At 69.1% G+C, this 57,671-nt stretch carries 49 protein-coding genes, 1 tRNA gene and 1 pseudogene; 20 read left to right on the forward strand and 31 right to left on the reverse strand.

Annotated elements, in window-relative coordinates:
- Positions 1-133: 133 nt before the first annotated feature.
- Positions 134-361: a hypothetical protein gene (locus F9C41_RS12950; RefSeq protein ID WP_155387041.1), complete on the reverse strand. Its 228-nt coding sequence runs from the start codon at positions 359-361 to the stop codon at positions 134-136.
- Positions 362-493: 132 nt separating this feature from the next.
- Here F9C41_RS12950 and F9C41_RS12955 point away from each other — a divergent pair, with 132 nt between their 5' ends.
- Both F9C41_RS12955 and F9C41_RS12960 read left to right on the forward strand, forming a co-directional pair.
- Positions 494-1,027, forward strand: coding sequence for a GNAT family N-acetyltransferase (locus F9C41_RS12955; RefSeq protein ID WP_155387042.1), 534 nt, complete (start codon positions 494-496; stop codon positions 1,025-1,027).
- 188 nt (positions 1,028-1,215) lie between these two features.
- Complete coding sequence (locus F9C41_RS12960; RefSeq protein ID WP_155387043.1) at positions 1,216-1,413, forward strand: hypothetical protein; 198 nt, start codon at positions 1,216-1,218, stop codon at positions 1,411-1,413.
- 66 nt (positions 1,414-1,479) lie between these two features.
- Here F9C41_RS12960 and F9C41_RS12965 read toward each other — a convergent pair whose 3' ends face one another.
- The 5 genes from F9C41_RS12965 to F9C41_RS12985 all read right to left on the reverse strand — a co-directional run bounded on the left by F9C41_RS12965 (position 1,480) and on the right by F9C41_RS12985 (position 4,655).
- On the reverse strand, positions 1,480-1,749 hold the full coding sequence (locus F9C41_RS12965; protein ID WP_155387044.1) for a GlsB/YeaQ/YmgE family stress response membrane protein: 270 nt from the start codon (positions 1,747-1,749) through the stop codon (positions 1,480-1,482).
- Between the two features lie 159 nt (positions 1,750-1,908).
- On the reverse strand, positions 1,909-2,670 hold the full coding sequence (locus F9C41_RS12970; protein WP_155384553.1) for an ABC transporter permease: 762 nt from the start codon (positions 2,668-2,670) through the stop codon (positions 1,909-1,911).
- Positions 2,667-3,437 (reverse strand): ABC transporter ATP-binding protein, encoded by a 771-nt coding sequence (locus F9C41_RS12975; protein WP_155387045.1) that lies wholly within the window; start codon positions 3,435-3,437, stop codon positions 2,667-2,669. The genes F9C41_RS12970 and F9C41_RS12975 overlap by 4 nt, the downstream gene beginning before the upstream one ends.
- A gap of 15 nt (positions 3,438-3,452) precedes the next feature.
- Positions 3,453-4,313 carry a pentapeptide repeat-containing protein gene (locus F9C41_RS12980; protein ID WP_155387046.1) on the reverse strand — a complete coding sequence of 287 codons (861 nt, stop codon included), beginning with the start codon at positions 4,311-4,313 and terminating at the stop codon, positions 3,453-3,455.
- A 12-nt stretch (positions 4,314-4,325) separates the two neighbouring features.
- Positions 4,326-4,655: a PadR family transcriptional regulator gene (locus F9C41_RS12985; protein WP_155387047.1), complete on the reverse strand. Its 330-nt coding sequence runs from the start codon at positions 4,653-4,655 to the stop codon at positions 4,326-4,328.
- A 136-nt stretch (positions 4,656-4,791) separates the two neighbouring features.
- Here F9C41_RS12985 and F9C41_RS12990 point away from each other — a divergent pair, with 136 nt between their 5' ends.
- Positions 4,792-5,028, forward strand: a complete 237-nt coding sequence (locus F9C41_RS12990; RefSeq protein WP_155387048.1) for a hypothetical protein — start codon at positions 4,792-4,794, stop codon at positions 5,026-5,028.
- A gap of 66 nt (positions 5,029-5,094) precedes the next feature.
- On the opposite strand, the gene F9C41_RS12995 is transcribed toward F9C41_RS12990, so the two are convergent.
- From F9C41_RS12995 to F9C41_RS13010, 4 genes are all read right to left on the reverse strand, one after another.
- Positions 5,095-5,550, reverse strand: a complete 456-nt coding sequence (locus tag F9C41_RS12995) for an SHOCT-like domain-containing protein (RefSeq protein ID WP_155387049.1) — start codon at positions 5,548-5,550, stop codon at positions 5,095-5,097.
- A 19-nt stretch (positions 5,551-5,569) separates the two neighbouring features.
- Complete coding sequence (locus F9C41_RS13000) at positions 5,570-5,830, reverse strand: hypothetical protein (protein WP_155387050.1); 261 nt, start codon at positions 5,828-5,830, stop codon at positions 5,570-5,572.
- Positions 5,827-6,186 carry a DUF2089 domain-containing protein gene (locus F9C41_RS13005; protein ID WP_155387051.1) on the reverse strand — a complete coding sequence of 120 codons (360 nt, stop codon included), beginning with the start codon at positions 6,184-6,186 and terminating at the stop codon, positions 5,827-5,829. Before F9C41_RS13005 ends, F9C41_RS13000 begins: the two co-directional genes overlap by 4 nt.
- Before the next feature lie 313 nt (positions 6,187-6,499).
- A complete protein-coding gene (locus F9C41_RS13010; protein WP_155387052.1) occupies positions 6,500-7,303 on the reverse strand; it encodes a TIGR02569 family protein in 804 nt (267 codons plus the stop codon).
- 66 nt (positions 7,304-7,369) lie between these two features.
- Here F9C41_RS13010 and F9C41_RS13015 point away from each other — a divergent pair, with 66 nt between their 5' ends.
- Positions 7,370-8,542 carry a GDSL-type esterase/lipase family protein gene (locus F9C41_RS13015; protein WP_230689549.1) on the forward strand — a complete coding sequence of 391 codons (1,173 nt, stop codon included), beginning with the start codon at positions 7,370-7,372 and terminating at the stop codon, positions 8,540-8,542.
- A 93-nt stretch (positions 8,543-8,635) separates the two neighbouring features.
- On the forward strand, positions 8,636-9,073 hold the full coding sequence (locus F9C41_RS13020) for a hypothetical protein (RefSeq protein ID WP_155387053.1): 438 nt from the start codon (positions 8,636-8,638) through the stop codon (positions 9,071-9,073).
- On the opposite strand, the gene F9C41_RS13025 is transcribed toward F9C41_RS13020, so the two are convergent.
- Complete coding sequence (locus F9C41_RS13025) at positions 8,963-9,811, reverse strand: MBL fold metallo-hydrolase (RefSeq protein WP_155387054.1); 849 nt, start codon at positions 9,809-9,811, stop codon at positions 8,963-8,965. The genes F9C41_RS13020 and F9C41_RS13025 overlap by 111 nt on opposite strands.
- 157 nt (positions 9,812-9,968) lie before the next feature.
- On the opposite strand from F9C41_RS13025, the gene F9C41_RS13030 reads away from it, so the two are divergent.
- Both F9C41_RS13030 and F9C41_RS13035 read left to right on the forward strand, forming a co-directional pair.
- Complete coding sequence (locus tag F9C41_RS13030; protein ID WP_155387055.1) at positions 9,969-10,337, forward strand: MerR family transcriptional regulator; 369 nt, start codon at positions 9,969-9,971, stop codon at positions 10,335-10,337.
- Positions 10,338-10,452: 115 nt separating this feature from the next.
- Positions 10,453-11,208, forward strand: a complete 756-nt coding sequence (locus F9C41_RS13035; protein WP_155387056.1) for an SDR family NAD(P)-dependent oxidoreductase — start codon at positions 10,453-10,455, stop codon at positions 11,206-11,208.
- 158 nt (positions 11,209-11,366) lie between these two features.
- On the opposite strand, the gene F9C41_RS13040 is transcribed toward F9C41_RS13035, so the two are convergent.
- From F9C41_RS13040 to F9C41_RS13050, 3 genes are all read right to left on the reverse strand, one after another.
- Positions 11,367-12,110: an SDR family NAD(P)-dependent oxidoreductase gene (locus F9C41_RS13040; protein WP_155387057.1), complete on the reverse strand. Its 744-nt coding sequence runs from the start codon at positions 12,108-12,110 to the stop codon at positions 11,367-11,369.
- A 179-nt stretch (positions 12,111-12,289) separates the two neighbouring features.
- The gene (locus F9C41_RS13045) at positions 12,290-13,048 is read right to left on the reverse strand and encodes a hypothetical protein (protein WP_155387058.1); all 759 of its coding nucleotides are present in this window, start codon (positions 13,046-13,048) and stop codon (positions 12,290-12,292) included.
- Positions 13,045-13,623: a SigE family RNA polymerase sigma factor gene (locus F9C41_RS13050; RefSeq protein WP_155387482.1), complete on the reverse strand. Its 579-nt coding sequence runs from the start codon at positions 13,621-13,623 to the stop codon at positions 13,045-13,047. The genes F9C41_RS13045 and F9C41_RS13050 overlap by 4 nt, the downstream gene beginning before the upstream one ends.
- A gap of 131 nt (positions 13,624-13,754) precedes the next feature.
- Between F9C41_RS13050 and F9C41_RS41765 the strand changes: the two genes are divergently transcribed.
- The 3 genes from F9C41_RS41765 to F9C41_RS13065 all read left to right on the forward strand — a co-directional run bounded on the left by F9C41_RS41765 (position 13,755) and on the right by F9C41_RS13065 (position 16,664).
- Positions 13,755-15,218 carry a tetratricopeptide repeat protein gene (locus F9C41_RS41765; protein WP_196279742.1) on the forward strand — a complete coding sequence of 488 codons (1,464 nt, stop codon included), beginning with the start codon at positions 13,755-13,757 and terminating at the stop codon, positions 15,216-15,218.
- Between the two features lie 381 nt (positions 15,219-15,599).
- Positions 15,600-15,812, forward strand: coding sequence for a hypothetical protein (locus F9C41_RS13060; protein ID WP_155387060.1), 213 nt, complete (start codon positions 15,600-15,602; stop codon positions 15,810-15,812).
- A gap of 189 nt (positions 15,813-16,001) precedes the next feature.
- Positions 16,002-16,664 (forward strand): MOSC domain-containing protein, encoded by a 663-nt coding sequence (locus tag F9C41_RS13065; RefSeq protein WP_155387061.1) that lies wholly within the window; start codon positions 16,002-16,004, stop codon positions 16,662-16,664.
- Positions 16,665-16,821: 157 nt separating this feature from the next.
- Here F9C41_RS13065 and F9C41_RS13070 read toward each other — a convergent pair whose 3' ends face one another.
- From F9C41_RS13070 to F9C41_RS13105, 8 genes are all read right to left on the reverse strand, one after another.
- Positions 16,822-17,787: a hypothetical protein gene (locus F9C41_RS13070; protein WP_155387062.1), complete on the reverse strand. Its 966-nt coding sequence runs from the start codon at positions 17,785-17,787 to the stop codon at positions 16,822-16,824.
- A gap of 228 nt (positions 17,788-18,015) precedes the next feature.
- Complete coding sequence (locus F9C41_RS13075; protein ID WP_407924697.1) at positions 18,016-18,666, reverse strand: DNA alkylation repair protein; 651 nt, start codon at positions 18,664-18,666, stop codon at positions 18,016-18,018.
- A 299-nt stretch (positions 18,667-18,965) separates the two neighbouring features.
- On the reverse strand, positions 18,966-19,784 hold the full coding sequence (locus F9C41_RS13080; protein WP_196279743.1) for a transglutaminase-like domain-containing protein: 819 nt from the start codon (positions 19,782-19,784) through the stop codon (positions 18,966-18,968).
- Positions 19,785-19,808: 24 nt separating this feature from the next.
- Complete coding sequence (locus F9C41_RS13085; RefSeq protein ID WP_230689550.1) at positions 19,809-20,708, reverse strand: transglutaminase family protein; 900 nt, start codon at positions 20,706-20,708, stop codon at positions 19,809-19,811.
- 342 nt (positions 20,709-21,050) lie between these two features.
- On the reverse strand, positions 21,051-21,839 hold the full coding sequence (locus tag F9C41_RS13090; protein ID WP_230689551.1) for a S1 family peptidase: 789 nt from the start codon (positions 21,837-21,839) through the stop codon (positions 21,051-21,053).
- A gap of 318 nt (positions 21,840-22,157) precedes the next feature.
- Positions 22,158-28,346: a S8 family serine peptidase gene (locus tag F9C41_RS13095; protein WP_155387064.1), complete on the reverse strand. Its 6,189-nt coding sequence runs from the start codon at positions 28,344-28,346 to the stop codon at positions 22,158-22,160.
- Between the two features lie 15 nt (positions 28,347-28,361).
- Positions 28,362-28,514: a hypothetical protein gene (locus tag F9C41_RS13100; RefSeq protein ID WP_155387065.1), complete on the reverse strand. Its 153-nt coding sequence runs from the start codon at positions 28,512-28,514 to the stop codon at positions 28,362-28,364.
- 80 nt (positions 28,515-28,594) lie between these two features.
- Positions 28,595-31,546 (reverse strand): ATP-binding protein, encoded by a 2,952-nt coding sequence (locus F9C41_RS13105; protein WP_155387066.1) that lies wholly within the window; start codon positions 31,544-31,546, stop codon positions 28,595-28,597.
- A gap of 268 nt (positions 31,547-31,814) precedes the next feature.
- On the opposite strand from F9C41_RS13105, the gene F9C41_RS13110 reads away from it, so the two are divergent.
- The 6 genes from F9C41_RS13110 to F9C41_RS13135 all read left to right on the forward strand — a co-directional run bounded on the left by F9C41_RS13110 (position 31,815) and on the right by F9C41_RS13135 (position 36,481).
- Positions 31,815-32,090 carry a hypothetical protein gene (locus F9C41_RS13110; RefSeq protein WP_155387067.1) on the forward strand — a complete coding sequence of 92 codons (276 nt, stop codon included), beginning with the start codon at positions 31,815-31,817 and terminating at the stop codon, positions 32,088-32,090.
- Positions 32,091-32,663: 573 nt separating this feature from the next.
- Positions 32,664-32,810 (forward strand): hypothetical protein, encoded by a 147-nt coding sequence (locus F9C41_RS13115; protein ID WP_155387068.1) that lies wholly within the window; start codon positions 32,664-32,666, stop codon positions 32,808-32,810.
- Positions 32,811-33,110: 300 nt separating this feature from the next.
- On the forward strand, positions 33,111-33,395 hold the full coding sequence (locus tag F9C41_RS13120) for a cytochrome P450 (RefSeq protein WP_230689552.1): 285 nt from the start codon (positions 33,111-33,113) through the stop codon (positions 33,393-33,395).
- A gap of 245 nt (positions 33,396-33,640) precedes the next feature.
- Positions 33,641-33,868 carry a ferredoxin gene (locus F9C41_RS13125; RefSeq protein WP_155387069.1) on the forward strand — a complete coding sequence of 76 codons (228 nt, stop codon included), beginning with the start codon at positions 33,641-33,643 and terminating at the stop codon, positions 33,866-33,868.
- Positions 33,865-35,253 carry an NAD(P)/FAD-dependent oxidoreductase gene (locus F9C41_RS13130; protein WP_155387070.1) on the forward strand — a complete coding sequence of 463 codons (1,389 nt, stop codon included), beginning with the start codon at positions 33,865-33,867 and terminating at the stop codon, positions 35,251-35,253. Before F9C41_RS13125 ends, F9C41_RS13130 begins: the two co-directional genes overlap by 4 nt.
- Before the next feature lie 13 nt (positions 35,254-35,266).
- The gene (locus F9C41_RS13135) at positions 35,267-36,481 is read left to right on the forward strand and encodes a cytochrome P450 (RefSeq protein WP_155387071.1); all 1,215 of its coding nucleotides are present in this window, start codon (positions 35,267-35,269) and stop codon (positions 36,479-36,481) included.
- 122 nt (positions 36,482-36,603) lie between these two features.
- Here F9C41_RS13135 and F9C41_RS13140 read toward each other — a convergent pair whose 3' ends face one another.
- Positions 36,604-37,041, reverse strand: coding sequence for a diguanylate cyclase domain-containing protein (locus F9C41_RS13140; protein ID WP_155387072.1), 438 nt, complete (start codon positions 37,039-37,041; stop codon positions 36,604-36,606).
- A gap of 73 nt (positions 37,042-37,114) precedes the next feature.
- Between F9C41_RS13140 and F9C41_RS13145 the strand changes: the two genes are divergently transcribed.
- Positions 37,115-38,416, forward strand: coding sequence for an LpqB family beta-propeller domain-containing protein (locus tag F9C41_RS13145; protein ID WP_196279744.1), 1,302 nt, complete (start codon positions 37,115-37,117; stop codon positions 38,414-38,416).
- A gap of 463 nt (positions 38,417-38,879) precedes the next feature.
- Here the strand turns inward: F9C41_RS13145 and F9C41_RS13150 are convergent, their stop codons facing one another.
- The 3 genes from F9C41_RS13150 to F9C41_RS13160 all read right to left on the reverse strand — a co-directional run bounded on the left by F9C41_RS13150 (position 38,880) and on the right by F9C41_RS13160 (position 41,591).
- Positions 38,880-40,088, reverse strand: a complete 1,209-nt coding sequence (locus F9C41_RS13150; RefSeq protein ID WP_155387074.1) for an ankyrin repeat domain-containing protein — start codon at positions 40,086-40,088, stop codon at positions 38,880-38,882.
- A 28-nt stretch (positions 40,089-40,116) separates the two neighbouring features.
- Positions 40,117-40,188 (reverse strand) — tRNA-OTHER (locus tag F9C41_RS13155).
- Positions 40,189-40,685: 497 nt separating this feature from the next.
- Positions 40,686-41,591, reverse strand: coding sequence for a hypothetical protein (locus tag F9C41_RS13160; protein ID WP_155387075.1), 906 nt, complete (start codon positions 41,589-41,591; stop codon positions 40,686-40,688).
- 674 nt (positions 41,592-42,265) lie between these two features.
- Between F9C41_RS13160 and F9C41_RS13165 the strand changes: the two genes are divergently transcribed.
- Complete coding sequence (locus F9C41_RS13165; protein ID WP_155387076.1) at positions 42,266-43,939, forward strand: HEAT repeat domain-containing protein; 1,674 nt, start codon at positions 42,266-42,268, stop codon at positions 43,937-43,939.
- Positions 43,940-44,256: 317 nt separating this feature from the next.
- Here the strand turns inward: F9C41_RS13165 and F9C41_RS13170 are convergent, their stop codons facing one another.
- On the reverse strand, positions 44,257-44,688 hold the full coding sequence (locus tag F9C41_RS13170; RefSeq protein WP_155387077.1) for a DUF4240 domain-containing protein: 432 nt from the start codon (positions 44,686-44,688) through the stop codon (positions 44,257-44,259).
- Positions 44,689-45,692: 1,004 nt separating this feature from the next.
- On the opposite strand from F9C41_RS13170, the gene F9C41_RS13175 reads away from it, so the two are divergent.
- The gene (locus tag F9C41_RS13175) at positions 45,693-46,079 is read left to right on the forward strand and encodes a hypothetical protein (RefSeq protein ID WP_155387078.1); all 387 of its coding nucleotides are present in this window, start codon (positions 45,693-45,695) and stop codon (positions 46,077-46,079) included.
- Positions 46,080-46,107: 28 nt separating this feature from the next.
- Here the strand turns inward: F9C41_RS13175 and F9C41_RS13180 are convergent, their stop codons facing one another.
- From F9C41_RS13180 to F9C41_RS13195, 4 genes and pseudogenes are all read right to left on the reverse strand, one after another.
- Complete coding sequence (locus F9C41_RS13180; RefSeq protein WP_196279745.1) at positions 46,108-48,024, reverse strand: sensor domain-containing diguanylate cyclase; 1,917 nt, start codon at positions 48,022-48,024, stop codon at positions 46,108-46,110.
- A 1,087-nt stretch (positions 48,025-49,111) separates the two neighbouring features.
- A pseudogene (locus tag F9C41_RS13185) lies at positions 49,112-50,755 on the reverse strand (MFS transporter).
- Between the two features lie 84 nt (positions 50,756-50,839).
- Entirely contained in the window at positions 50,840-54,019 is a 3,180-nt protein-coding gene (locus tag F9C41_RS13190; RefSeq protein ID WP_155387080.1) for a bifunctional cytochrome P450/NADPH--P450 reductase, read from the reverse strand.
- Positions 54,020-54,767: 748 nt separating this feature from the next.
- A complete protein-coding gene (locus F9C41_RS13195; RefSeq protein ID WP_155387081.1) occupies positions 54,768-56,030 on the reverse strand; it encodes a sensor domain-containing phosphodiesterase in 1,263 nt (420 codons plus the stop codon).
- 335 nt (positions 56,031-56,365) lie between these two features.
- On the opposite strand from F9C41_RS13195, the gene F9C41_RS13200 reads away from it, so the two are divergent.
- Positions 56,366-57,577: a cytochrome P450 gene (locus tag F9C41_RS13200; RefSeq protein ID WP_155387082.1), complete on the forward strand. Its 1,212-nt coding sequence runs from the start codon at positions 56,366-56,368 to the stop codon at positions 57,575-57,577.
- The last annotated feature ends 94 nt before the right edge of the window (positions 57,578-57,671 follow it).

Genomic DNA, 57,671 nt, shown 5'->3' on the forward strand with positions numbered 1-57,671 from the left:
GCCTGCTTTCTAGATCCTCGCGGCCCCCGCCTCCGTCCCCCCCCCGCCGGTGATCGGCCTCGGCCTCAGCCGGGGCCGATCCGCGTCCGAGCATGCCGAATGGCCGGTCACCTGAGATTCAGGACGGCACGATTCAGCGTGGCCACGGCCACGTCGCCGCAGCGGCCGGAAACCGCCGCAGATACTCGGCGTCGAGTTCGGCGAGCCGGGTCTGCAACATGGCCCGGTCCCGCGGTATGACACGCAGGTTCACGACGCTGCCGACCGCGTGGGCATGGGCGAGCTCGACGCGCAGTGCCGCATCGTCGAGGTCTGCGGCAGACCGCAACGTCGGCGGCCGCAGGGCCAAGGCTGTCGTCATGCCTGCTGCTCGATTCTTCCGGGGGTGAGCACCCGATCGCACTTCCCCGTCTCGCGCCGGCTGAAACCTCCGCCGACCCCACCTGGTGACAAACGTGCCGGCATCGGCGTGCCGCCGCCGTAGTCTTCCCCGGTGTCCACCGTCATCTTCCACACCGAGCGGTTGTCGGTCCGGCCGTTCGAGCCCGCCGACGCCGTCGCGGCCTTCGCGATGTGGGCAGACCCCGAGGTCTGCCGTTTCACCGGCGACGAGCCGCCCCGCGACATCGAGGTCATCGTCGCCGACATCCCACGCTGGCAGGCGGTTGCCGAGCGCGGCCCGGGCTGCGGGTTCTGGGCCGTCACGACGCACGACGGGGTGTTCGTCGGCGACGTCTACGTGCGCCCGGCCGGCGGCCCCGCCGGGGACCACGAGGTCGGCTGGCACCTCGCCCGGCCCTGTTGGGGGCGTGGCTATGCGACCGAGCTCGCGATCGGGGCGATGGCCCATGCCCGGCGCGGCGGCATCGAGCGGCTGGTGGCGCTCATCCACCCGGACCACGCGGCCTCACGGCGGGTCGCCGAGAAGGCCGGCATGAGCTTCGAGGGGCTGTCGGACCGCTATGACCCTGACGACCCGCCTGTGGCGGTGTTCGCCGCACCGCCGGCTGCCGCCGCGGGATCCTGACGGCCTGCCGCTCTTGGGTTTCGGCGCGGACAGGGGTGCGCTCGGCAGGAGGAGCGGCCGTACCGCCGTCGGCGCCTGACCGGTCGCCGTCGGCTCTTGCCATCGAGCCAGGCTGATAAACCTGTTTGACCACAGAATCATCCGAAAGAGGGTCCACGATCGTAATATGCCGATGGCACCCTTTTCGGATGACTGGATTTCTGAGCCGCGTGCAGCGGCGCGGTCTGTGGATCGCGTTCTTGCTGATGGCAGCCTATGCGCCGTTCACAGCCTGGCTGACTGACGACGCCACGTGGTTCCTGAGCATCGTCGTCGCGGGTCTGGTCGCCACGGTCCTGATCGCCGACGACGTCGAGCGCCACTCCCGCCGCGCCAGGCGCGACTGACCCGGCCAACACGACGCCGGGGCCGGGACGTCGCCGTCCCGGCCCCGGCGTCGATCCGGATGTGCCCTACACCGCGCTGCGACCGCGGACACCGGCGAGCAGCGCCACACCCAGCGCGGCCAGGCCCACCTGGAACACCAGCTCGATCCAGTCGATGCCGTCGGTGACAGCCACGCCCACGGCCTGCGCGAGCGCGGTGCCGATGAGCGCGGCGACGATGCCCACGACGATGGTCAGCCAGATCGGCAGGCTCTGCCGACCGGGCACGACCAGCCGGCCGAGCGCACCGACGATCAGACCCACGATGAGAGCCGAGATGATTCCGGCGACAGTCATGACCCCTCCTTCGCGCGTGACTTCTGCTGCCGCCCATCTGCCCGGAAGCGCGGCACGGCAAACCAATGCGCCAACGGCCTATGACTCTCGCCCGCCGGTCGGGGGGCGGTCAGCCACGAACAGGCCGCCCGCGTGGTGGCGGGCGGCCCGTTCGGATCCTCAGGCGACCTTGCGGCGGTAGACCCGCATCGCGAACGCGTAGGCGATCACGAGGATGGCTGCGCACCAGCCGAGCGCGATCCAGATGTCGGTGCCGACCGGCTGCTGGTCGAACAGCGCCCGGATCGCGTTGACGATCGAGGTGACCGGCTGGTTCTCGGCGAAGGCCCGCACCGGACCCGGCATCGTGGCGGTGGGCACGAACGCCGAGCTGATGAAGGGCAGGAAGATCAGCGGGTACGAGAACGCGGTGGCTCCGTCCGTCGAGGACGCCGCCAGTCCCGCGATCATCGCCAGCCACGTCAGGGCGAGGGTGAACAGGGCCAGGATCGCGGCCACGGCCAGCCATTCCAGCACCCCTGCCGAGGTGCGGAAGCCCATGAGCAGACCGACGGCGATGATGACGACCACGGAGATGGCATTCGACACCAGCGAGGTCAGCACGTGGCCCCACAGGACCGCCGAGCGTGCGATCGGCATCGAGTGGAAGCGTTCGAAGATGCCGCTCTGCATGTCGTTGAACAGCCGGAAGCCGGTGTAGGAGATGCCGCTGGAGATCGCGATGAGCAGGATGCCGGGCATCAGGTAGTTGGTGTAGTTGCCGGAGCCGGTCTGGATGGCGCCGCCGAACACGAAACGGAACAGCAGCATGAACGCGATCGGCATGATCGTGACGGTGATGATGGTGTCCATGCTGCGGGTCACGTGCCGGATGGACCGCCCGAGCATCACTCCGGTGTTGCTGAGCACGTGCGCGCTCATACCCGCGCCTCCTTGTTTCCGATGATGGCGAGGAAGATCTCCTCCAGGGTGGGCTGGCGTTCGACGAGTTCGGCCTTCGCGGCGGGCAGCAGCCCGCGCAGTTCGGCCAGGGTGCCGGACACGATGATCGTGCCCTGGTGCAGGATCGCGATCCGGTCGGCCAGCTTTTCGGCCTCCTCCAGGTACTGGGTGGTCAGCAGCACGGTGACGCCGCTGTCGGCCAGGGCCTGGATCTCCTTCCACACCTCCAGGCGGGCCTCGGGGTCCAGGCCGGTGGTCGGCTCGTCGAGGAAGATGACCGGTGGGTCGCCGATGAGGCTCATGGCGATGTCGAGGCGGCGGCGCATGCCGCCGGAGTAGGTCGCCACCCGCCGGGCCGCGGCGTCGGTGAGGTCGAAGCGCGCCAGCAGGTCGTCGGCGACCTGGCCGGGGTTTTTCACCTGGCGCAGCTTGGCGACCATGATGAGGTTCTCCCGGCCGGTGAGGATCTCATCGACCGCGGCGAACTGGCCGGTCAGGCTGATCGACTCACGGACCCGCCCGGCCTGGGCCACCACGTCGAACCCGGCCACGCTGGCGGTGCCGGCGTCCGGTTTGAGCAGCGTGGACAGGATACGCACGACCGTGGTCTTACCGGCGCCGTTGGAACCCAGCAACGCGAAGATACTGCCCGGTGCGACGCTGAAGTCCACACCTTTGAGGACCTCGAGCTTGCCGTACGACTTGCGCAATCCCTTGACCTGGATCGCGGGGGGTGGGGTCTGCATGGGGGGTGCCTCTTCTTATTCGACGATGACGTTGGCGGGGGTGAAACCGAAGCCCTTGAGGGCGGCGTAGGTCAGCTTGTCCATGCGGGCACCGTCGAAGTTCACGGTGCGCAGGGCCTTGTAGTACTTCTTGGTCCAGCCGCCGCGGAACGAGCAGTCGCGCAGGATCGCCCCGCGCAGCGAGACGCCCTCCAGCGCGGCCTGGTCGAACTTCACGCCGGTGAAGGTCTCCTGCTCGAAGCTGAGGCCACGCAGGTCCGACTGGGTGAAGTCGACGCCGGTGAAGGTGCAGCGCGCGAAGACCGTGCGCCGCAGGTCGGTCTGCCGGAACGCGACGTCGGTGAGCGCGGCGTCTTCGAACCGGACTTCGTACAGGCCCGACATGCTGAAGTCGGTGCGCACCAGGCGCGCCCGGCGGAACGTGGAGCCCTTCAGCTCAGCCGTGGTCAGGACCGCGTCGGTGAGGTTGGCGCCGTCGAAGTTGATGTCCTTCATGTCGCTGCTCTTGAACTTCGAGCCGGCCAGGTCCGCGTTGGAGAAGTCCGAGCCGCGCAGCGCGCTCGCGCCGAACCGTCCTTCCCGTGCCGATACGCCCGCGAAGTCGCTGCCCTCCAGAGCGCTGGCGTCGAAGCGGGTCACGACCTGCCGCTCCAGCGTCCGCGAAAGGTTCGTCACCTCCTGCACCGTCTCCTCGATGTCGCCGATGCTGTCGACGGTCAGCTCGAACGCGGTCGCCTCGTCCTTGCCTTCGGCGCGCAGCTCGCGGTATCGCTCCTGCAGGTCCGCCAGCAGGTCGGCCTTGAGTTCGCTGACGCTTCTGGTGCCTTCGTAGGGTGCGAAGACGCCCTCGAGGTACTGGCTGAGCTTGTCGGTCATGGTCGTCTCCCCCTACAGCAGCGTGTCGAGCACACGCTTGGCGTACTCCCACGTGGTCTTGTTGTGCGCGTATGTGGCGCGGCCCTTTTCGGTGATCTTGAAGTACTTGCGGCGGCCGCCCTGGGACTCGTCGCCCCAGTACCACGTGATGTCGCCGTCGGCCTCGAGGCGCCGGACGCTGGAGTACATCGTGGCTTCCTTCAGTTCGTACTCGCCCTGCGAGCGCTCGGCGATCAGCTTGACGATCTCGTAGCCGTAGCGGTCTGCCTCCGTCAGCAGCCGCAAGATCATCGTGTCCGTGTTGCCCCTCAGCAGGTCAGACGTGACCTTGCTTGTGCTCATACCTCACCTCCTGGGTTACACCGTAGGTCCCACTACTGTGGCTGTCAAGGTAGTTGGGTAGTCGTGGTAAGTTGGCGAGCATGACAGTGAGGCGGAGGCGCCTCAGACCGTGGAGAAACGCCGAAAGGTCAGCACCATGCAGAGCCCGCTCAGCCCGGACGACATCGCACTGCAGATCGAGCAGGCCGCCGAGACAGGTGATCTTGGACTGTTGCGGCGCCTGGCGGCCGCGGGCAGCACCGACGCACTCGACCAGCTGGTCGAGTCGGCAACGGAGCAGGAGGATTTCGACGAACTGCGGCGCTTGGCGGCGGCCGGCAACCGGGACGCCGCGGACATCCTGGCTGAGCTCAGGAGCGAGACCGACGACTGAGGAAGCGATCGGCGGGGCGACTGGCCGACCAGCGGCCGGTGCGGGCGCGCGCAGCCCGCGGGGACGCTACTCGCAGAAGATCTGGACCTTGGCGTCGGCCGAGTCGATGTCGACGGTGAGCTCGTCGAGGTGCTCGATCAGCTCCTCGATGTGCTGGGGTTTGAGCTGGGTCAGGTCGATGTCCACACCGGACCGGTGCAACTCCGCGTTGGCCCTGGTGAGCGCCTGCGGCGGGACGAGGCTCGTCAGCCGCACCCCTGCCCGCAGCAGTTGCAGCGGGACCCTGATGTTGATGCGGGAGGTCCCGTCACCGCCGAAGGCCTCACCTGCCCAGTCGCCGGCGCCTTCCTCCGACACCACCACCACACGCAGGTACTTAGGTCGTGGCTTCGTCCTTGAACCGGCCTCCGGCGGAGACGGGGACCGGTCTCGGCCGAGGGCGTCGATCAGCCGCTCGGCCTCCTCGGCGGTGATCTTGCCCTCCGCGAGCATCTGCAGGACCTGGCGTCGCTGCTCGTTCATCGTTGCTCCTCCCTCTGACTCATCTGACGTTCACCAGCACGGCCGTGCGGCCCTGTTCGATCTCGAACCGGGTGCCGGGCAGCGCCCACACCAACCGCCCCGCACCGCGCAGCGCGCCCAGCGGGCTCACCCCGAAGACGACGCATGCGACCAGCCCGCCCAGCACGGCCGGCAGCAGCAGCGGCGACAGGACCAGCAGCGCCGGCAGGACCGGGACGTGCACCCGACGCCAGCGGCCGTCGCCAGGGCGCCAGCCGACCGTCACCAGCCGCGGGATCATCGGGACCGCCCCAGCTCCACCAGCGCCTCCTCGACGCCGATCTCCCCACGCCGCAGGCGGTCGAGGACGTCGGCGCTGGGCGGCGCGGGGTCGGCATCGACGAAGTCGAGCTGCTCGGCGATCCGGTTCAGCCGGGACTTGATCGTCGGGTAGCTCACCCCGAAGATCCGCTCCATCTCCTTGATGGAGCCGTGCGACCGCATGAACGCGGCGACGAAGACCTGGTCCTCGACGCTGAGCCGAGCCAGCTGCGGCGGCTCGAACTGCCCCTCGATGGCGACGCCACTGCCGAGGCGGACCCGCTCGACCACGAACGGCTGCCCACGCGTCAGGTCCGTCAACTCCTGCCAGTCCACGTTCTGCCCCCTGCCCTCATGTCTTCGCCATTAAGTTTTACCTTGATTTTCTCAATGAGTCAAAGCCCATGTCTTAACTTTTTTGAGTTCGATCTTCAATTTGGTACGGCGCAGGTCTCTTCCGCCGCTCGGCGGTCAGCGCCCGACCGGCACCATCACCTTCGAGCTGTACTCGATGCGACCGCAGGCCGGTCTTCGCCCGCTGTCGACATACGGGGCAACGGCAACGCGAGGGTCAGCACCAGCTGCGACGACCCTGACTAGCGGGTGGTCGTCAAGAACGGATGCCCGTGAAGACGCGGACACCGCGATGTCACCGACGGATCACCAGGTCGACCACGGGCCGGTAGCTGTCTGCGCGTTCTCGCACCGGCATACCCGCGCGGCGGCAGCCCTCGTTCGTCGCGATCCGATACATCAGCGCGCGGATCAGCAGCTGGTCCCATGCCGGACGGTCGGCCCAGCGCGCCACCAGGGCCGCCGGTGCGCCGTGCCAGGTCAGCGCGTCCACCACAGCCACGGCCAGCGCCCACGCCGCCGGCCGGTAGTAGACCGGCCAGTCGATCACCGCCGGGGCCAGGTCGTCGGCGAACATCACGTTGCCCAGCAGGTCCCCATGGACAGCCTGGGCCGGCAGATCGACGGCCCGCCGCGCCAGAGCCAGCGGTTCCAGCAGTTCCGCCATCACCTCGCCGCCCTGGAGCGGCAGCTCCTCCCAGGCGATCCGATCGCCGTAGGTCCACGGATCGTCGCGCGCGTCCAGAAAGGACGGTCGAGCCAAGCCTGCCAGCGCCTCGTGGAAGGCCTCGCCTGCGGCGAGCACCTCGTCCCAACGCCGAGCATCGGGACTACCGGGCGTCAGCCACCAGGCCTGCCACCCGTACGCCACCCAGGCGCCGTCGGCCGCCCGCACCGGCCTGGCGACCCGAAACCGCGCAGTGTCTCTGACCTGGGAAGACACCTCTGCCACCCAGGCTGCCTCGGCCACCAGCCCGCTGGGCTTGAGAACGATCCCGCCCGATCGCCAGGTACGCCCCTGACCGCCGGGCAGAGAAACCGCCTTCTCGCGGGCGCCGAACGCCGCCAGGACCTCCAGTGAGGGAGACTCGCGAACCATCGCGGCAATGTACTCCGGCATCCGACGGTCGCCCAGGCACCTGAGCCGACTGGCCACGGCTCGGCCGTGGCCGGTTTATCCTGGACATCCGGAGAAATCCGCGCCGCCGCAGCGGCACGGACCCTGGGAACGAAGATGATCTGGACAGCCGGTTTCCGCACCGCAGTGATCAGTCCCTACGGCCGGCTCCACTTCAACGAGCCCCGTGGCTTCGCCGACCAGACCGTTCGGCAGGTGCTGCACATGCCCGGCGGCGGTGAGGCCTTCCGCGTACGCCTGACCAACTGCTACGGCCGCACTCCATTGACCATCGGCGCCGCGACGGCGGCGGTTGATCACCGGCAGGCCGCGCTGACCTTCGACGGTGCCGAGCAGCTTGTCATCGCGGCGGGCGAAGAAGCCGTCACCGACCCGGTCGATCAGCCCATTGCCGCCGGCGATGACCTGGTCGTCAGCCTCTATCTCCCCGAGCGGACCGAGCCGGCCACCTACTCCCACAAGCCGGCGCAAGTCGCGCGGACAGTGGGCGGGAATCGCGTCACGGCCGCCGAACTGCCCGGGGCCGAGCAGGTGGAATCCAGGTTCTACCTCTCAGGTGTCGACGTGCTCGCTCCCGAGGACACCGCGGTCGCGGTGGCCTTCGGCGATTCCTGGTTCGAAGGCGTCGGCACCACGACCGGCACGAACCACCGCTCCGTCGACTTCCTCAACCAGCGCCTCAAGCGCGGGTGGGTGGTCAACCAGGGAATCGCGGGCAACCGCCTCCTGCGCGACGAGGTCGGTGAACATGCGCTGGCCCGCTTCGACCGCGACGTCCTGTCGATACCCGCCCTGACCCACGTCCTGGTGCACTTCGGCATCAACGACCTCGTCCTTCCCGGCATGCTGAACGAACCCGTCCCCGACGCCGACGCCATCGTCGAAGGCTTCACCGCGTTGGCCGACCGCGCCCACCGCGCGGGCCTGAAGATCCTCGGCGCGACCATAGGCCCCTTCGCGGCCGCCGAGATCAGCACGCCGGAGGGCCTTGCCGTCCGGCGCGAGGTGAACGAATGGATCAGTACGACCAGCGTCTTCGACGCCGTCGTCGACGTGGCCCGAGCCGTCGCCGACCCGCAGTCCCCCGACTACATCCGACCGGCCTGGGACAGCGGCGACGGCATGCACCTGAACGACCCGGGCGCCGAGGCCATGGCCGACGCCGTCAACCTGGACGACCTCGTGCTCCAACGCGCATGACCCCGCCGGTACGCCCAGAGCGGCCCCCCACCTGAGATCGAATCCGCGTATGCTCCCGGCGGTCGACGCAGGACGGTGCGGATGGGATCAGACGTGACCAGCAGGCGGGCCGTATCCATGGCGATCGGCATCATCGTGGCGGCGGCCTTGACCGCAGGCTGCACCGGCACGCCGCCGACCCCGCCCACGGCGAGCGCCTCGCCCTCGGCCGCCCCGGCGGGCGTCGACCAGCTCACCGCCGCCGTCGACGGCCTACGGAAGGGCACCGCGTCCTACACCGCGGCCATGAGCGGCGACCTGGCCATCACCGGCACCGGTCGATTCGACGGCGTCTCCGGCGACATCTCCTCCACCACCACTGTCGTCGTGGCCGGGAAGGAGAACAGCGTCGAGCTGATCCGCATCGGCAACGCCCGGCTGTCACGGCTGCTGGTGCCGGTGGGGCATCCCGTCGTGCTCGCTTCTTCGGGCGAGGCGCTGGAGCTGCCCGTCGTGCACATCGCTGACCCACTCCCAGCCGGGCTTGGCTGATGGGCCGACCCGCGGGTCGGTGGGATCGCGGCCGTCGCGCAAGGCGAGCACGTACGCCCGGTCCTGGTCGATCCGTGCGCGCAGCTGGTCGGCTCCGCCGACTGACCCATGGCCGGGGATGACGACATCGACCTGGCCGGCCACGCCGTCGAGCAGCCGGAGCGCGGTGAGGTAGTCCTCGATCGGGTCGGCGGTGCTCCAGTCGAGCATCGGGATCAAGACGTCAGAGACCATGTCCCCGGCGACGAGAACCCCGCGTTCCTCGATGAGCAGCGCCGCATGGCCCGGTGCATGCGCCTGATGTTCGATGATCCGCGCTTGCGGGCCGTCCCATGGCATCCGCTCCGTCCCGGCGGGCAGGGCGGTGATGAGGCCGTACAGGTCCAGCGGGACGTGGTCGGCGATGCCCGTCGGTTCCAGGTGGGCGGTTATCTCGGCCTTCGCTGCCGGGCCGGACAGTTGGTCCTGGACGGTGGCCGCGCAGCGGGCCGTACCGTAACGAGGGGCCGCGCCGAGCCGGGCGTGCCAGAGCAGGTGGTCCCAGTCCGGATGCGTCGAGAAGCCTGCCACCACGGCCTGGCCCAAGTGGGACAGGTCGTCGGCGAGGCAGGCCATCTCGCGGTCCTGCACCCCGGGGTCGATCAGCAGCACGCCGTCGCGACCCTGCACGACGATGGCGTTGCTCTGGACGAACTCGCTCTCGTGGACCAGCACACCGTCTGCGATCTTCCTCAGCACGAGCTTGCCTCCTTGGCATCCCCGGATGGCTCACCGGTTGCCGGCCACCGCCAGGTGCCCTTTCCGGCTAGGCAGAGCCTGCCACGAACTGGGCGAACGCAAACCTTGCCATTAATGTGAGGGTTAAGCCGGTTCACAAGGGAAAGGCAGGGCGTCGGTGAAGATCGGAGACTTGGCGGCGAGGACGGGAGTCGCACCCCGGCTGCTGCGCTACTACGAGCAGGTCGGCATCCTGCACCCGGTGCGGTCGAGCAACGGCTACCGGGCGTACGGGGAGCCGGCCGTCGAACGCGTACTGCAGATCCGCGAGCTACTCGACGTCGGCCTGACGACCGACATGATCCGCGAGGTACTGCCGTGCCTGGGGGTCGAACCGCAGCCGCGCGAGTGCCCGCCCGCCAAGGACCTGGACGGGCTACGAGGCCAACTCGTCAACATCGAGAAGCGCATCGACGTGCTCCAGCGCAACCACCAGGCGATCAAGAAGTTTCTGAACGCCTGGGAGGGAGCCGACACCACGGCGTGACAGCCTCGGCCGGAGTGACGGTCATCACCGGCAATCGGGGTGGACTATGACACTAGTGTCAATCTTTAGCTTTGGCTGGGTACGGCAAACCAGCTGAAAGCATAAGGAGACCACCATGTCCAACACCTTGACAGGTCGGACTGCGCTCGTGACCGGCGGGTCGCGGGGCATCGGCGCGGGGATTGCCCGCGAACTGGCACGCGAGGGCGCGAATGTTGTCATCACCTACCGGAAGTCGCGTGAGCAGGCCGAAGAGGTCGTCGCCGAACTGGCCGCCCTCGGCGCGAAGGCGCTCGCCGTGCAGGCGGACCAGTCCGTTCCCCAGGAGGCGTCCACCGCTGTCGAACAGGCTGCCGAGTTCCTGGGCGGCCGGATCGACGTGCTGGTGAACTCCGCCGGCGTCGCCGTCATGGGCACCGCCGACCAACAGGACCCGGACCTGCTCGACGCGGTCCAGCAGATGATGGCCACGAACGTGATGGGGACCGTCGTCACCACGCACTCCGCGGCGAAGTATCTGCCCGAAGGCGGACGCGTCATCCTGGTGGGAAGCAGCGTCGCCCTGCGCATCCCCACCGCCGGCGCCGCCGAATACGCGGCCAGCAAGGCGGCGCTCGACCAGCTCGGGCGTGGGTGGGCGCGCGACTTCGGCCCGCGCGGCATCACCGTCAACGTCGTGCAGCCCGCAGCGGTGGACACCGACATGAACCCGGCGAACGGGCCGTACGCCGCCACCCAGGCGGCCATGACGGCCCTCGGGCACTACGGCACCGCCGACGACGTCGCCAAGGCGGTCGTCTTCTTCGCCGGCGAGAACGCGGCGTTCATCACGGGCTCGCTGCTGACCGTCGACGGCGGCTGGAGCATCTGACCCCCGCGATCTGCCCACCGATAGTCGAAGAAGCTCGCTGGCGTTGATCGCCAGCGAGCTTCTGACCTGCCTTCGGCGGCAGCCGCTAATGGCCCGCCGACGGCCCGAGGGCCGCGGTTGCCGCGCGTGGCGCCGAGGGGCGCCACTGACTACCCGCGCTAGATGGCGAACCCGCCGTCGACGTCGATGGTCGAGCCGGTGACGTATCGGCTGTCCGCACGGGCGAGGAAGGCGACCGCCGCCGCGATGTCGGCCGGTGCGCCGTACTGCCCGAGAGCGGTGAAACCCCTGATCGTGTCGGCGTAGGGGCCGTCGGCTGGATTCGCATCGGTGTCAGTCGGACCGGGATTGATCAGGTTTACGGTGATACCGCGCGGCCCCAGGTCACGGCCCAGCCCCTTGGTGAGACCGGTCAAGGCCGTCTTGCTCATCGAGTACAGGCAGTGGCCCGGAAACGCCGCACGCCGACCCATGTTGCTGCCGATGTTGATGATCCGACCGCCGTCGACCATGTGCCGGACTGCGGCCTTCGCCGCGACGAACGGCGCGCGGACGTTGACAGCGACAGTGCGGTCGAACTCCGCCGGTCCGAGATCCTCGATCGGCGCAACGAGGTAGACCCCGGCGTTGTTGACAAGGATGTCGAGCCGCCCGAACTCACCGGCGACCTCGTCCACCGCCGCGGTGAGCGCGGCAGCATCGCCACTGTCGGCACGGACGGCCAACGCGCGGCGTCCGGCAGCCTTGATCTGCTCGACCACCTGTGCCGCGCGATCGGCATTCTGCTGGTAGGTCAGCGCCACATCAGCGCCGTCCTCGGCAAGGCGCAAAGCGATCGCCGCGCCGATGCCTCGGCTACCACCCGTAATCAGCGCTACTTTTCCGTCAAGAACTCTGCTCATGACGCCAAGCGTGATCCACTCGACGTCGCGAGTCTGGCGGGAATCCGATCTCGCATTTCCGGCCACCGCCCAGGTCTTCGGGGGAGACCCGCCCGCACGGTCATCCGACGGCACGCGTGGACTGCTGGCGCGCTGTCGGATGACCGTGGAGCCCGACGGCCCCGGTCAAGGTCGCCGTGTCAGTCGTCAGGCTCCACGACGAACCACCAGCCGCCGCTGACGTGGACCTGCCGCCTGACGCCGAGTCCTGTCTGCGTCCGCTCCTCGGCTGGGGCGTCGGGCGGGGTGTCGGGAACGTAGGAGTAGTACCAGTTCCACCGCCAGGAGTCTTCGCGGAGATGGAACGACGTGCCCGGTCCCCAGCGGCCGTTGTCGATCCGGTCCACGTCCACGCCCGAGGTCTCGATCGCATCGTTTACCTGGGCAAACGCCGCCTCGCTCGCGGTGTCGAACGGCAGCTCGGGGTCGTCGGGGTTCGCGCAATCGGAGTTGCGGTCCCGGAACGCTCCGTGCGACCAGGTGAACACGCGGCACGCTGGACGACCCCATGCCGCCGGCTCGTCCAGGTACGACGTGAGCCCCAAGTGCTCGGCCACCGGCAGCACCTGAAGCTCCAGGGCCGCGATGTCGTGCAGCATCCGCTCGCGCGGGTACACGGGTGGGTCGCCCTGGTCCGGGAGCGAATCGGCGCCGTATCCGAAGGGCATGGCCAAGGTGCCGATGCCGGGCAGCTCGATCGGGCCGACCGCGGTGAGTCCGACGAGGGCGGCCACCACCGTGGCCACGCCGCCGAGCGCCCGCCGGCGTCGGCTGCGGCCCAAAGCGCGCCGGGCGGCGGCGAGGGTGTGCCCGGCGTCGGGACCGGTCTTCGGGTAGCCCGGGGCGTCGGCCCGCAGGCGGGCGACCACGTCATCGTCACCGGGTAGCTGGACGCTCATTGCAGATCCCCTTCCGCGAAGATCTCGCGCAGTCGCGCGATGCCCCGCGCGTGGTGGGACTTGACGGTGCCGACCGAGATCTCCAGTTCGTGGGCGACCTCGGTCTCGGTGAGGTCGAGCAGGTGCCGCAGCACCACGACCCGCCGCTGCGCCAGCGGCAGCCGGGCCAGAGCCTGGACCACGGCGTTACGGGCGACCACGGTGCCCGTGTGGTCGGGTCCGGCCTGATCGGGCAGCGTGACCGGGTCGACGAGGACTTCGCGACGCGTGCGCCGCCACCCGTCGATGCGCAGGTTGACCAGCACGCGACGGGCGTATGCCTGCGGATCGCCGTTGCGCGCCGCACGCCAGGAGCGATACGTGCGCTCGTAGGTGGCCTGGACGAGTTCCTCGGCCCGGATCGGGTCACCACACAGCAGCACCGCAGTGCGCAACAGGTAGCGGCCGGACGCGACCACGAACTCCAGGAACTCCTGGTCACGCGTGCCCGCTTCCCCGGGCCGGGGGCGGGCGCCCGCCGACTCGTCAACCGTCGCGGGCACCACGGGGCCGACGGCAGATGGTTCGCTGTCCATGCTCACGCTAGCCACCACGTGGAAGCATCGTCGAAGGTTGTCACGGGGCGAAGATGCGGTCGGCGCGGACCTTCGCCGTCGCGGCCGATTTTGCCCCACGGTGTCGTCCCCGGCACCTAGACTCCCGCGACGTGACGTCAACCCCATCCCCGATCGAGGCGGCCTTCGCCCTGCTGCAGCAGGGCCGCGTGGTCGAAGCCGAAGAACTCATGGCGCGCGAGCTGCAGGCGGTCACCGCGCAGCATGGTCACGGCAGCCAGGCCTGGGCCTCGGCCCAGTGCGACCTCGGCAACGTGCTGCTGAACGCCGACCAGCTCGACCGTGCGATCGAGTGCTACCGCAACGCGGTCACCGCCTCAGCGGACGACCCGCAGTTCCGCAAGGACCACCTGACGTACCGGCTCAACCTGGGCCAGGCCCTGCGGATGGCCGGACGGCTCGACGAGTCCGAAGCCGAACTCCGCCGCGGCGCGCAGGACCGCATGGCCTTCTACGGCCGGGAGCATCCCGGGTACGCGTTCGGCCTCGAATCGCTGGCCGACGTGCTGCTCCAGCGCGGTGACCTGCGGCAGGCCCGGCAGGTCGTCGAGGAGACGCTCGACAACTTCTGGCGCAACGGCCATCCGCACGTCGCGCAAGCGCTGGCGCTGCGTGCCGAGGTCGTGGCGGCCGAAGCGACCGGGGAGCCGCTGTTCCCCCCGATGGACCAACTGCCGGACGCGCTCGTCGAGCAGGTGGCGCGGTCCGTACTGGACCGCCACGGCCAGGGCGACCCGGCGACTGTCCTGAACGCCCTGGTCACCGTACTGGAGGCGCGACTCGGCCCGGATCACCAGGCGACCCTCAATGCGCTGTCCATGCTCGCCAACAGCGGGCGCGACCGCGGCGACCAAGCCGGGCGCGTCGACGCGATCCAGCGGGTCCTCGCCTCCTACGACCGTCAGGGCCTGGCCGAGCAGGCGCTCATGGCGGCGCTCGGGCTGGCGATGGCGCAGAGCGAGGTGGGCGACGAGGACGGCGCGCTGCACACGTACGCGTCGGCGTACACCCGGGCCGAGCGCATCGGCACTCCGGAGCTGGCGAGCCAGGTGCTGCGCAACTGGGGTCTCGCCCTGCGCGAGGCCGGGCAGGCACACCTGGCCGAGCAGCGGCTGGGTGAGGCGGTGGCACAGGCCCGCCGGGGCGGTGACGGTGAGACGCTCGGCCGGGCGGACGTGGCCCTCGGCCTGTTCCTCCAGCACGAGGGACGCCTGGAGCAGGCACGAACGGTTCTGGAGGAGGGACTGTCCGTCCTGGACCCCGTGCACCCGGACGCGATGATCGGCCGCAGCCATCTCGGCGCGGTGCTGGACGGGCGCACCTGCGGCTGCGGCGACATGGAGTCCACGATCACGGACGCGTTCCGCGACTTCGTCGCCGGCAGACTGCCGGCCGACCTGCTCGCCCGCCTGGACGTCGCGATCGTGGACGGCGATTTCAAGATCGATGTGGCGCTACGCCGCGAGCCGACCCAGGACGAACTCGAACGCCTCAACGGCGCCGTCCAGTCCGCCCACGCAGAATTCCGCCGCCGCCTGACGAGCCGTCGAGGCTGACCCCGACCTGACAGTTTCGGGGAAACTGCCGGAATTCATACCGCCGTAACCGCAGTTTCCCCGAAACTGACCCAGCGCCGGGCGACGTACCGCGGGACGTCACCTGCCGGTCAGGTGGTCGGCCGGATGATGCGGCACCGCCGTGGACCACGTGGAGACCGATGATGGGCTGGACGAGTTTCGGTCCGGAACATCGGCGTCAAGATCGGGCGTTTGCTGCTAGCATCTCGTTCGAACATATGTTCGAACGAGATGGGCCGTCGCGGTGCTCGGACGGTCCGATTCGCGTCGAAGGGCGGTCGGGGCGTGGGACGCCTATGGGCAGGCAGCATCCGGCGCGGCGAGCTGCCGCTCCGCGTTCGCGACAATCAGGTGTTATACGTGGTGCGCCGGGACTGGCGTCATCCGGAGACCCACGAGTTCATCCTGCCGCGGCTGACCGAAGCCGAGGCGATACGAGCCGCTTTCGCCGACTTCCGGTACTGGCGGCGCGGCCCGATGCGCCCGCGGCTGAGCGTGGTGCAGATCAGCGCGAACGATCTCCGCATACACCGCCGGCGTCACGACTGCATGGCCCCTGACTGCCCACGGTGACCGCTGATCCTGACGGCTCTTCCCGCCTGAAGAAGCGCGCTCCGCGTTCAAGCCGCCGCGGCGCAGCTCTCTGACCCGGTGTGACGCACCACTGAGGTAGGGCCCGTGCCTGTATGTCAGGCGAGTAGCGGCTCCCCGCACTGCTAAATGGGAGGCGGGCGGGAGACCAGGGCAGGTACGTTTCCGGGCGTGAGCAGGATCCTGTCAGTCAACCTGGCGGTGCCGGCCCGCAACCCCGCCACGGGCGTGGGACTGACAGGCATCTGCAAGCGGCCGGTCGATCACCTGGTCACCGTGCGGGCACCGGGGCCGATGGCGACGGGGTTGCACAGTGGCCTGGTCGGAGACCAGATCTTCGACATCGACCACCACGGCGGCGACGACCGGGCCGTTTACGCGTACGCGCGCGAGGACTACGACTGGTGGCAGGCGAGGCTGAGCCGCCGGCTGGCCAACGGGATCTTCGGTGAGAACCTGACGACCGAGGGCGTCGACGTCAACGGCGCGGTCATCGGCGAGCGGTGGCGTGTCGGTCCTCGGCTGGTCCTGCAGCCGGTGTTCGGCCGTACCCCGGGCGTCACGTTCCAGCGCATGATGGGTGAGCCACGCTGGGCGAGGACGTTCGCCCGATCGGTCCGCCCGGGCGCATACCTGCGGGTGCTGGAGCAGGGCGAGGTGTGGGCCGGCGATCCGGTCACCGTCGAGGACCGTCCGGCGCACGGGGTGACGATCGCGCAGGCTTTCCGGGCGTGCGTTATCGACCCGGAACTGCTGCCCGAACTACTGGAGATAGACGGGCTGCCTGACGATCTGCGCGAGACCCTTGCGAATCGGCTTCCCCGGCGGCGGTAACCGAGAGGCATCACGCCTGGAACCGACCGATCCCGCAGGGCGCCGGTCAACCGCGGCCGAGAGCGACGGCGCCCGGGCCGCCGCCGAACGCCAGATCATCGAGCGGGTACGGGCGCGGCTGCGCACCTCCGGCGACGACTGACCCAGCGCCGGGCGGTCACTCCGCGCGCTCCCAGCGGCCGGTGCCCGCTATCCAGACGCCGAGCCGTGCCCCGTCCTGCGTCTGGAAGGGCTTGCCCTGGTTGTCGATGATCAGCGGAGGGCCGAGCTGGCCCTTGTACGCCCAGTCGATGGCGAGCCGCCACGAGATCAGGCAGCCGCAGATGTCTTCGGGACGTGCTGCGGGCCCGAACCCGGCCTTGATCTGCAGCTGGCCGATGTCGTCGTCGGACGTGGTGAACGGGAAGTCGTGCCCGGCGACCGCGGTGATCTGCCCTGCCTGCGGCGGATCAAGAATAATCTTGAAGCTGCCCTTGTCCGGCTCGCCGCACCCGAGTTGGGTGACGATCACCGGACCGGCGATCCCCGGCGACTTCTGGACGTCGACCAGGCGGATGCCGATCAGGTTGACCGCGCTGTTCTCCCTGCCCTGGATCACCAGCTTGAAGTTCGTCTCGCCGTAGTCGACGCCGCCGTTCTGATGCGCCCAGGTCTCGTCCATCTCCGTGATCTTCGACGGCTGCGGGACCGTACCGATGTCCTGCGGAAAGACCCACTTGCCCTTGCCGCCGCAGCCGGGAATGGCCGCACCGTTGTCGACGTGGTTCTGGTCGTAGACCAGGGAGACGCCGAACGGCACCTCGTCGGGATTCGCCGTTGCACCAGGCGAGGGCGGTCCGACCGGCTTCGCCGACGTCGGCGCCGGAACGCCGGTCGGGGGGCCGGTCGTCGGCTCACCGGTGACCGGGAACAGCCAGGCGAGCGCGGCCAGCAGCAGGGTCAGCACGCCACCGACCGCCGCCCACCAGGGTGCTTTGTACAGCTCCGCGATCCTGCGCCACCGTGACCTGCGAGCCGGGCCGTCGCCCGGCGACTCCTGCTCGCCGGTCGCGGGTGCCGGATCGGCCGGATCGGCCGCGGACGCTCCCTCGGGCGGATCGGGCAGGTCGCGGTCAGCACTCACGGCGCGGCTCCTCCTGGACGACAGCCATCGGACTGACAGCCTGGTCTTTCGCAACGTAGCAATGTGGAGGGTGAGGCAGATCCGTCGGACGTATCGGATCAGTCGTCCTCTTCGATTGCTTGCCGCCTCGATCCGGTGGTTCGCCCGGTCTGCGCGGAGGCTTGCCATGGGCGGCGGCTCAGCACGGTGCCGCATGCCTCGGCGAGTTTGGCACGTCCGCGTCGGGGCTCAGCGGCCGAAGGCCAGGTAGTGCCGCCGCTGCTCGGGCTCCAGGTGCTCGATCGCCGCACGCAGCAGGACGCGCGGCGCCGTCGCGGCGTGCCGGTCGAGGTAGTCCAGCAGCCGGGCGCGGTCGGTCTTGCCGGCCTCGCGCAGCATGCCTCCGGTGGTCGAGGCGAGCATCAGATGGTCGTCGTCGGCCAGGATCTCGGCGAGCGCGAAGGTGTCGTCGACCTGCCCGTGGCGCAGAAAGTGCAGCGTGCAGAAGATCGCGATCCGGCGCTCCTGCGGCAGCGGCGACCGGGCCAGCCCGTAGAGCACGTCGCGGGGCTTGTCGCACAGGTGGCGGCCGACGACGTGGTGGGCGCTCACGTCCACCAGGTCCCAGGTCGCGATCCGGTCGGTGCGGCGCAGGTAGAGCTCGTACAACTCGCGCAGGCGGTCCGGTGTGGTCTGCTTGCGCTGCGCCTGGTGGCCCATGACGCTGACCGCGCCGACCCGCTCCTCGTGGGTCGCCCCGTCGAGGAGTTTCTCGATCTCGGTCGGCGGCAGGTGGGCGTACTCCTTGGCGAGTTTGAAGATCTCGCGCATGGGCATCGAGCCGTCCGCGGACCGCAACCCGCCGAGCCGCTCGCGGAATTCGGCCGCGGTGAGGTTCACAGCGAGTATGAGACCACGTCCTTCGTGTCCCCGGAGCCCGGACCCGTGGCCGCGGGAAGAAGTTCGCACCGGGCTCGGCTTTGGGAGCCGTCCGATGAGTGCGTACCGCGGCAGGGGCCGCTGGGCACCCTGATACCCGGAATCCGGGATTACGTCAGTGCCAACAGCGGCCGGCACGTCATCCACACCAGCGGATCAACCCCGTCCTGCCTGCAGCTACCAGACACGGCGACCGCGCAGCCACACGACCACGAGCGCCGCGACGACGGACATGACTGACACGACGCGGGCGTCACCGATCAGAGCAGGCGGACCGGAGATCGGTGGTCGTCGGCGGGTAGGTCCCCGTCGAGGACGACGGCCATGATCTCCATCCGGTCCAGATCGGCCCGCCCCGACAGGACCGTGGCGAACGCGGTGTCGGCGGCGTCACGCCCCGTGCTCACCCGGATCAGCGACGACCGCGGAGCCAACCGGGTCGCATCCCAGACCCGCCACTGGCCGCCGGTCGCCGTCTCGACCACGGCGTGGAAATCCATCGGACTCAGACCCGGGGCGTACACCCCCACCACCCGAGCCGGCACCTCGACCGCCCGGCACAGCGTCGCCACGAGGTGGGCGTAATCGCGGCACACCCCGCGCCCGTCGAGCAAGGTGTCCGCGGCGTCGGTGGTCGGCCCGCTGGCCGCCGGCGTGTACTGCAGATGCTCGAACACGTAGTCGCAGATCGCCCGCACCCTCTCCTCCGGATCGGCGTAGCCGCCGAACTCCCGTCGGGCGAAACCGGTCATCCGGTCCGCCGGGCAGTACCGGCTCGGCAGCAGCGCGGTCAGCAGCTCCCACTCGGTCGGCCGTTCGGGCTCACCGGGCCGATCGGCGACCACCGCCCGGTACGAGATCGACAGCTCACCCGGCACCGCCGCGAACACATGCCGCCGATTGCCGTCAGGTCCGAGGACCACCCGCACCTCGACCACCTGGTCACCGCCCAGGACCGACAACTCGTCGTCCACCGTCCGTCCGGGACGCAGCCCGACCCCCACCCCGAGCGCGAACTCGGCCGGCTCGACCACCGTGAACGTCAACGCGCAGCCGACCTCGGATCGCTGAACGTCCATCGTGTACGTCATCATGGTCCGCCTTCACCGCGCAGGGATGTCGAGGGCGACGACGCCGACGCGCCGGTCACCGGTGAGCCGACCGCTGGGAGCCCCGACGTAGCTTCCCGACGTCGGGGCCACATCGGTGTAGTCGCGCCCGACCGCCACAGTGACATACCCGCTGTGTGCGCGGCGACCGTGGCACGGGTCCAGGGCCAGCGCGCTCGCGGAGCCGTCCCGCGCGACGGGCACTTCCACCCAGGCATGCGTGCCGCCCTGCCCCAGCAGGTGTCCCGATACGTACCGGGCCGGCAGCCCGGCCAGCCGACACAGGGTGATCATGATGTGTGCGTAGTCCTGGCACACCCCGATGCCCCCGGCCAAGGCCTGCGCGGCGGTGGTCAGGACATTGGTCGTCCCGAAACCGTAGGACATGGTCGCATAGACGGCGGCACAGATCCGCTCGGCGACCTCGGCCGGTTCGCCACCCGCCCGGACCAGGTCCGCGGCCAGCTGACGCAGCCGGTCGTCGGGAGCGGTCAGCGGGGTGGGAGCGCGCAGGGCCGGATCGTGCAGCGCCGCGGCGGGCAGCGGGAGCCGGTCGCCCCGGACGCGCTCGACCACGGCGACGACCCGGAACTCGACCTCCCGCTCGACATGCGCCGCTGTCACCCGCACGACGGTGTTGCCGTGCGCATCCTGCCGGGTCCGATGCTCGGCCCGCGCGCCTGAGATCTCCAGGAAGTGGGCGCGCCGGTAGAGGTCCCCGTGCCGGGGACGCGGCACGATCACCAGCCGCTGCGACAGCGCACTGACCGGGGTGTCATAGGTGTAGCGGAACCGCTGCTCGATGCGGTACGTGATCCGCCGCGCCGACTCCAGGTCCAGGCCGTCATGGTCGAGCATCGGCGCGGACAGGCTCGACCGCCGGACGCCGGTCACCGTGGTTTCTCAGACTTGACCCGTGGCCGCCGCAGCTCCATGACATCAATCGTGCTGCCGCAATGTTTCGTCCACGCTATCGCCGCGCCGCGGTCACAGTCGCGCCCCGCGGACCGGTCGCCATTCCGACGCCGGCGGAGGAACACCGTCGAAGAAGCTCGCTAGCTTTGATCGCTAGCGAGCTTCTGACGTGCAAATATCGATGGACCATACCCAGCAGGATCCGAACCGCATGCCGGCAGTTCAGGGGCCGGTCGTGACCGCACCGGCCGTTCGGGCGCCCCGGGTGTGAGCCTTCATCGTCAGTCCTGGCCCTGGCCCTGGCCACGGCCGCTATACCGGTCAGTCGCGGATGATCTCCTTGATCCAGTGGGCGATGTTGTCCACCCGGGAGGTCCGCTCCTCCAACGCGTGCGGGCAGGACGGCCCGCCGCTTTCCACCGACACCAGAGTGGGCCGCCCGTTGCCGTGCTCCATGAAGTAGGGCGCACCGGAGTCGTACGGACAGGCGCTGGTGTCGGGTGCCGGTGCCAGGGCGGTCACGCCGACGCTGGGTTCCGTCACGGTGACGACAGTGACCTGACCGGTGCGCAGCTGCGGCGACGGCACGGGGTTGGAACTGGTGAGCGACCCGAAACCAGTGATCCGGAGGACGTCGCCGGCCCGCGGCGTCTTACGGTTCAGGGCCAGCGGCCGAATGTCTTTGATCGGGAAACTGAGCTTTGCCAGCGCCAGATCGGTGGTGGGAGACTGGCGCACGGCGATGATGGTGGCGACGTGGCCGATGTCGCTGGCCAGGTCCGCCCGCCCGATGGTGGCGGTGGTCAGGTCGGCGACCGGTCGCTCCACCCGGACGCCGTTGAAGTCTCGGAAGCAGTGTCCCGCGGTGACGATCCACTGTGGTGCGATGAGCGCACCGGAGCACGCACTGTTGCGGCGACCGCCGTCAGCCGTCGGTATCCCGGTCATGGTCAGTTTGACTGCGAACCGGAACTGGCCGTTGGGTACGACCTCGCTGTTCGCAACGGCGTATGCCGGGGCTGCCGTGACGATCCCGAGGCCGGCCGCGACGATCGTCGACGTGAGCAGCAGCCCGGCCCGACGAATGCGGTGCTTGAGTGTGACGTCCAAGAACTCGTCCTTTGCTCTGCGCGGGAGGGCCCGCGTCTGTCTGTCATCGGATGCCTCGACGGCATCTACGACAAACTTCGCTTTGACTATGGATAGACGTCGAAGACACGGCCACGGGTTGTGATCTCCACGCTGCCAATGTGGTCACCCGGCCGATTGCCTCACCTGCGAAATCCCCCAAACCCGGCGAGACGCCCAATTTTCCACCAGGTGCGCGAGTACGGTCCGACGCCGCAGACTCGGTGGTCGTGGTCAGCGCCTCCACGGGGATGCTTCCCGAGGAGGCGCTGACCACTGCTAGCGGATTGTTCGGCTATCTCATAGGCGCGGGTCCTGCTGGACCTTCAGGGCGTTGAGGATCGGGTCGCCCTCGCCCTTGTCGCGGCGAAGCTCGATCTTCAGATCGCCACCGGCGTGCTCGACGGTGACCATGTTCATGTCCGCGGTCAGCGCACCCACCTTCGCCTGCACGTCGTGGTCGTAGAGCACGACCTTGCCGTCGACCAGGACATCGAAGGCACGCTTGCCGGCCTTGACCTTCTCGATCTCCGCGAAGTCGAGGCCGATCCGGTACGTCCCGGCGGGGGCGTTCTTGAACACGTAGCTGAACGTCTCGCCGGTCCGCTGGGTGCGGAACAGCGCGTCGTCCTTGGTGCCGGCGATGTCGGCCTTGGTGGAACCCGCCTTGCCGCCGACGTAGCCCCACGGCCGCGAGCCGAGCTGCTGGTCGGGCAACCAGACGAAGCCGTCGGCACCGACGAACCCGGATCCGCCCACGTCGACGCCCTTCCAGTAGGCCGAGGTCGCCAGGCGCACCGGCTTGAACTGGGCCTCGCCCTTGCCGGCGTTGGACGCCACGAGCACGTCCCCGACGAGCACACCGGGTTCGACGCCGGCGTTGTCGGCCGTCGCCGTGACCGTGGTGGACTCGCCGACCGCGAGCTTGACCGTGCCGGTTGCGGCCGCGCCCGTGAGGGTCAGCCACGCAAGGTCGGCGGCCTCGTGCCCGCCGTCGCTGGTGCGTTTCTGCTCGCTGATCCGCACCTCGAGCGTGGCGGAGCCGGTGTTGGTGACGGTCACGTCGGCCGTCGCCTTCTGGTCCGGGCCGACGAGCCAGTCGAGGTCACCTGCGGTGACGGTGGCGACGCCCGTGGCCAACGCCGTGTCGACCACCTCGGCCTGATCCTTCTTGGTGATGGTCACGGGGCGGCCGGCGGTGACGTAGTTCGGCGCCTCGACCTGCACGGTGTTCTCGCCGACCAGCGCCTGGGCCTTCCATCGGCCCTTCTCGTCGGTGGTGATGACCCGGTCACCGTTCGGCCCCTTCAGCGTGACGATCGCTCCCGCGATCGGCTTGCCGTCGTTCGTGTCGGTGACCGTGCCCTCGATCGTGCCCGCGGCCGGGAGGGTGTACTCCAGTCCCAGGCCGGCCTTCAGGATGGGCTGGTCGAAGGAGTACTGGCTCGCGGGGTTGCGGTTCAGGCTCTCCACGCCGACCGTCGCCGACGACCCGCGGGTGAGCGGGTTGTCGCCGCCGACGCCGTCGCCGTATCCGATCTGGATCCTTCCGTCCGCGATCAGGGTGACCGAGAAGCTCACGCGAGCCGTCTGGTCACTGTAGAAGGTGACGTTGCGCCACTCGATGACCTGCGCCGCCTGCCCGTCCACCTCGGTCGTGCCGAAGTAGACGCCCGCCTCGTCGTCGACGATGAGGTCGTCCCAGAACGGATAGACCGCATCGATCGGGTACGGCGACGGCAGTTCCGTGTTGTTCCCCGGCGTGCTGGCCCGGTCGAAGGTCAGCGTGCCGTTCGTCGTCACGCACACGCCGTCCCAGGCCGTGTCGTAGAACGGGGCCAGGAAACCGGAGCCGAACCACAGCACGCCGCACAGGTCGTCGCCATGCCACCCCGACTCCTCCGTGCCCTGGCGGTAGAGCCCGTCGGTCACCTTCATCGAGTACGAGCGACCGGCGGGAGCCACCGGCACGGGGCCCGGTTCCGGCTGCTCGGGCTGGGGCTCCGGCTCCGCCGCGTCCGCGCGCGGGTCGAGCGTCACGCGCAGCGCGGCAATGGTCGGGGCCTTCAGGCCCTTCGAGCCGCGCAGCTCCACGGTCAGCGGACCGCCCTCGTGCTTCACGACGGCGGTGCGCCAGTCGGCGGCGTTCTGCCCCACGGCTGCGGCCGGGTCGTACGCGTACTCCGCCAGCCTTCCGTCCACGACGACGTCGAACACCCGCTTGCCCCTGGCCGCCTTCTCGATCTCGGCGAACCCGAGATCGATCGCGTAGGTGCCCTTGGGCGCGTCGGGGAAGCGGTAGAACAGCTGCTTGTCCCCCGTGGTGCGCTGGGACTGGAACAGGGCGTCGTCCGTCGTGCCCGCGATCAGGGACTTCGTGGAGGAGACCTTCGTCTTCCCCTCGTAGCCCCACGCGTTCTTGCCGGCGGCCTGGTCGCCGGACCAGGTGAAGCCGGAGCCGTCGGTGAACTTCGGGCCACCGGCGTTGACGCCGACCTGGTACTTCGTGGTCGTGAGCGTCACGGGGACGTAGATCTTGGACTGGCGTCCGGAGTCGGACCTCACCACGATGTTCGCGCCGAGGACTCCGGGCTTGGCACCCTTTGCGGAGATCGAGACCTTGACGGTCGTCGACTTACCCGGGGCGAGGGTGCCGCCGGTCGAGGAGAGCGACAGCCACGGCAGGTCGATGAACAGGTCGTCTTCGACGTCGACCAGCACGACGTCATCAGCGACCTGGTCCGCCGCCCACAGCGCACCGGTCGAGTCGGTTTCGAGGCCGCCGCCCTGGCCCGCCTTCTGGCCGGGGAACCACCACGCGTTCACCAGCGAGCAGTCGTCGGGGTCGACCTGCAGCAGGCGGCTGAGCCGGTTCGAGGTGATGTCGGTGTACCAGATGGTGTCGGACGCCTGGTTGTAGGCCAGGCCCATCACCTCGGGCAGCGGCGGGGCGCAGAAGGACAGCAGCGCACCCGGGTTGTCGTGCGACGTCCCGGCGACGGTTCCGATCATGCCGTTCCGCCGGCCGCCGACGTAGAACACGTCCTCCGCCGGGTTGTAGGCGAGTCCGGTCAGCTGCAGCGTGGACCAGTCACCCTTGATCTGCCGGGTCTCCTTCCCGGTCTTGCGGTCGAAGCAGTGGATGTAGCTGGCCGGGCTGTCCTCCATCTGGCACATGTCACCGGTCCTGGTGTCGAGCGCCATGTCGAACGCCCGGTACTCGGGGCTCCACGACGCGTCGAAGACCTTGCCGGTCGGCTTGCCCGTCACCGTGTAGGCGGTGTTGGTCCGCGCGTTGTAGTCGTGGACCCAGACGTCGCCGTCATACCCGATGCCGGTGGGCTCCTTGTTGTCGACATTGCCCGGGATGGCGATCCGGGTGATGACGTCGCCGCCGGAGGTCGCGCCGACCCTGCCGGCCGCCTGTGCTTCCGCGGCGCTCGCCGTCGCCGCCTTGCCGTCGACGTTCGACGGCTTCATGCCGCTCGCACCGGCCTTCCACGCGGCGAGGTCGATGGTGCTGTCCCCACCCTTTCCGGTGCGCCCGGTGGCGCCGGCGGCGTCAAGCTCGGGGTGGCGCGCGGCCTCGCCCAGGTTGTACGTGAGTGGGGCGGTACCGGTGTTGGTCAGCGTCAGCGAACCCACACCGTTCTGGTCGGCGCCCAACAGCGCGTCGAGGCCGTCGGCCTTCAGACCGGCGACGCCCGTGGTCAGACGCGCGTCGATCTTGGTGTTCGCGTAGAGCTTGTCGAGGGAGAAGGGGTATGCCGCGGTCGTGTAGTTCGGCGCGTCGACCGTCATGGTGTAGTCGCCCACCGGAAGCTGGCGGTGCACGACACCCGTCCCGTTGGTGGTGACGGTCTCGACGAGTCCGTTCTTGTTCGAGAACGAGACCTCGGCCCCGGCCACCGGCAGCCCGTCGTTCTTGTCGACGACGGTCGCGTCGAGATACCCGAAGTCAGGCATGTCGTAGGTGACGATCATCCCGTCGTGCAGCACCGGGGCGCTGTCGGAGAACCGGATGCCGTCGACGCCGGCCCAGCCCTGGATGCCGGTGACGGCGTGCGCGCCGGCGGTCACCGGGTCGGCGGTCCCGACGCCGTCGCCGTAGCCGAAGATCACCGTGCCCGAGCGGGTGAGCGTGGCCGAGAAGTTGACCGGCTCCGTGTACTCCGACCGGGTCGGATAGGCCCAGAGCTTGGCGTTGCGGAACTCGACGACGAACGCGTCCTCACCGTTGACCTTGGTGGCTGCCGTGAAGACTCCTCCGCCGGGGGCGAACTCGACGGGGCTCTGGACGGAGAACGGGAAGATGCCCGCACCGCCGCTGCCGGGTCCGGTCGTGGTGTCCGGGGAGATCACGCCGCGCAGGCCGATGCCGAGGCTGTCGTGGCTGCCGTTGTAGAGCGCGATCGGGAACGGCAGCTGCACCGTCGCCCACACGCCGCTGTCGAACGCGACCGGTTCGGTGCCGCGCAGGTACTCGCCCTCGGAGACGGCGCAGCTGTAGCCGCCCTTGTCGACGACGAGCCCGACGGGGATCTCGCGCGACTCGTTCTGCGCGCCGACGGTCAGCGGGACCGTCGTGGGCGAGAAGCAGGCGTTGGGCTTGACGCTCAGCTTGTACCCGCCCTCGGGGACAGCGCCGATCGTGAACGCGCCGTCGGCATCCGTGCGTACCGTCTTCAGCGGCGTGTCCTTGACGGAGACGTCGGCGTTCGGGACGGGCCGCTTCCTGTCGTCGACGACCCTGCCGCTGATGTCGTGCCTCGCGGCGGCCGCGAGCGGCAGCTTGACGGAGGTGTCCTGGCCGAGGGTGATCGTGACGTCGGCGGTCGCGGTCAGGTAACCGAAGACCTTGGTGCTGAGCCGGTAGTCGCCGACCGGGAGGTTCGTCGTGAACCGGCCGTCCTTGTCGGTGCCGATCGACCGGCTGAACGGCCCGCTGATCGTCACCTCGGCCGCGGGGACCGGGGCGCCGTCGGCGGTGACGACACCGGTGAGGGTGCCGCCCTTGCGGGGCGCGAGCTCGATCAGGCGGACGAGGTCGAGCCGGCCCTCGCCGTACTTGTTGTTGACCTCGGCGGTGCCGCCGCACTCGGTGTCGTCGACGTCGACGGCCGACTCGGCGAGCAGGCGGCGGGTCAGGTCGACCTGCCCGATGAGGGTCGGGTCGTAGCTCCACAGCGCCGCGACGGCGCCGGCGACGTGGGGTGCCGCCATCGAGGTGCCGGACATCTCGACGTAGCTGTTGTTCGGGTATGACGAAAGGACGGCCGAGCCCGGAGCGGAGATCTCGGGCTTGATCCGGCCACCTTCACCCTCGCCCTTGCGGGAGAACGACGCGAGCGTGCCGTCCGACCCGTAGGCGCCGACGGAGTAGGCACTCTCGGCGGAGCCGGGCGAGGAGACGGTGTCGCAGGCCGCGTACGGCGTGGTGTTGCCCGACGACCAGACGCTGAAGATGCCCGCGGCGCTCCAGGCCTCGTCGATGGCCTGGAAGAAGTCGTCGAAGTTGTGCTCGACGGTCTGGCCCCACGAGTTGTTGATGACATGAGGGCGCTTGGACGGGTCAGGGCTGTTCCCGTGGACGTCGGTCGGGGCGAGCAGCCACCAGCCGGACCGGAGCAGCGTTTCGACGCCGGAGCTGTCGCAGCAGCCGTTCGTCGCGATCCACTGCGCGTCCGGCGCGACACCGACGTGGTTGGTGCCGTCGTCGCCGACCATGGTGCCCATGGTGTGCGTGCCGTGTCCGTTGTCGTCGCACGGTGCGCCCGTGCACGTGCCCCGGGTGCCCATCCAGTTGTAGTCGTGGTCGACGGTGCCGTCGGGCTTCGTGCCGCGGTACTGGTGCATCAGGGCCGGGTGGTCGAACTGGACGCCCGAGTCGAGATTGGACACGGTGATGCCCGCACCGGTGGCGCCCATGGCCCACGCCTGGGGGGCGTGGATGGATTCCAGACCCCATGTGAAGGTGCCTGCCTCGGCGGCGGCCTTCGCGACGGCGGGGCGGGCAGCCCGGTCAGCCGGGCTCTTCTTGTCCACGGGCTCGACCAGCGCGACCTGCGGCGTCGCGTGGATCTCGGCGACCTGCACCTTCGCCGCCACGTCGAGGGCGAGCTTTTCGGTGCCCCCCTTGACGAGCACGGTGTTCGCGATCGGGTAGGAGGTGTATTTGACGCCTGCCCGATCGAGTTCGGTGGAGACGGATGCCAGCGAGTTCTTCGCCGCTGCGGTCAGCGCGTCGTAGACGAACCGGCCACGAGCGGTCCAGTCGGCGATCTTCTTCGCCGGCCCGAGGTCGGCTCTGGTGTCGAAGGTGATCCAGAAGTCGGAGGCCGGCTCCGTGCGGAAGCGGTCCTTCAGGCTCGACGCGATCTTCTTGTCGGCCGAGCCGGGATCCGGCTCAGCGGCGGACGCCGGTGGTGCCTGGATCATGCTCAGGCCGACCGCTACGGCCAGCGAAGCCGCGAGGGCTTTGAGTCTCATGTGGGGTCCTTCGGCTTACAGGGGCTGGTAGGGGTCGTGGCTCTCGTGGCCATCGGCGTCGCCAGCGTCGCGGGCGTCCTGGGCACTGACGTGCGGCTCGCGCGGCAGCTCGGGTGGCGGCTGGTGCTCGACGGCGGAGTCGTCACGCGCGGCAGGTAGCTCAGGCATGCACTGCCCAATGTCTATGGATCATGGAGCCATGCTCGGGGGGCCGAGCGATCTTCGCTATCCAGCGGATACGTCAATTTTCATGACGCGTCGTCGAGGAAGTCCTCTTCGGCGAACACTCCGGCCTTCACTGCCTCGACCGCGAGCGCGGTCCGGGAGGTCACCTTCAACTTGCGCATCGCGGCACGCAGCTGCTGATCCACCGTGGCCGGTGACTTGGCCAGGATCCGGCTGATCTCCCGGTTCGTCTTGCCGGCGACGATCAGTTGGACCACGTCGAGCTCGCGAGGAGAGAGCTGGTCGCCGTACCCCCGTCGGCCGCCGCGCCACAATCGCGGAACCTCGGCGCCGTGTTCGCGAAGCCGTTGTGCGACACGGTCTGCATCGCCGCGGGCTCCGAGCCTGAACAGCTGCTCGTACTGTGCGGCCAGCAGCTCTCGGCCTTGTTCGAGCCGGCCATGCGCGATGAGCGCCTCGGCTTGCCGCTCGCGGGCGAGCATGGCGTCGTAGGGGCGCGGCAACGCGCTCCAGGCGCGCGCCGCCCGATCGAATGCCGTTGCCGCGCGGGCGTGGTCTCCGGCTGCGGCGGCCAGCAGGGCACGGCATACGGTGAGGGCGGCGCGAGGCGCAGGCGCGGTACGGCCACGCAGTCCTTTGGCGAACTGGTTGCCCAGTCGGGTCGCGGCCTTCAGGTCGCCTGCGGCGAGGTGCGCCTCGACCCGGGCGGGGACGAGGTCCGTCGCCCAGACCCAGATGCCTTTTCTCCGGACGGTGTCCATCGGCTCGTCCGTGATCTGCAGCGCCCGGCCGCTGTTTCCGTCCGTCAGCCACAGTCTGGCCAGCGCAGCGGCGGCCTCCATCGTGTCGTCGGCTGCGCCGAGACGGGCAGACTCCTCGAGGACCAGCCGGAACTGCTCCTCCGCGGCGCGCCGCCGGCCGGCCGCGGCTGCCAGCCGGGCCGCGAGGCGGATGCTGCCGAGGTAGTGCGCCGGCCGGTCCCGGTCGGCATCGGCGAGTTCCGCGCTGCGCTCCGCGAGACCCTCCCACCGGCCGGTGAGCCACGCCAGGTTGGCCTGTTCCAGTCGGACGTTGTGCTGCAACCGGGACGCCTGCTCGGCCTCGGCAAGGCGCATGGCCACGGCGAGGTGTTCTTCCGCGTCGGCGTACCGGCCCCAGATCAGAGCGCCGGTCCCGACATTCGCGTGGATGCGGGCCACGTCGAGACGCTCCGCCGAGGTCGCGCCGTCGACGGGCAGGCCGGCGACGACGTCCCAGGCCCCCTCTTCGCCGAGCATGAGCAACGCCGCGGCTCGGTTGCCGGCCAGGTTCAGCCGGTCTGCGGGAGAATCGCATGCGGCGGTGAGCTCGGCGGCGCGATCCAGCCAACGCCGATGGGTCGACGCCGGCCACGGCCCCGCATAGGCCCATCCCAGATAGGTCATCGCCCGAGCCGCCTCGACCGGATCATGGTCGAGGTTGGCCACCGCTTGCTCGAGCTCGCTGAGTGCGGCCTGCGCCTCGCCCCCGGTGATCAGGAGCCGACCCAGGGGGTTGCGGATCTCGGCCTGCTGGCGGGCGGAGAGACCGGGCGTCTCCAGCACCGAGCGCAAGGTACGGATCACCCGGTGGTAGACCTCGTCGACCTGTTCGCGACGGCCCAGCGCGGCGACTCCGGCGATACGCGCGACCCGTGCCCGATCCGCCGGCGGCAACACGGCCCACGACAACAGATCGACCAGCAAGCCGACCGCCTTGGTGTGGTCACCCGAGGCCATGGCCAGCTCGGCACCCCGCTCGGCGTACCGCGCCCAGGACTGCGTCTCGCGCGCCTCACGGAAGTGGTGGGCAAGGCGTGCGACAGGCGGCGGATCGATGTCCTCCAAAGCCCGGCCGGCCAGCAGGTGGAAGTGCCTGCGGTCGGTCAACGGAATCGCTTCGTAGACAGCCGTGGCGGCCAGCACATGCCGGAATCGCCACTGGTCGCGGTCGTCTCCGTCCAGGACGCCGGCGTTGGCCGCCTCCGCGACAGCGCCTCGACACGTCTCTGGTGACAGACCGGCGGTCACCGCGATCGTGGCCACCGATGACCGATCGGCCAACGTGGCCGCGGCTCGCAACACCTGCTGCGCCGGCGGCGACAGCCGGCCCACCCGCTCCCGGGTGGAGTCGCGCACCGTCGGCGGCACCCGTAGCTCGCGCAGCTTCAGCCGGACCCACTGCCCGTCGCGGAAGACGAGGTCGGCACGGTCGCACAAGAGGCGAACCGACTCCTCCAGCGCCAGCGGAACGCCACCGGTCCGCTCGTGCATGAACGTCGCGAACTCCTGCGACAGCGGGTTGCCGTCCAGCATCGAGGACACCAGCGCTGCCGTGTCGTCGGGCCGCAACGGCGCCAGGGCGATCCTCAGCTGGGTCACGCCGGCAGGCAACCGGGACGTCAGCCGCAGCAGCAGCGACCCGACGTCCACCTCCTCCGGCCGATAGGAGATCACGAGGCTCGGCCCGTCCGATTGCTGCCGGGAGGTGACGTACAGCAGGAACTCCAAGGTCACCTCGTCGGCCCAGTGCGCGTCCTCGAGCACGAGAACGTCGACACGCAGCGCCCGCAGCAGCTCGTCCAGGGCGCGGAACAGGCGGTGCCGTGCCGCCTTCGCATCGTCCAAGGGCTGCAATGCGGGCGGCAGGTCCGCCGACCATTCAGGGAACAGGGGCCGCAACGCACCCGCAAGTTCGGTGAGCCGCAATCGCGACAACGGGCGGTCGATCCCACGGAACGCGTCGACGATCGGCCCCAACGTCAGCGACTCGCGAAGCGGTGGGCACACCGAGACCAAGGCAGTGCGCTGGTCCGGCGCGGCCAACCACTCTCGCAGCAGCCGGCTCTTCCCGATCCCCGCCTCGCCCTCCACCAGCACGATCGCCGGTGGCCGGGCCAAAGCGCCCCGAAGCGCCGCCATCTCACGATCACGACCCACGAAACGCGGCGTGGAAACCGTCGGTGAAGTTCCGGCGTCGAGCAAGGGGTCGAGCATGCGTGATGATCTCGCTTTTCGATGCTCGGGCACAAGACCATCTGCTGGGCTTGTCCCGCAGCAACGTGTACCTGGACAGCGGGATCATGAGCGTCGTGCCCGAGGTCGGGGCCTTGCATGAGGGGGCGGCGACGGGTGCTGGGCGACCCGAAGACACCGGCGTCGGTGCGTGCCGTCTCGCTGCCGCCGTTCCTCGTTGACGGCCTGGCTATCCTGCTGGCCGCGCACCCCGTACGACACGGTGTTCTGCAACGGTGACGGCGACAGGATGGACGAGGACCGCATCCCGGAGGTGCTCAAGAACCGGCGGCTCGGACATGCCATGCCTGGCGTCGCCGGGGTGTGCTCCCACGTCACCGCGGCGGTGCAGCCAGCGCTGCTGGAAGCCCTGCACCGGCGCTGGCAGAACAGTGGAGCCCGCTGGCGGACGCCGGAGGAGGTGCCGATCATGAAGGGGAAGAGGCCATCGGTCGAGCTTCCCGCCAGCCGCAGACCCCGCAACCTCGGTGGACACCGCAAGCCCGCAACGGCCATTGATCGGTGAACCATTACATTTGGAGCAGGAAAGTCCCCTGAAATCGACGAAGCCGCATGAAGGTTTCCCCTCATACGGCTTCTGACCTGCATATTTCGGTGGACCATACCCGGCAGAATCCGAACCGGATTCCAGTAGCTCATGGGCCGATTGTGACCGTTCCTGCCGTTCGAGCCCGGCGCAAGTAGGGCTCAGCGCGCGGTCCATGCGCTTCGGGGAGATCGGTGCTGCTCGGCGACATCCCGTCGTGTGACACCCGGGGGACGCTCGGCGTCACCGTGGGCAGTCAGGCGCCATGCAGTCGCGCGGTGGAAAGCCGAACCTCATGTTCCTAGCCGCGCTCGAGCCCGAAGCCACACCCAGATCCGGGTACAGGTGGCCGGCGTTCGCCCGAACGAGCTATCCACCCGCCAGGGCGGTGACGGCCGTCACCGTGCCTAGGCATGCCTAGACCGGCCGATGTTGCTGTCTACGTAGGTCCCGGGCAGGGAAGATACGTCGCCGCTGCGGATGGATGGAGACCGCCGTGGGAGGAGTATTCATCTCGTCAGCAACACAGTGTCAAGGACTGAGGAGTCTGCGATGTTCGGATCGCCCGAGATGGACTTCGCTCTCGCGAAGTTGCATCACCGAGAGCTCATCGACCAAGCCGCCAAAGAGCGGGTGGCCAACCGGCTGCACCGCCACGGCCGCAAGCGCCGCCAGGCGCGCGACCACACGGCGCGATGAGCATGAGCAGACAGGCCCGGGAGCCGCACGACGGCCCCGGGCCTGTTCGTACGCTCTGCCGTCGGAGAAGTGCCGTGGTTCCTCCCGGTCACGCACGCCGGCCGCGAGCGACGGAGTAGACCGGCTCGGGCTCGACTGCGGACTGACAGCTGTTGGCCCAGCGGACCGCGGCCGGGGCGAGCAGGCCGGTCTGGGCGGACATTGACCAGGGGCGTGTGCGGGGCGGGGGCGAACGACACCTCGAACCCTGTGGCCGGATGTCACAGCTCCCCCACTGTGTGCACCACGACCTCGGCCACGATGACGGATGCGGCGACCCACGACGGCACCCCTGCCGGCAGGGAGAGCACCGCGCACCACGACCCCGACCGGTTCGACCCCGACCGCCGCGACAACCAGCACCTCGGGTTCGGTGGCGGCATCCACTTGTGTTTCGGCGGACCGCTGGCCCGGCTTGAAGCCCAGATCGCGTTGTCTGAGTTCGTGCGCCGCGTCGACCGTCCCCGGCTGGCCGCCGACCCACCGCCGTATCGGCGAAGCCCGCTGCTACGAGGCCCGGTTCACCTCCTCGTCGAGCACGGATGACATCCCGCAGACGTGAAGGCGTGACCGTTCGGGGTTGTCGGCCGGGGCCGGTAGATCTGTTTCCGGTCCGCGTGCAGCTGGCGCGGGATAGGCTTCCTACCTGCGGAGACCTTGGCAAGCAGGGCTGCCGGCTTCACCTTCGAAACAGTGGGCGACCTCTTTAGAGCCCTGTCGAAGCCCAGCCGATCAGTCCGTGCGAGCGGGTGTCGCCTCAGATCTGCGCAGTCCTGAAATGGGAGGCCGGGATGAGGGTTGTCGTAGATCTTTCCCGATGCCAGGGGTATGCCCAGTGCGCGTTCCTGGCCCCGGACGCGTTCCGGATGCACGGCGAGGAAGCACTCATGTACGACCCGAATCCCGACGACTCACAGCGCGACCAGGTGCTGCGAGCCGCAGCAGCGTGCCCGATACAGGCCATCCTCGTCGAGCAGTTGGAGGGCCCTGCCATGACGGTGGAGGCGAGGCGGTCATGACCAGCCGCGTCGAAGCCTTGCAGACCTTCAAACGCGACGGCCGTATCGTCATCGTCGGCGCCTCCCTGGCCGGGCTGCGGGCCGCGGAGTCGCTACGCGACGAGGGCTTCACCGGGTCGCTGACGATGATCGGCGACGAGACGGCCGAGCCCTACGACCGCCCCCCGCTGTCCAAGCAGGTCCTGACCGGATGGGTGCCCGCCACCGGGACCACGCTGCCCCGCCGTCGCGACGTAGACGCGCAGTGGCTGCTGGGCACACCGGCGACAGGACTGGATCTCGCCGACAACGTGGTGCGGCTCGCCGACGGGCGGGAAGTCCCCTTCGACCGCATGCTGATCTCCACCGGGGTACGGGCCCGGCCCTGGCCCGTCGCCGCCGAAGCGGCCCTGACCGGGGTGTTCGTGGTGCGCACGCGCGAGGACGCCGAGGGCCTGCAGCAAGCGATCGCCGCCGGACCCAAGCGCGTCCTGATCATCGGCGCGGGCTTCACCGGTTCCGAGATCGCCTCGATCTGCCGTGAGCGCGACATCGCGGTGACCGTCGCCGAACTCGGGTCGGGCCCACTCGTCGGGGCACTCGGGGCCATGATCGGTGAAATAGCGGCCGACATGCAGCTCGCCAATGGCGTGGATCTGCGCTGCGGGGTGAAAGTCACCCAGCTCGAGGGCGACGCACAGGGGCGGTTCCGCCGCGCTCACTTCTCCGACGGCAGCACCGTCGACGCCGACGTCGCGGTGGTCGCCCTCGGCGGCATCCGCAACACCGAGTGGCTGCGAGACTCCGGACTGGCCATCGGCCCATGGGGAGTCGCCTGCGACTCGGGCTGCCGCGCCTTCGACCTCAACGGCCTGGTCACCGACGACATCTTCGTCGCCGGAGACGTGGCACGCTGCCCCCACCCGATCTACGAGTACCGGTTCATCTCACTCGAGCACTGGGCCAACGCCGTCGAACAGGCCGAGATCGCCGCGCACAACATGGTCAACCTCCAGGCCGACCGCTGGCCGCACCTGGCCATCCCGACGTTCTGGTCGATCCAGTTCGGCGTCAACATCAAATCCGTCGGTGTGCCGACCTTCGCCGACGAGGTCATCGTCGCCCAGGGCTCGGTGTCCGAGCACCGCTTCGTCGCCGCGTACGGCTACAAGGGCCGCGTCACCGCCGCGGTCACCTTCAACAACGCCAAATGGCTCGACCACTACCGCAAACTCATCGAGGCCGCGGCGCCCTTCCCGCCGGCCCAGCCGACACCCGACCAGCCCGCCGACGCCAAACCGATGCCCGTCGACTTCCCCGGGCCGCTGCTGCTCAGCCAGGACGCCACGGTCGTCGTCACCGGCCACGACCCCAGCGAGCGGCGCGTCACGGCCGTACGACCGTAGGAGGGCAAGCAGCATGACCATGACCCAGACGCCCGACACCCTGCACCGGATCCTCGACTACGCCAACCGCGCCGACCCGTACCCGCTCTACGCCGAGCTGCGCAAAACCCCGGTGGCCCGGCAGGAGGACGGCAGCTACGTCATCAGCACCTACCGCGAGCTCACCGACATACTGCACAACCCGCACCTGAGCTCCGACATCCGCAACCTGGCCCGGCCGATGGCAGCGGCCGACGGACGCGCCACACCGGCGTTCATCAACCTCGACCCGCCCGAACACGACCGCATGCGGCGCATGGCGATGCGCCACTTCGGCCCCCCGCACACCCCGGGACTGGTCGACGGCATGCGACCCGACCTGACCGCCATCGTCAGCGGCCTCATCGACGACCTGGCCGACAAGACTCAGATCGACATCGTCGACGACTTCGCCTACCCGTTCCCCGTCACCGTCATCTGCCACCTGCTCGGCGTGCCCCGCGAGGACGAGCCGCGATTCCACCAGTGGGTCAACGCCATCATCGACGCGATCGACTACGACGCCAAGACCGACCCGCCCGAGAAGCTGAGCAACGGCGAGCAGGCCCGCAAGGACATCCACGCCTACCTCGGCGGTTTGCTGGAACCACGCCACGGCAAGCCCGGTGACGACCTGCTGTCCCGGCTGGCCAACGAGGACGGGCCCGACGGGCGGATGACCGACGAGGAGATCATCAGCACCGCCAACCTGCTGCTCATCGCCGGCCACGAGACCACCGTCAACCTCATCACCAACGGGATGCTCACGCTGCTGCGCCACCCGCAGCACCTGCAGCGGCTGCGCAACGAACCAGACCTGATCGTGCCGCTGGTCGAGGAGCTGCTGCGCTACGAACCGCCGGTGCACATCATCCCGTGGCGCGCGGCGTACAGCGACATCGCCATCGCCGACACCGTCATCCCCAAAGGCTCACAGATCATGCTCATGCTCGCCTCGGGCAGCCGCGACCCCGACCGCTTCCACGACCCCGACCGCTTCGACCCCGACCGCCGCGACAACCAGCACCTCGGCTTCGGCAGCGGCATCCACCTGTGCTTCGGCGGCCCACTCGCCCGGCTGGAAACCCAGATCGCCCTGACCGAACTGGTACGCCGCCTGGACAAGCCCAGGCTCGTCGCCGACCCGCCGCCCTACCGGCCCAGTCCCGTCCTACGAGGCCCGATCCACCTGCACGTCGAGCAAGGATGAGGGAGCTGGTCGGCCGCCGATCGGAGTCGTCGCCCGCGGCGCCGACATCCGCACCCGGGTGTTTCGGCGAACCGCACGCCCGAACGGGCGCCACGGCCGGCGTCAGCAGGGATGCCAGAGGATCAGGCCACAGCGTCGCCGATCGAGCGCGAGGGGGTTGCGGCCTCGGCGGGCGACGTATCCAGTTCCGCAGTGCTGCGCTCGACGACGTACAGGCCCGTGCCGGACTCCGCGGGCTTGGCCTTGTACATCGCCAGGTCCGCGTCCCGTAGCAGGGCGTCGAACTGCTGACCTGAGCCGACCGCGATGCCGATGCCGGCACACGGAGACAGTTCGCGACCCTCAACCATCAAGGGCTCCGACAGTGCGGCGTGGATGCGCCGGGCGGTCGCGACGGCCCCGGCTGCCGTCGTACCGGCCAGCAGCACCGCGAATTCGGCACCGCCCAGGCGGGCCACAGTGTCGGACGAGCGGACGCACGCCCGCAGACGGTCCGCGACGGCAACGAGCAGACACGAGTCAGCCGTCGTCGGTCTCGACCAGGCCGAGTGGTGCCTCACCCCGGTGCGCGATTAAGCTCGCGCCGTGGCGGCACCAAAACAAAAAGCAAGAACGAGCGCACATGCCCCTGCCGTGCCGCATGAGATCGCGTTCAAGGCTCCCGGGCACGTCCACGACGCACTCGGCGCTCTCGCGCGGACTGAGGACGTGCGGCTCTCGCCGAGCGGGCGGCGGCTCGCGATTGCGGGCTTCGCGAGCGGGCGGATCGCAATCGCGGAGGTCGAGATAACGCGGACCGCCGCCGGCCCCGAGGTCGCGGTCACGGCCCTCGAGCACGTCGAGTCGCCGGCCTTCCAGGACCCGCACGGCGTCGACTTCGTGGACGAGGACGTGATCGTTGTCGCCAACCGCGGCGGCGGGGTCGCCGTTGTCCGGCTCGTCCCCGGCGGGGCCGACCTCCTCGCGACCACGGGGCCGGTCCCCGACGACCCGGCGAGCCTGCTCTACACGCCCGGGTCCGTCGCAGTGCGCGAGGACGCTGCCGGCCGGCGCGAGATCCTCGCGTGCAACAACTACGCCCACACGGTCACGCGGCACACGCTGGACGCGAGCGGCCGGCTGGTGGACGGCGAGCTCGTCGTCCGACGTTGGCTCGACATCCCCGACGGCCTGGCGCTGAGCCGGGACGGGCGCCGGCTCGCCGTCTCGAACCACAACACGCACAGCGTCCTCGTCTACCACTGCGCGAGCCTCGGCGGCGACGTCGAGCCCGTCGGCGTCCTCCGCGGCGCGCGCTACCCGCACGGGGTCCGCTTCGGGACCGACGACCGTTTCCTCGTGGTCGCGGACGCGGGCGCGCCGTTCGTCCACATCTTCACCTCCAGCGATGGGAGCTGGGACGGCGTTGCGTACCCGACCTCGACGCTCCGGGTGATGGACGAGGAGACGTTCCTCCGTGGGCGGCACAACCCGCAGGAGGGCGGGCCGAAGGGGATCGACGTCGACGTCCGCTCGAACGTGCTGGTCGCGACCGCGGAGTGCCTGCCGCTGGCGTTCTACGACCTCGAGCCCGCGCTCGCCGTCGAGCCCGGGCCCGACGAGAGCGCGCTCACCGGCTACGAGCTGTACCTGCTGGAGACCGGCTCAGATGCGAAGCACGCGGCTGCGGAGCGGGAGCGAGCCGCGGCCGAGCGGGAGCAGGCGCTGTGCGCCGAGCTCGAGTCCTTGCGCGTGGACGCGGCCGAGCACGCGGCCCGGCTCGACGAGGAGATCGCGCGCCTGGCCGACGAGCGCGACCTGCGGGACCGCGCCCAGGCCGAGGCGAACGCCGAGCTCGACCGCGTCCGCGGCTCGAGGTCGTGGCGCGTGACCGCGCCGCTCCGCGCGGGCACGGCGCTCGCCCGCGCCGCCGCGCAGCGCCTCCGCGGCCGCTGAGACCCGCCCCACCGGGACGACCCCTGCGTGCCTCATCGCTTGACATATATAGGAAACGGGTCGCCTCCGCCGTCGGTGAGGGCGCCATGGCGATCCGGTTCGTCCATGAACATCTGCGCCTGCGCCACGGTTGAACAGACCGGCTGAGCGGGCATCGCTGACGAAACGGCGGCGGCTATCTAGCCCACTTCCAGACGGCGTGGAAGCCCTCGGTCTGCCGCATCCAGAAGTCTCTGAGCCACTGGCACGAGCTGTAGCAGCCGTCGGCTATACGCCCGCCGAGGGCCACACCAGCCCAGCTGTCCTGTTGGTCCATACAGCAGTCGACCGAGCGGTCCCTGAGCGGTATGCCTCGCGGGAGTAGGACGACCGTGGTGGATGTCACACCTAGCCTCTACTCATCTCTCCGTCGGCTCAAAGGGCCTGAATCCTCCACTGGCGTATGGACCTTCAGCAGCCACGTTCAGCGAGCAATGCGGACGTACGCCGCCTCCTCGCGTCGCCACGGCATGGGTGTCATTTCGGCCAGCAACCCGTCGTTATCAACGACACCGGGATTGGCACCTGCCTGAATGAGCGCCGCCATCACGTCCCCAGCCCGTCGATGCGCCGCGAGGTGCAACGCCGTAGCGCCGTTCCTGTCCTGACCGTTGACCTGCAGACCAGCAGCCAGCAACCGTGGGAGCACGAGCACGTGGTCCAGCCGTGACAGGTAGTGCAGCAGATTACGGCCGTTACCGTCGACCACGGCAGGGTCGAACCCGGCGTCGAGCATGGCAACGACCACCTCTGTGTGGCCGGCCACCGCGTACTCGAACAACTGCTGGCGCATCCGGTGCAGGTCGCCTGGCAGGCGGCCCTGCCCGCTGTACCAGGTGCGCCGCACAGCCATGCAACCCTGGACCGGACCGCCCAACGCCGCCAGCGCCGCCTCCCGCCGGACCTGCTCACCGGCGTGGTCCAGCAGGGCCAAGCCACCATCGGCCACCTGCACCCGGTGCCAAGTACCCGCGCACCGCACCCGCACCTGCGGCCAGTACCAAAGGTACTCAGATTGGGGCTGCACCTGCCCCGGATGCAATGCCGCGTAGACCAGCGGATGCAGGTCGGCCAAACTCATGCGGCCCGAACGCAGTGCTTCGGTGTCGGCGCGGGCTTGGTCGCGGCCGGACAGGTAGGCCTCCCGGCGGTCGGCCACGGCATCGGCTCTCCAGCACCACCGCGGCAGCGCTTGCCACCGGTGCTCCAGCCGCTCAGGCACGGTGACAGTCAGGTACGCGCCGGGCGCCTCCCCCGCCGAAGCCGGTCCGCTCAGGGCCAGCACCGGCCGGTCCGGTAACCTGACCGCCCCGAACTTGCGCCTGACGGGCGTCACGGTTTCGTCGGTTAGGACCACGGTCGCGTAGCTGTTCCAGCCGCGGAAGTCGGAGCCCAGATGCTGCTGCATCAGGTCGGGCGCCAGCTGAGTCAGACCCTCCCAAAGGCGCCGCGCCTCGGCCGCGCCCCAGCGGGAAGCTACCGCGGCAAGGTCCACGGCCGAGCGCAGGCCGGCGGCAAGGCAAGCAGCCTCCCAGTCCCCCGCCAGGCGTGCGGCGGTGCAGGCCGCGATCGTCGACGCGGCAGGATGCCGTGGCTGAGGACGTACACCCGACCATCGCCGTGATTTGCTCATCAGCCGACTGCCCCCACGTCCGAGAGGGCGGGACCGGCCGGATTCGCACCGGCGTCCTCCGCATTGACGTGCGGCGCGACGACTTCTGCGCTACGGCCCCGCTCGGCCAGCAGTGTAGTGCCGATCATGGAGGGGCGCAGTCCGCCCTGCGGCTAGCGCAGACCTCTACGGCGCAACAGGCCACTTCTCCCGCACCGCCCGTGATGTAGCTACCTCGCCGCCGTTCACTGACTCGCCGAGCCGATCGACGGCCTGTGAAGCCGTCGATGATGTTGCCGACGCGGCTGCATCCCTACGCCGACCGAATGAGCCTCGGCATGGACCGGCGCGGACACTCCATGGCGCTCATCGCGGTCTCACGACGGTTCGCGCCGGGCTAATCGGGCGTTAACTGCTCTACACCCATTTATCGGCACCCGACAACCCGCGAAGTCGCAGCTCAGAGAGCTGGGACTTCGTAGCGGCCAAATGTCCGTATTGTATGGGTGGACCATACCCAGCAGAATCCGAACCGCATTCCAGCAGCTCAGGGGCCAGTTGTTACGGTTGCCGCCGCACGGACGCGCAGGGCGTAGCGCCGATGCGCGCAAACTTGCCTCATCGGGCAATGCCGCGGCTGAGGCTGCGGCGCGCCGACCAGAACTCGATGTGGGACCACGGGTACTGCGTTATCCGGTTGCCCAGCGCCGCCATGCGCGCGTCGGCACCCCAACGATCCCCGGCGTGCCACAGCACGTACGCGAAGCTCGACTGGGCCTGCACCCAGCCGTGCACCGGACGGTAGTCCGGGTGCCCGACCGACCGGGCCACGGCGTCCTTAACGTCCTGGAGGACCGCCGGGCGCCGCAGGTAACGGAAGTCCCGCTCGTGGAAGAAATGCTCCAGGTGCGCCTCGGCGACCGCCGCAGCGTTGAGCGAGCCGGGCGGGGCATTGTCGGCGCATTCGCGCGCAAACGCGTGCATCCGCTCCAAGGACCCGCCCCACTTCGGGCACAGCTGCTGGACATGGGACAACTGGGCGAGGAACGGGTGCGTCCGTGCCTTGACGGCGCGCTCGTAACGCCGGCTCGCTTCCTGCTGGCCCAACCCCAGGCCCCGCGCGGCCTTCAACCGCGACGTCCACGCCGCGACGTTGTCGGGGTCCTCGGCCGTCACCTCGCTCAACACCTGCTCGGCCTCGACAAGGATCTGATGAAACGACCTGAACTCTCGCCTGCTGGTACGCCGCGCGCGTGCGGCGCCGCGCGCGTCCCAGGCCATGACGATCAGCCGTGCGCCGAGCAGCGAACCGGCGAGTGTCGACGACGCGGATCCACCGCTCGCGACTCGCAGGAACCTCTCCACTCCCTTGGTCTCGGCAACCAGGTAGGTCGCGACGGTCGGGTCTTGACGCTCCGGCAATCCGTCGAAGAAGGCGATCACGGCCGGCCAGTCCTCGGCCCGCAACGCCGCCCGTAGCGGCGCGAGGTCGGGATAGTGGCAAACCATGTCTCGACTGGGCATGCCCAAGAGGGAAGAGAGTCGCGGGAACGGCACGGCCAAGATCGTAGAAGCCTGGATTACCCGCGTGGTGCCCGTTGAACTGCGCAGACACGATCGAGATCTTACTGTGATCATCCAGCCGTCGCGCTCCGCATGTTCGCGCGCGCCCTTCGGGCCGGGCCTCGGATCACGAGGGATGCGGCGTCCCACCCCGAACTGGCAAGGCTCCGCCCGTGTGAGCGTCGGGAAAGGAGCGGTGTTAAGTGTGCTCGAACCGCCTCTTAACACGAAAGGTCCAGCTCAGAAAGCCAGGCCAATCGATACATTCGGACATATCAGCATATGTCCGACGGTGGGCCATACACGGCAGAATCCGAACCGCATTCCAGCAGCTCACGGGCCGATTGTGACCGTACCGGCAGTCCGAACGCGCCGAACTCAGCCTGGTCTTTCCGAGTGACCGGCGCCCATCCCGCTGCTTGCCGCCATACGCGCGGCGCGCCGTCACCGGCTCGTGGGCCGAAGGTCCGAATCCGCCGATGGGGGTTGACCCGCAGCCGTAGTGGATTGGGCCTCGGCACCGCATGTGCTCAGCAAGCCGAGGGGCGGACCGGGCGCCGCGGCTGGTTCACCCGCGCCTGCGCTGGGATAGTGCCGCCGATAGCGTACACCGGGCCGGATGCCCGGTCACTCGGGTGAACAGCCGTGTGAGCTGTGGTTTTGCGCCACTACGCTCGGGGCTCGTGTTCGATGATCACTGGCTGTTGCTGCCCCCGACCGTCACCGACGACCCGCTTGGCACGCCGCGGGCGTTCAGAACGCGCACGAACCTGTGGCGTGACGAGCCCGCCGTGGACCCAGTGCTGCGCGGCCTCGCCCACAACCCGGCCGCGCCGACCGACGTACTGCTGGGTCTCCTCGGCGCGCACGGCGACGCGCTATCGGATGCGTTCAACCGGCGCGCCGACCTGCCGCCTGTCGTGGTCGAGGCGATGCTGCGGCACCCGTCGGCGCGGGTACGAGCGGCGCTGGCGGTCAACCGGTACGTCGACTCGGCGATCCGGCTACGGCTTGTCGACGATCCCGACCCTCGGGTGGTCGGGGCCCTCCGCGCCGACCCGGACCTCGCACTGCCCGACCGTGTATTCACCCCCGAGTTCGACCGGCTTGTCCGACAGTTCCAGCGCACGCTGACGACGGCCGACGAGTTGCACTGCGAGCTGATCGAGTTGATGTCGAAGGACCGGCGGTCGGTGCCGGTTGCCGCCCGGCATCCCGAACCCCGAGTGCGGACCGCCGCGGTTGACCGGCTCGGGCTACTGAACGAGGTCAAACGTGACGAGGTGACGCAGGCGCTGCTGCATGACCCCGTGCCGGAAGTCCGCGCGGCGGCGGTCCGGTACGACGTCGGCCTGACCCGGGTGCACGAGCCGGCAGACCTCCTCTCGTGCAACGGCTATGCCTACCGTGGCCTGCTGCGCGAGCGGCGGCTATCCCGGCCGCTCATCGCGCACGTGCTCGCCGTCGACGCGAACGATGGCGGCGGCGGGGTCTCCGCCATGGCGGGCAACCGCACCCTGCCGACCGACGTGCTGGACACACTGTTCGAGCACCCCTCGTCCGATGCCCGGTGCAGTCTGGCCGAGCGTGACGATCTGAGCCGTGCGCAGCTGACGCGACTCGCCGCCGACCCCGACGTCGCCGTGCGAACCGCGGTTTCGGTCCACCCACGGCTCACCGAGGACGAGCGGGCCGCGATCGACATCGACGTCACCACGTCGCGGGAGCACCGGCCGTTCGGGCCGGTCGAGTTCTCGAACCGGCGGGACGAGCACCCGTGGATGCGTGCCTCCACGTTGCCGCCGCTGGAGCAGTCGGTGCGATGGGCGTCATCGGTCAACATCCTGCTGCGCCGCCGAGCGGCGGCCGACCCGCGCCTACCCGCAGATCTCGTCGAGACACTCGCGCAGGACACCGACCTCGGCGTGCGGGTGCTCCTCGCCCAGCATCACCCGGCCGCGCCGTCGGCGTTGCTGCTGCGCTCCTTTCGTGAGTACGACGGTCACGGTCGAGCGCGGCTGCTAGCCATGCCGAACTTCCCGACCACGGACCTGGCGCGGCTCGCCGACGATCCCGATCCAGCGGTGCGCCGACTCGCCGCGCGTGACCCCCTCGCCGCACCCGACCTCGTTGAACGCCTCGCGCACGACCCCGATCCCGGGGTCCGCCGAGCAATGGCCGCCTGCCCACGCCTACCGGTACCGCTTATCGTCATGCTGCTCGACGACCCGGACCTGGCCGAGCCCGCCGCCGCGAACGCCGCTCTGCCCGTCGACACGATGCGGCAGCGGCTCGCCGTGGCGGTGTGACACCGCACTGACCAAGCGGCCCCCGCTCGTCCATCCGTGCGGGCAGTAGTCCGACACTGGCTCAGTCGCCGCGGGTTTCGTCGACCCGGGGCACGGCACGCCAGGTCACCACGGCGGCCCGGGCTCCTCATTCAATCGGTCGACCAGCCGTACAGCGCAGCCAGGCGCGGTGCATCTCGGCACCGTCTTCGAAGTCGGATTCTCCCCCATGTCCGGCCCGCGGTCCGAACGCCGCTGACGACCTGCAACCGTCACCATGACCGATGCAGACGCAGGTCACCGCGTCGCCGGTGCCGCCGCGGTGACCTGCGTCTGCCTTACCACCACTCTTCGTTGGAGCCGGTTTCGTAGTCGTATTCCTCTACGTGGTCCCAGTCGCGACCCGTCTTCAACCGGTAAGCGTTCGATGCGACATCGAGGATCGACTCTGCGTGCGCTGCCTCGTCAGTGGCGTACGGGGCGAACGCAGCTTTGTCGGCGAGCACCGTCGCTACCGCCTCCCAACCGCCGACGACTACGGCGCAGCGGGCATAGAGAAAGCCGTCGGCGGAAAGGCCAGTGCCTTGCGCGAGGTACTTGCGGTCCAGCTCGTATAGCTGCCGGGCCAGCACCTCGGCGAAGCCGGTGATGCGGTCGACCGGCCCCTGCGCGAGCTGCTCAGTCAGCTCTTCATAGGGAGTGTCGTCCTGGGCGTCCGGTCGTCCGCCGAGCGTGGCCACCAGCTCCCAGAACTCGTCGTCAGTAAACACTTCACTCCTTAAACGTCACGCCGGTCAGTACCAGCGCTTGTTTGCCGAGCGGTCGCCGCCCGAAGTACTGAAAATGGCGTAGCAAGGTGGTGCCGCCTCTACCGGTCCTGTGGGTGGACGGCGAACGTGTCGCCGATGCTCAGCGCACCGGCATCGCAGCGAGCCTGCTTGACCCCGGGGAACGCGCTGCTCGCGACGCGGAAGCGCGACGGCTGGGCGATATCCTGACCCGCCAGGTTCCACGGTGCCGCCGGATCCGTCGCCCGGGACCGCAGCGAGCACGACGGCGGAGCCTGGCCGGGCGACGTCGTAGTCGTCGTGCGGCTCGGTGTAGGAGACGAAACGGAGCACGGTCGGGCCAGAGCCGATCGGTGCGGCCGGCAGTCGCGGTGCGGACAGGGTCGAACCTTCTCGCGTCCGCCGCCAGTTCGGCCATCTCACAGACCGACCGGTCGAGCAGCCCGGCGAACGTCTCCAGCGGCGATATCACGCCGGGGAGTATGCCGCATCCGCCACAGCCAGCCTTGACACCGACTTGGGCGGCTTGCCGTTCCACCCACACCAGCCCAGCCACAGTGCGCGCGACCGGCCTGCGATCACGGGCCTCAAGCCGATGATGGCGACAGCAATGGTGAGCGTCAAAGCCCGTCTGACAAATTCGACAGGCAGCCTCGGACTGCGAGCATGTCACACCGACAGAGGGCATCGCTGACTGGTCAATGTGCCGGTGATACGGCGCTCGAACCACCAATAAACACGAAAGGCCCAGCTCAGAGAGCCAGGCCAATCGATACATTCGGACATATCAGCATTGTCCGGCGGTGGACCATACATGGCAGAATGCGAACCGCATACCAGCAGCTCAGGGGCCAGATATGACCGTGACGGCGGTCCGACGACGGTCTGTTTGACCGTAGCGAACCCCGGAGGCGTCGTCACGGCAGACGCTGGTCGGTGTATCGACCCGACACTCAGCGGCCGAAAACCAGGCCTCGGTCCGGCACGTGTTCCTACCACCGTTCCCCGACTCCCTGCTCGACGCGGACCTGAACTCGACCGGTCAGCTGTTGTTCAGCCGCCCTGACGGCGACCTGCTGTCCCGCCGAGACGTCAACGCGCCATGGCGGCAGGCCTGCGACGGCGACGGCGACGGCGACGGCGACGAGAAGACTGGGTGGGACGCGGTGTGCCCTGGGCTACGCCTCTACGACCTACGCCACCTGCACCGCACGTGGCTGGACGAAGACCACATCAACGAGACCGGCCAAGCCGCCAGGCTTGGGCACAAGCGCACCCATCACAAACGGCCACCACTCAACAGGCTGGCCGCCGCGCAATACCCATTGCTGGCTGCGCTGCAATCGCGCTGGCACGCGGCGTGCTCAGCCTGAGGCTGCCTGCCGATGATGGCGCCATCGTTTAGGTGGACTCGGCGGCCCGAGCCGACGGTGGCGTCCAGTTCCCGGTGTGGTCGATGACGTGCATGCCCTCCCCCGTGGGATCACGCTTGGCCTGGTACATGCCGAGATCCGCGTCGCGCAGCAGGGCGTCGAACTGCTCGCCGGCGCCGACCGCGACGCCGATGCTCGCACGGGCGGACACCTGGTGGCCCTCGATCGACACCTGCTCCGCCAGTGCGTCGAGGATGCGCCGGGCGGTGGCGACCGCACCGGCGGTGGTGGTGCCGATCAGCAGGACCACGAACTCGTCCCCGCCCAGCCGGGCGACGGTGTCGGTCGGGCGGACGCACTGGCGCAGGCGGTCGGCGACGACGACGAGCAGCTGGTCGCCGACCTGGTGACCCAGTTCGTCGTTGACGGCCTTGAAGTCGTCAAGGTCCAGCAGAAGGACCGCTTCATGGCGGGTGGGCTCGGGGTCCTGCAGGAACCGCTGCGCCCGTTCGTCGAGCAGTGCCCGGTTGGGCAGCCCGGTGAGATGGTCGTGGGTCGCCTCGTGGCGCAGCTGATCCTGCATGTTCCGGGCCTCGGTCACGTCGCGGAGGTTGATGATGACGCCGGACACGCCCGCATCGTCGAGCCGGTTGGTGGCCAGCGCCTCCAGCCAGCGGGCGGAGCCGTCGGCATGGTGGACCAGCAGCTGCCGCCGCACCCCTTCGTCCGAGCCGGCGATCACGTCAGCGAGCAGCTGCTCGACGGCCGGCGCGTCGTCGGGGCGCAGTACGCCGGCTATCGGCCGGCCCACGGCCTGCTCGGGGTCCATGCCCAGCAGGTCTTGCAGCGCCGGGCTGGCGTAGCGGACCGTACCCTGGGCGTCGACCAGCAGCGTGAGGTCGGAGGCGTGCTGGACCAGGGACCGGAAACGCTGCTCGTGGTGGCGCAGCTGCAGCATGCTCTCGTCGAGGTCGCGCAGCAGCCGTGCGTTGTCGGTGAAGGCCAGGTTCTGTCGGATCATCACCAGCAGGGCCACGGTGACCGTGCCGAGCACCATCCCCCAGCCGCGGACGGTCAGCCCTTCCTGCCACAGTTCGAACACGAGCAGCAGCTGCGTGACCGCGACGGCGACGTAGGGCAGGCGGCTGTAGGCCGGACGCGGGTGCGCGGTCAGGCCACTGTGCCGGGTACGCATCTGCAGGTATTGCACGCGGGCTGCGACCGCTAGCAGAAACGCGGACGCCAACTGGGCGGCCCGGAGGGTTTGGACGTCGTCGGCGCGCAGGTTGAGCACGTTGAAATAGGTCCAGGCTCCGATCAGCACACCTGCCCCGAGAGCCACTCCTGCCCCGGTGGTGAACGGCGCCGAACCGCTGATCAGCAACTTCACCGCCCCGAAGGCAGCGATCAGCGCCATGGCGCAGCCGAGCAACGTGGCCGCGAGCTGGCCGATGTGGCTCGGCGGGTAGCCGTCGGGTTCGCACAGGACATGCCACGCCAGCATCGCAAAGGCGACCATGACGGTGGCCACGTCCAGTCGCAGCCGCACCCGGGCGAGGCCGACCACATCCAGTGGATAGACGAGCATGGCCCAGCCCAGCAATGCCACGCCGACGGCGATGAGCGCCGACGACCCGAACAGGATGGGTGCGGACGGGGAGGCACGACCGAACCCGCCGGCCAACCCCAACACGTTGCCCAGCGCGAACAACAGGCCGGTCACGGCGAGGGTGCGCCAGAACCGGCGCGCCGCCAGGGCTATCTGCGGCCTGGTCGCGACCTGCCAGCACAGCCACGCGAAGACCAGACGAACGACGACCTTGACCACATCGGCGGCGGCCAGAGCCGCGGGTGCCACCAACACCGCCGCGATGGACACGACCGCCCCGACGACCAGCGCGGCAAGAACCGGGTCAGCAGATCGCCGCCCAGGCCGTGCCGGCATGGATCCACTCATCGGTAGCCCCCAACCCACCGCTTCCTCCGCGCGAGGTCACCCGGGCGCCGCGTCCAGCGGCGATAGTCGCCTCCGCGACCGGGCGGCGACCGGTGGGCATCCACCCGGGATCCGGCCGTGACGGAATGCGTTCTTGTTCCGCAGGCAGGGCCTCGTCGGCTAGCAGTTGGCCGGCCTGGCCGACATCGCCGCTGAGCCAGAACCCGTTCGTGCAGCGCGCTCAGGACGCATGGACCGCCCGGTCATGGCATTTACAGTAAGGCTAAGGAGATGCGATGACCGGGCGGCTCGGAAACCCGGTCGCCCCGCTTGGCAACGATGTGACCCGTACCTTCCGAGGCGGAGACCGGGTTGCGTATGTAGGTACTTTAGCACCGATACGAGATCGTAATACGCTACGGCGTCTATTCCTAGTTTATGTCCTATTTTCTTAGGCTGGGTAGTTGTGGCCTCCTCCGCAACCTCCTATGCAGCGGTTTAGCTCACCGCCCCGCTACGTCAGGCGCTTGTCCGCATGGGCGTGCCTGAGCCTCCCCCATCGCGGTCTTGGCTGGCGCCCCAGCAGATGCAGCGACCGCTTGACGGTGAGATATCTGATCAGCCCGCGCCGCTGAGCGGGGAGGCCTCGCGGTGACCGAGGGTACCCAGCGGAATCAGGAGCGCGACGCCGGAACCAGCAAGTACTCGGCCATTCCGTCGCGACCGTTCAGGCCTGCGCCCAGGCCGCCAGGTCTTCTGCCGAGTGTGAAGGGCGGCCTCGTGCCGTCTGCGGACGGGGACGGCTGCGCGTTGCGGCCCTCGGCGGCGCGGACCCGTTCACGCAGGGCAGCATAGAGGCGGGTTAGGGTGCCGTCGCGGTCCAGGTGCGACCGTAGTGGCAGACGGTCGCACAGGGTGGGAAGTCAGCGGGGCGGTGTCCGCCACACGCAGCCGTTGCGGGCCAGGTTGCGGATCGCGTTCGACACGCCGCGAAGCGTTGCAAGCCGGCGGGCCTGGGTGCCTGACCTGAGCGTCACGGGCGGCCTTCTTCTGGCAGCTCGTACAGCCCGAAACCATCCATGGATCTGGCCCCTGGTCACCGCTGGTCTGTGGCCGGTACGGCTGCGGTGCGGCCGGTGGTGTCCTCGGCGTGATAGCCGGCGAGTAGGCGCTCCTCCTCGGTCTTGCGTGGAAAGAGGAAGAACACGATCGCGGCGCCGGCAAGGACGGCGATGATGCCGGTGAGGTAGGCCCAGTCCGCCCCGGCCAGGAAGGACTGTTTGGCGGCGGCGGTGATTCGGCCGGCGTATTGGGGGAACTGCTTTTCGATGTCGATGGCGCCGGCGAACGACTTCTCCAGCTGTGCGGCCACGTTGCTGGTGATCAGGGCCTGCTCGCTGCTGGGGGCGCCGGCGATGGCTTTGCCGGCTGCGGCGACGTATCCGGCGGTGAGCAGCGCGCCGAGGATGGACTGCATGATCGCCCCGCCGAGGTCGCGTTGCAGGTCGGCGGTGCCCGAGGCCATGCCGGCCCGATGTACCGGCACCGACCCGGTCAGCGAGTGCGACGCGGGCGTGCCGGCCAGCCCGACCCCGGCGCCGACCAGGGCGTAGGCCAAGGCGACCTGCCAGTAGGGGGTGCCCTCGGCCCACAGGGTCAGCATGACGATGAAACCGAGCAGGCAGAACAGGTAACCGGTGAGCAGGGTGAAGCGGGCCCCGCGCCGGTCGACCAGCCGGGCGGAGATCGGCGCGGCCAGCACCATGAGAAACGCCGCGGGCAGGATGGCCGCGCCCGAGGCCAGGCTCGAATAGCCGAGCACGTTCTGCAGGAACTGCTGCCCGACGAACATGGCGCCCATCAGCGTGCCGAACACGACCATGCCGGCCACGGCGGCGACCCAGAACACGCGCCGGCTAGCCACATGCAGGTCGTAGAGCGGGAACCGGGTACGGCCCTGGCGGATGACGAACGCCGCACCGGCGACCACGGCGATGGCCGCCAGCCACCGGGTCAGCGTCTGCTCGCCGGCGACCGGGGCGAAGTTGATGGCCAGCACCAGCGCGGCGACGAACACCACGGACAGGAAACCGCCGAGGTTGTCGACCGGCTCGGTGTTCTCGTTGACGTGAGCGGGCACCAGCACAACAGCCAGCACCAGGGCCAGCGCGGCCAGCGGCAGCGTGACGAGGAAGACCGAGCCCCACCAGAAGTGCAACAGCAGCCACCCGGCGACCAGCGGCCCCAGGGCGGAGATGCCGCCGCCGATGCCCGACCACAGCGCGATGGACTTCGTGCGCGCCGGCCCCGACCACAGCGCGGTGATCAGAGCCAGGGTGGTCGGGAAGGCCATACCCGCCGACAGCCCGCCCAGGACCCGGGCCAGCACCAGGACCTCGACGGTGGGTGCCTAGGCGGCGAGCAGGCAGGCCGGGATGGACAGGGCCATGCCGAGTACCAGCAGCAGTTTGCGGCCGTAGCGGTCGCCGAGGGCGCCGAAGTAGAGCACCGATCCGGCAAGGCCCAGCGAGTAGGCCACCGCGACCAGGTTGAGCTGTACCTGTGAGGCGTCGAAGACCCTGGCGATCTCGGGCAGGGCCACGTTGGCCACGGCCAGGTTGAGGTTGGCCACGCCGGCGACGAGGATCAGCGCGCCGAGGACCAGGCCGCTTCTGGCCGGGCTGGTGGAGGCGGCAGCCGCCGGGGTAGCCGCACGCGCCATACCCGAATCATCTACCATGTCTAGGTTTATACGCTTTAGGAATTCCGGCCGCACAGCCAACGCCGAGCCCCGGTCCGGACTGGGTCGCCGGTGGTCGCCCGGTTACGCGAACACGTCGGGTACGTAGCGACCTTCACGTTCCATGTCGTGCAGCCACTCGTCGGCGTCCTTGTCGGAGCATGCCGCGGCTTCCTGATAGATCTTGGCCAGGGTGTCGCGTACGGCCGGTGCCATGTGCTCGCCGTCGCCGCACACGTAGACCACCGCGCCCTGTCTGAACGCGGCGCGGACACGCTCACGTTCCTGCCACAGCCGGTGCTGGACGAACGTGACATCGCCATCGGGCTTCCTGTAGAAGGCCGGGAAGACTTCGACGATGCCGTCGCGTGCCCATCCGTCCATCTCTTCGTGGTAGAGGAAGTCGACGTCGGGGTGGTCGCAGCCGAAGAAGAGCAGCCCAGTGCCGGTTTCCTCGCCGTGGGCGCTGCGGTACGCGCGTTCTTGGAGGAAACCGCGGAACGGTGCCACGCCGGTTCCGGCACCAACCATGATCACCGGTGTGTCGTTTGCGGCCGGCGGGTGGAAGGGGACGTTCGGTGTGCGGATGGCGACCGGCACCCGGTCGCCCACTTCGCGGCGGGCGAGGTAGCTCGATGCTGTGCCGTGGAACTGGCCGTGGCCGGACCAGGCCGGCGCATCGACCACGGCCACGGTGACGGAGCAGCGCGTGGGGTCGTCGCGTGGCGACGACGATATTGAATACTGCCGTACCCGCATTGCGGGCAGCATTTCGAGGAACTCGGCGAACGACAACTCGCACGATGGGTGGTCTTCGAGCAGGTCGAGCACGCTGACGCGTTTGTTCAGGATCTCTTCCTGGTAGCGGCTGTGGTCGGCGGCGATGGCCGCGAGTTCCTGCGAATCCTGCGCCGATGTGCTCTTCTCGGCCAGACGCGCCACGTTCTTGACGGTGGCCGGTGCTGACAGTTCGACGTAGCGGCCCAGCAGGTCCTCGACCACGATCGGGCGATCGGTCGGCAGTGACGCGGCGTGCGCCCCGCGGGTGGAGCGGAGCACCATGCCCGCATCGGTGCGGAGCCCGAAGCGTTGGGCGGCGCGTTGTACCAGCTCCGGATGGTTTACCGGCAGGATCGCCAGGTAGTCGCCCGCGGCGTACATGTCTCCTGCGGGCAGGCTGAATTCGAGGTGACGCTTCGACCGGCCCAACGGTGAACTCATGTCCACCAGCTCGCGGTTGACTGCAAGCGTGGCGTAGTCAAGGTCCTGCTCCCGGATGAGGGTGGCGCGGCTTGACGGCACCTCCTCCACGTCGTAGAGCGGGCCGGTGTCGACGGCGCTCGCGGTGACGCCCAGCGCGGTGTTGAGGGTGTCCCAGTAGGGCGCGTACCAGCGGTCGAAGTCGCCGAAGAAGTCGCCGCGCGCGTCGCCTTCGCCGCGTTGCATGAACGCATGTGCGCCTGCCTGCTGGAGGTGTTCGTCGACGCTCTTGGGCACTGCCTGGTAGGTCGGGGCCCAGTCGCGGTTGCCGCAGCCGAAGACCGCGTATCGGACGCCGGCGAGTGAGCCGCTGGGAACGCCGGACAGCCAGGTGCAGAACTTGGCTGCGTTGTCGGGTGGCTGCCCGTTGTAGGAGGCGGTCACGATCGTGACGGCACGATCCTTGGGGAGCATCCCGGTGTAGTCGTCCAGGGGCGCGACCGTGGCGTCGTAGCCGCGTGCCGCGCCGTCGCTGGCGATCTGGCGGGCGAAGGCCTCCGAGGCACCCGAGTTCGAGCCGTATAGCAGCAGCAGCGGTGTGCCGTGCGCGGCCGAGGCTGCGGCCTCCTTCGCTGTCGGCACTGCCGTGGCGACGGGCTTGGTCGTGACGCCGCGCTGGATGGGCTTACGCAGCCGCACCTGGATCTTGAAGCCCTGCGGTTTTAGCGTGAGGGTTTCTCTGATCACGAGGTCGTACGGCGCCGGCTCGGAGATCTCGAAGCGTTGCAGCACCATCGCGAGCACCAGCGTCGCTTCCTGGAGCGCGAAGGCATAACCGATGCAGGAACGCTGGCCGTTTCCGAAGGGCTTCCAGGCGTGTTCGGGAATGTGTGCCATGGCGTCGGGCGCGAAGCGGTCCGGGTCGAAGCGGTCCGGATCCGGCCAGACCGCGGGATCGCGGTGCGTCAGGATCGTCAGGAGCATGAGGATGTCGTCCTTGGCCACGGGATAGCGGCCCGCGAGCGTCGTGTCTTCCTTCGCGTACACACCGAACACCCCGACCGGCGGGTGCATGCGCAACGTCTCGCGCAGGACCTGATCGATGTACCCGAGCTTGGCGAGATGTTCGAATCTCGGCATCTCCGAGCCGAGCACTTCGTCGACTACTGCTCGGGCGCGTTCGAGCTGTTCCGGATGGCGCATGAGCAGGTACAGCGCGGCTGTCAGCAGCCCGCTGGTCGTCTCGTGGCCGGCGATCAGGAAGGTCACCAGCTGGGCCTGGATGTTCTCGTCGTCGAGTACCTCACCGGTGACTGGGTCCTGGGCGGTCAGCATCAAGGTCAGCAGGTCGCGCGGCACGTCCGCGGCCGCCAGTGTCCGCCGCTTGGCGAGCAGCTCCGACGTGACGGTGTGCATGAAGGCGATGTCCGCATCGTATTGACGATTCGCGCTGCGTTGCAGCTTCGTCTGCAGCGGCAGTTGCTGCATGCGATGGCCGGCCTCCTGCAAGGCCCGCACCATCGCCTCCACGAACGGGTGCATCTCGCGCTGGTAGAACGAGTTGAAGCGGTAGCCGAAACCGCACACACCGATCGTGTCGAGGGTCAGCCGCGTCATGTTGTCGACGACGTCGATCACCGTCTCGGGGCCGAACCGCTCCCATTTGGTGCACATCTGATCGGCGATATCCAGCATGTAGTCGAAGTAGTCACGCATCGCCATCGGGCTGAACGCCGGCATGAGAATCCGGTGCGCCTTACCCCAGTTGGGCTCATCGGTGTAGGCCGTGAAAAGCCCATCGTGCGTGAAGTCCCTGACCTGCTGCAGTGCGACGTTGACGCTCTTGTCGAACCGGCTCTGATCGCAGGCATCCGCGACAAGCTCATGCGAACTCAACATCAGCCACGTCTCAAGCGGCGTCGCAAAGCGGTAGATCGGGCCGAGCTCGCGCGCCAGCCGCGCCAGACTCTGTACGGGGGCATCGGCGTCGATCTCCGGCGCGTTCTTGAGCAGCAGGTGGTTCCGCGGCTCCGGAATCGTGTTGGGATCAGAAGGCTTACTCATGCTGACCACCTCGCAACGCCAACACCCGTTGAGACATCTCTGCTCGGATATCCGTTATGACCCTTAACTGCTGACTAGAAAGGATATGGTGAGGCTAACACTCTCCGAAGTCGTGTGATGGCGCGACGCCGAGTTCGCCAGCGAGGAACAGTCCTGCGCGGAAGGCCCGGCAGTACCCGAGTTCGGCACCAGTCCGGGGAGTTGTCGGAAGACCTCCTGGCAGGCCCGCCATCACGGCCGGCCGTGACAGCATCATCGGGCAGCTACCGCCCCGCTCCAACTTCGCCGCCCTGGCAGAACTTCAGCAAGCCTGGGGCGTCTCGGTCGACAGCCTCAGCTACCGCTGCCGCGAAGTCGGCATCTTCTCCGACATCACCACCACGCGCGCCTATCAGCGGCTGAACCAGCTTCGTTCGACCGGCGCATTCGCCCCCGAGCCCACCGCCGGCTTCCACGGTGAACAACCCACCCTGCTAACCAGCGCCTTTGAACTCGCGGTCGACAACGACATGACCACCTCCGCCCTGACCGACGAGCTGAAGTGGTCCGTCAAGCACATCCGCCAACTGATCGGCGACGCTGACACCCGCCCGACGCTCAACCTGCTAGCCGGAGAGGGCACCGGCCGACCTGATCGCCTTCGATCGTCGCGCCACCTCCGAGCCATCGGAGGCAGCTAGACCACGGCCCGCGGCGCCGCCTTGAGGTAGAACTAAAGCGTCGACAACGCTGGCAGATGCGCTGTCGCTTACGGGCCGGGTGTCAGTCTCTTCATCAGGCTCTGGGCTGCTTCGGTGACCAGCGCCCGGTCGTAGCTGAGGATCATCTCGAACTCACACCCGGGCGGATGATCCGGCGTCTGGATCCTTCTGGCGAAGAGGCCGCCGGCGAAGTAACTGTCGACGATGATCACAGTCCATTCCCCGGTGAGCGGGTCGTCGTCTCCCAGGGCGACGCCCTGGACGCCCGCGGCGGGGCGCGGCGGCATGTCGCGGGCGAACACGGCGGTGAGGGCGCCGTCGGCGGCGCGCGCCGCGAAACGGGCGCTGATGGTTTCAGTGAGGTACTTGACGTGCATGAACGTCGCGAGCATGACCATGGACTCGGGTGCTCGGGCGGCCATGGCCTCCATGCGGGTGCTGAGCGCGTTGAGCAGGTCCTCGGTGGCGGGGCTGGCGGCGTGGTGGCGGCTGGCGACCTCGAAGGGTGTCCTCGCGGCGGTGTCGAGCCAGGTGTTGCGGGGCAGTTCGGCACCGGGTCGCTCGTGGCGGGCCGGCAGCGGACCAGGATGTCCGAACAGCCAGCCTTGCCCCAGGGTTGCGCCCAGGCTGAGTGCCGCCTGCAGGTGGCCTTCGGTTTCGATGCCCTCCGCCAGGACCACTGCGCCCGTGCGGGCGGACTCGGCCTGGACCGCTTTCACCACCAGTTCCGACGGCTCGGTCATGGGTCTGCGCACCAGACCGCCATCGAGTTTGATCACGTCGGGGTGCAGCAGCGACATCAAGGCCAGGCTCGCCGGGTTCACCCCGACGTCGTCCAGGGCGATCCTCGCTGAACGGGCCCGCACTCGGGCCATCAGCATCAGCAGGGCCGCCGGGTCGTCTCCCAGGGACCGCTCGGTGATCTCGAAGACGATCTGCAGCTTTTCGACGGCGACGTCGACAGTCGAGATCAGGTCCGGCGGGCAGGCGGTGCGTAGCGTCGACGGCTCGGTGTTGACGAACAGCGGGACCTCATAGGGCAGTACCGCCGCCAGGGCGTGATGGAACGCCGCGGCCCGGGCTGCCCAGTCCAGCTCTCCGACCCGGCCCGCCCGCTGCGCGTGACTGAACAACGCCGCGGGAAACTCGAACGCCGAACCGGCCGGTCCCCGGGCCAGCGCCTCGTAGCCGACCACGTTACGGCCCGCGAGCGCAACGATCGGCTGAAAGACCGGATAGATGGCGCGTCCGCTCAGCAGAGCGTCAAACTCGGCATCGCTGCGCTCACCACCTTCGGCGAACCCGCTCACCCGGTCACCGGCTTTCCTAGCCCACGCCGGGCCCTTGGCATAGCCCCAGCCTAGCCACCGGCGAAGCGCCGGTACGGCCGGAGCGCATCTGCCGCAGCAGACTTATCTGCCACGTTCGATGCAGTCCGCCACGGCAAGATCGGCGTGGAGTCCGGCTGCGCTTGCGGCTGCCACGCCCACCAAGGGTGTTGATTTCAAGCTCAGAACGCTGTTATTCCTGATGCGGTGAATGAGCTTCTTCGGCAATGTTAGGCTATTTTGAGCATAATTCGCTTGCTTTCAGCCGTTTATAACTGGCGTTGTCCCGGCCCGCGACCATGGGAGGGAGCCTGACTGTGGCTCAGGCGCAGAGCATTGTTCAGGAGATCCTCGACTACTCGAGCCGGGCCGACCCGTACCCGCTGTATGCCGAACTCCGTAAGACCCCGGTGGCCGAGCAGGAGGACGGCAGCTTTGTGGTCAGCACCTACCGGGAGATATCGGAGTTGCTGCACAACCCGCAGCTGAGCTCCGATGTGCGTCTGCAGACGCGTCCCAAGCCGTCGGAGGCCTGGAGCCAGGAGACGCCGGAGTTCATCAATCTCGATCCGCCCGAGCACGACCGGCTGCGGCGCATGACGATGCGCCACTTCGGCCCCCCGCACCGGCCCGGGCTGGTGGACGCGATGAGGCCCGAGCTGGCCGCCATCGTCAGCGACCTGATCGACGGCTTCGCAGGCAAGGCTCAGATCGACGTCGTCGACGACTTCGCCTACCCGTTCCCGGTCACGGTGATCTGTCGCCTGCTCGGCGTTCCACGCGAGGACGAGTCACGCTTCCGCCGGTGGGTCGAGTCGGAGATCGAGGTCATGGACTACGACCCGAGTCTGGACCCTCCGGAAACGTTGCAGGAAGGCATGCAGGCCATCGACGACCTACACCAGTACCTCGGCGGCCTTCTGGACAGCCGCCGCGGTCGGCCAGGCGACGACCTGCTGTCGCGGCTGGCCGGCGACGACGGCCCTGACGGGCGCATGACCGACGAGCAGATCGTGAGCACGGCCAACCTGCTGCTCGTCGCCGGCCATGAGACCACCGTCAATCTGATCACCAACGGTGTGCTGACGCTGTTGCGGCACCCGGACGTGCTCGAGCGGCTACGCGCCGAACCCGGCCTCGTCGTTTCCCTGGTCGAGGAGCTGCTGCGCTACGAGCCGCCGGTGCAGATCGTCCCGTGGCGGGTGGCCTACAGCAACATCACCGTCGCCGGCACCGTCGTCGCCCAGGGCTCGCAGGTCATGCTCATGCTCGCCGCGGGCAACCGCGACCCCGACCGCTTTCACGACCCCGACCGGTTCGACCCCGACCGCCGCGACAACCAGCACCTCGGGTTCGGCGGGGGCATCCACCTGTGCTTCGGCGGACCGCTGGCCCGGCTTGAAGCCCAGATCGCGCTGTCTGAGTTCGTCCGCCGCGTCGACCGCCCCCGGCTGACCGCCGACCCACCGCCGTATCGACGAAGCCCCCTGCTACGGGGCCCGGTCCACCTCCTCGTCGACCACGGGTGACACCCGTGGCGTCGAGCGCAGTAGGCAGGACGGACGCTCACCGCGGCACGGCCCGCCAGCGTCGGTAACCCTCACGCATCGTCCCGCAAGAAGC

This window comes from Catellatospora paridis (genome assembly GCF_009720365.1).
GTDB classification, from domain to species: domain Bacteria; phylum Actinomycetota; class Actinomycetes; order Mycobacteriales; family Micromonosporaceae; genus Catellatospora; species Catellatospora paridis.

Coding starts and splice junctions, on each gene's coding strand:
- F9C41_RS13035 (WP_155387056.1), top strand. CDS start 10,453: ATGTCCAACACCTTGACAGGTCGGACTGCGCTCGTGACCGGCGGGTCG.
- F9C41_RS13135 (WP_155387071.1), top strand. CDS start 35,267: ATGACCATGACCCAGACGCCCGACACCCTGCACCGGATCCTCGACTAC.
- F9C41_RS13130 (WP_155387070.1), top strand. CDS start 33,865: ATGACCAGCCGCGTCGAAGCCTTGCAGACCTTCAAACGCGACGGCCGT.
- F9C41_RS12970 (WP_155384553.1), bottom strand. CDS start 2,670: ATGAGCGCGCACGTGCTCAGCAACACCGGAGTGATGCTCGGGCGGTCC.
- F9C41_RS12950 (WP_155387041.1), bottom strand. CDS start 361: ATGACGACAGCCTTGGCCCTGCGGCCGCCGACGTTGCGGTCTGCCGCA.
- F9C41_RS12975 (WP_155387045.1), bottom strand. CDS start 3,437: ATGCAGACCCCACCCCCCGCGATCCAGGTCAAGGGATTGCGCAAGTCG.
- F9C41_RS12995 (WP_155387049.1), bottom strand. CDS start 5,550: ATGAACGAGCAGCGACGCCAGGTCCTGCAGATGCTCGCGGAGGGCAAG.
- F9C41_RS13095 (WP_155387064.1), bottom strand. CDS start 28,346: ATGAGACTCAAAGCCCTCGCGGCTTCGCTGGCCGTAGCGGTCGGCCTG.
- F9C41_RS13105 (WP_155387066.1), bottom strand. CDS start 31,546: ATGCTCGACCCCTTGCTCGACGCCGGAACTTCACCGACGGTTTCCACG.
- F9C41_RS12980 (WP_155387046.1), bottom strand. CDS start 4,313: ATGACCGACAAGCTCAGCCAGTACCTCGAGGGCGTCTTCGCACCCTAC.
- F9C41_RS12960 (WP_155387043.1), top strand. CDS start 1,216: ATGACTGGATTTCTGAGCCGCGTGCAGCGGCGCGGTCTGTGGATCGCG.
- F9C41_RS13160 (WP_155387075.1), bottom strand. CDS start 41,591: ATGCCCAGTCGAGACATGGTTTGCCACTATCCCGACCTCGCGCCGCTA.
- F9C41_RS13040 (WP_155387057.1), bottom strand. CDS start 12,110: ATGAGCAGAGTTCTTGACGGAAAAGTAGCGCTGATTACGGGTGGTAGC.
- F9C41_RS12985 (WP_155387047.1), bottom strand. CDS start 4,655: ATGAGCACAAGCAAGGTCACGTCTGACCTGCTGAGGGGCAACACGGAC.
- F9C41_RS13150 (WP_155387074.1), bottom strand. CDS start 40,088: ATGAGCAAATCACGGCGATGGTCGGGTGTACGTCCTCAGCCACGGCAT.
- F9C41_RS13010 (WP_155387052.1), bottom strand. CDS start 7,303: ATGGTTCGCGAGTCTCCCTCACTGGAGGTCCTGGCGGCGTTCGGCGCC.
- F9C41_RS13125 (WP_155387069.1), top strand. CDS start 33,641: ATGAGGGTTGTCGTAGATCTTTCCCGATGCCAGGGGTATGCCCAGTGC.
- F9C41_RS13050 (WP_155387482.1), bottom strand. CDS start 13,623: ATGGACAGCGAACCATCTGCCGTCGGCCCCGTGGTGCCCGCGACGGTT.
- F9C41_RS13080 (WP_196279743.1), bottom strand. CDS start 19,784: ATGGACGTTCAGCGATCCGAGGTCGGCTGCGCGTTGACGTTCACGGTG.
- F9C41_RS13100 (WP_155387065.1), bottom strand. CDS start 28,514: ATGCCTGAGCTACCTGCCGCGCGTGACGACTCCGCCGTCGAGCACCAG.
- F9C41_RS12965 (WP_155387044.1), bottom strand. CDS start 1,749: ATGACTGTCGCCGGAATCATCTCGGCTCTCATCGTGGGTCTGATCGTC.
- F9C41_RS13190 (WP_155387080.1), bottom strand. CDS start 54,019: ATGAGTAAGCCTTCTGATCCCAACACGATTCCGGAGCCGCGGAACCAC.
- F9C41_RS13000 (WP_155387050.1), bottom strand. CDS start 5,830: ATGATCCCGCGGCTGGTGACGGTCGGCTGGCGCCCTGGCGACGGCCGC.
- F9C41_RS13045 (WP_155387058.1), bottom strand. CDS start 13,048: ATGAGCGTCCAGCTACCCGGTGACGATGACGTGGTCGCCCGCCTGCGG.
- F9C41_RS13115 (WP_155387068.1), top strand. CDS start 32,664: ATGTTCGGATCGCCCGAGATGGACTTCGCTCTCGCGAAGTTGCATCAC.
- F9C41_RS12990 (WP_155387048.1), top strand. CDS start 4,792: ATGCAGAGCCCGCTCAGCCCGGACGACATCGCACTGCAGATCGAGCAG.
- F9C41_RS13180 (WP_196279745.1), bottom strand. CDS start 48,024: ATGCCGGCACGGCCTGGGCGGCGATCTGCTGACCCGGTTCTTGCCGCG.
- F9C41_RS13120 (WP_230689552.1), top strand. CDS start 33,111: ATGACGGATGCGGCGACCCACGACGGCACCCCTGCCGGCAGGGAGAGC.
- F9C41_RS13110 (WP_155387067.1), top strand. CDS start 31,815: ATGGACGAGGACCGCATCCCGGAGGTGCTCAAGAACCGGCGGCTCGGA.